A 48,775-nucleotide genomic window follows, 5' to 3' on the forward strand; every position below is an offset into this window, starting at 1 on the left:
CTGATGGACGAGGCGGCCTCGCGCCTGCGCATGGAGATCGACTCCAAGCCGGAGGAGCTGGATCGCCTGGAACGTCGTGTGATCCAGCTGAAGATCCAGCGCGAGATGCTGAAGAAGGAAAAGGACGAGGCTTCGCGGCAGCGCCTGGCCGATCTGGAAAACGACATCGATGCGTTGGAGCGCGAGTTCTCCGACCTCAATGAAATCTGGAAGTCGGAGAAGGCCGCGCTGCAGGGTGCAACCAAGATCAAGGAGCAGGTCGAGCAGGCCAAGCTGGATCTGGAGTCGGCGCAGCGCCGCCAGGATTTCGCCAGGATGAGCGAGATCCAGTACGGCCTGCTGCCGCAGCTGGAAAAGCAGCTGGCCGCTGCGCAGGAGGCCGAACACAAGGACTTCAAGCTGGTGCAGGACCGGGTCACCGACGAGGAGATCGCCGAGGTCGTTTCGCGCTGGACCGGCATTCCGGTCAACAAGATGCTCGAAGGCGAGCGCGACAAGCTGCTGCGCATGGAAGAGGTGCTGCACAACCGCGTGGTCGGCCAGGAGGAAGCGATCAAGGTCGTCTCCGACGCCGTGCGCCGCTCGCGTGCGGGCCTGTCCGATCCGAACCGCCCGGCCGGCTCGTTCCTGTTCCTCGGCCCGACCGGCGTGGGCAAGACCGAGCTGTGCAAGTCGCTGGCCGAGTTCCTGTTCGACAGCGCCGACGCGATGATCCGCATCGACATGAGCGAGTTCATGGAGAAGCACAGCGTCGCTCGCCTGATCGGTGCGCCCCCGGGCTACGTGGGTTACGAAGAGGGTGGTTACCTGACCGAAGCGGTGCGCCGCCGTCCGTATTCGCTGATCCTGCTGGACGAAGTGGAGAAGGCGCATCCGGATGTGTTCAACATCCTGCTGCAGGTGCTGGACGATGGCCGCCTGACCGATGGCCAGGGCCGCACCGTGGACTTCCGCAACACCGTCATCGTGATGACCTCGAACCTGGGCTCGCACCAGATCCAGGACATGAGCGCTGACGACAGCCCGGAGGCCTACACGCAGATGAAGGCGGCAGTGATGGGCGTGGTGCAGGCGCACTTCCGCCCGGAGTTCATCAACCGCCTGGACGACATCGTGGTGTTCCACCCGCTGGACAAGCAGCAGATCAAGCAGATCGCGCGCATCCAGATGCGCGGCCTGGAAAAGCGCCTGGCCGAGCGCGGCTTGAAGCTGGTGGTGTCCGATGCAGCGTTCGACCTGCTTGGCAACGTCGGCTTCGATCCGGTGTATGGCGCGCGTCCGTTGAAGCGCGCGATCCAGGCACAGCTGGAAAATCCGCTGGCGCAGAAGATCCTGTCCGGCGCCTTCGTCAACGGTGACACCATCGAAGTCGGCAACGACGGCGGCCACCTGGTGTTTGCCAAGGCGTGAGTCCATCGGGGCGCTGCCTGACCGCAGCGCCCCGTTTCCCGTGAGTAACGCCGGGCCGGGCCCGGCGCGCCCTCAGAAGCGGTGTGTGTACCCGCTCATCAGGCCGAACTGGTTCGGTTTCTGCACGATCGGGCTGTCGGCGGCGTCGCCGAGCAGGCGTGTGCCTTCGGCGGAGATGTACCAGTTGCCATTGCGGCCCACGCGATGGCTCCACTTCAGGCCGAGGCCGGCGCTCACCAGACCGGCCTTCGGCGTGTGCTGGGCAAAGCCGGTACGCGCGGCCTGCTCCGGGCTGACGCCGTACCAGGTCTGCATGTAGCCGCGGTTGCCATACTCGGTGGAGACACTGCCGCTGACCACGCCACCGGCCAGGTCGAACAGCGGCAGGGCCAGGCTGAGGTGCATCTGCTGGGTGGCCAGGCCGTTGTCGCCGCGGTCTTCGTCCTTGCGCGTGAATTGCCAGGTGCCGCTCAGCACGGCTTCTCCCAGCGTATAACCCGCCGAAAGGCCGACCAGGGGACGGGTACGGATATCACCCATGCCGCGCAGGAAGTCGGAACCGCCGAGAGCGGAGTCCTTGTCACGGCGGCTGCCGCTGGCGCCGATGTAGGCACGCACGTGGGTGTGCTCGCCAATGGCCGTACCCCAGCCGATGCCACTGGTGCCCAGAAACCAGCCGCCGGGTGACCGGGCGTCGAAGGACAGCATGGGCGAGGCCTGGAAGTCCTTGCTGCCGCTGTAGCGCGGGGTCACGCCGGCACCGGCGGCCACTTCGAAGGTCCAGTGGTCATCCTTGGCATGGGCGATCGGCGCGGCGAACAGCGGCAGCAGGGCCAGGCAGAGCAGGGACGGGGTACGGTGACGCTGGGACATGGGCACTCTCGACAATGGGAGGAATGCAGCACGCGCATCCAGCGCGCGCTGCAGGGTCGACAGCGTGGCGATTCACTGGCGACTGATCCGTCCGCAGTTGTGCGGGAGTTGTAAGCAACTGTAATCACGCCTGTTGGCGTTCAGCTGGCAGCCAGCGGCCAGTGCATTTCCAGGCGAGCGCCGCCCAGCGTGGCGCGGCTGATGCGCAGTTCGCCACCGTGACGCGCCGCGATGCGGTTGACGATGGCCAGGCCCAGGCCGAAACCACCGGTATCGCGGCTGCGACTGTCATCCAGGCGGGTGAACGGACGCGTCACTTTTTCGCGGTCGGCCTCGGCGATACCGGCGCCGTCGTCATCCACGCGCAGGCAGGCGCGGCCGCCAACGCCCACCAGCGAGACTTCCACCTGCGAACGCGCGTGGCGCAGCGCGTTGCCCACGAGGTTGCTCAGTGCCAGCTGCAGCAGGCGCGGCTCGGCATCCACCCGCGGCAGCGCGCTGGGCTGCACACGCAGCGCCAGGCCCGCACGTTCGGCGTCGCGGCGCGCATCGGCCAGGCAGGCCTGCAGCCAGTCGTTGGCCTCGATGCGCTGCAGCGGCTCTCCTTCATTGGGGTGTTCCAGGCGCTCATAGGCCAGCAGCTCGCTTACCAGCCGGTTGAGTTCGGCCAGGTCGCCGTGCAGTCCCTGCGCCAGACGTGCGCGACGTACGCGATCGTCGCTGTCCTGCATCAGGTCCAGCCCGAACGCCACCCGTGCAATCGGCGTGCGCAGTTCATGCGAGATCGCGTGGGTCAGGTCGCGCTGGCGTTGCACCAGCTCGGCCACGCGCGCGGCCATGCGGTTGGAATGGTCGACGATGACCCGGATCTGCGAGCGCGGCGACACCTGCGCCCGTGCCTGCAGGTCGCCGGCACCGATGCGGTCGGCATGCAGGCGCAGCGCTTCCAGGTCACGCCACAGCAGGCGGACCCAGGCATACAGGCTGGCCCCGACCAGCAGCAGGATGCTGAGGTAGGCGGCGATGGACATGTAGGTGGTCATCAGCACCTCGCCGGGCAGGCGCAGGTGCAGCCAGCGGCCGCCGGCATCTTCGATGGGCAACAGGATCTGCTGGTAATGATCGCGGACGATGAAGCCCTGTGCCTGCAGAGGGGCCTGCTCCTGCGCGTCGAGCACGGGAGGCGTCTCCAGCAGGGTCAGCGCGATGCCATAGTGTGGTTGCCACTGCTGCACGCGCGCTCGCTGTTGTGCAGCGTCCAGGCCGGCCAGCCCGGTGCGCAGGGCATACACCTGCCCGCGCACCTGCTCGGCGAACACACGATCCTGTACCGGCAGGTAGATGCCGTCCAGGATGTGGTTGAGGGCGAACACCGACACCAGGAAACAGGCACTGGTGACGAACCACAACCACAGGAACAGGCGCTTCATGCTGACCAGGCCGAGGGATTGAACTGGTAGCCGCGGCCCCACACGGTCTTGATCCGCCGGGGTTCGCGTGCGTCATCGCCGAGCTTGCGGCGCAGCTTGCCGATGCTGACGTCGACGCTGCGGTCCAGCCCATCGAAACCAATGCCGCGCACCGCCTGCAGGATCTGGTCGCGCGACAGGATCTGCCCGGGCTGGCTGGCCAGCAGCCACAGAATCTCGAATTCGGTTGTGCCCAGTTCCACCGGCAGCCCGTGCAGGTGTACTTCGCGCTGCATGCGGTCGATCAACAGTTCACCATGCATCAGCCGGCACGGCGTGCCGGAGGTGCTGCTGCCATGACGGCGGCGCAGCAGGGCGCGCAGGCGGGCCAGCAGCAGGCGTGGCTCGACCGGCTTGTGCACGAAGTCGTCGGCGCCCGATTCCAGCCCCAGTACCTGCTCGATATCGTCCTCGCAGGCGGTCAGCATCAGGATCGGCACATCGGAAAAGCTGCGGATCTGCCGGCACACATCGATGCCGCCCAGGCCCGGCAGCATCAGGTCCAGTACCACCAGTTCCGGTGCATGCTGGCGGCACGCCGCGCCGGCCAGGTCGCCGCGGGCAAGGTGCTGCACAGCGAAGCCATGTTCGCGCAGATAGTCGCTGACCAGCTCGGCCAGGCGGCGATCGTCTTCCACCAGCAGGACCGGGGTCGGTGCGCCGCTGGCGGCGGGTGTCCAGGGAGAGGGCTGCATGCGTATTGGGCCTCCGTGCCCGGGCAGGATCGCCCGGCGGCGAAGCCTAGCAACGGGCCATGACGGCTGCCTGAATCGCGGCCAACCTGATAACCGGTGGTATGGGCGTCATCGCCAGCGGCTTTCAGCAGGTGGCCCCGCTTGGCCTATGTTGGCGGTTTCCCCGGATGGAGCCTGGTGCAATGAGCGACCCGCAGTGGCAACTGGAAACCCTGGCCGTGCACGGCGGCTACCGTCCCGACCCGACCACCCGCGCGGTAGCGGTGCCGATCTACCAGACCGTGGCCTATGCCTTCGATGACACCCAGCACGGTGCCGACCTGTTCGACCTGAAGGTGCCGGGCAACATCTACACGCGCATCATGAACCCCACCACCGACGTGCTGGAGCAGCGCCTGGCCGCGCTGGAAGGCGGTATCGGCGCATTGGCGCTGGCCTCGGGGCAGGCCGCGATCACTTACGCGATCCAGACCATCGCCGAGGCCGGTGACAACATCGTTGCGTCCAGCGCGCTGTACGGTGGCAGCCTCAACCTGCTGGCGCACACGCTGCCGCAATACGGCATCCAGGCGCGCTTCGCCGATCCGGCCGATCCTGCTGCGTTTGCTGGTCTGATCGACGAGCGCACCAAGGCGGTGTTCGTCGAGTCGATCGGCAACCCGCGCGGCAACGTCACCGACATCGCGGCGATCGCCGAAGTCGCTCACGCGGCAGGCGTGCCGCTGATCGTCGACAACACCGTGGCCACCCCGTTCCTGCTGCGCCCGTTCGAGCATGGCGCCGACATCGTGGTGCACTCGCTGACCAAGTACCTCGGCGGCCACGGCAACAGTCTCGGCGGCGCGATCATCGACTCCGGCCGTTTCGACTGGGCGGCGCAGCCAAAGCGCTTCGCCCGCCTCAACCAGCCCGACCCCAGCTACCACGGCGTGGTCTACACCGAAGCGCTGGGGCCGGCCGCCTACATCGGCCGCGCGCGGGTGGTGCCGCTGCGCAACACCGGCGCGGCGTTGTCGCCGTTCAATGCGTTCCTGATCCTGCAGGGTATCGAGACCCTGGCCCTGCGCATGGAGCGCATCAATGCCAACGCGCTGGCTGTGGCGCAGTTCCTGAAATCGCACGCCAAGGTGGCCTGGGTACGCTACGCCGGGTTGGCCGACGACCCCGAGCACACTGCCGCGCAGCGCTATCTGCGCGGACACGGCTCGGGCGTGCTGACCTTCGGCCTGCCGGGCGGGCGCGAAGCCGGCGCGCGCTTCCTCGATGCGCTGAAGCTGTTCACCCGCCTGGTCAACCTGGGCGATGCGAAGTCACTGGCGACTCATCCCGCCTCGACCACCCACCGCCAGCTGGACGCGGCCGAACTGGCCAAGGCCGGTGTCAGCGAAGACACCGTGCGGCTGTCGATCGGCATCGAACATATCGGTGACCTGCGCGCGGACCTGGAACAGGCCCTGGCCAACGCCTGATAGCCACGCGCTTGGTCGTCATCGCCACAGGCGATCACCACGGGCGCTGCGATGCGCTACGGTGGAACTGCCTCTCCAAGGCGTGGCAACGTGGCGATCCAGATCCCCGGTCGATGCGGGTCGACCGGGGATTTTTTTGTGTCGCCGTGTCGACCAAGGTCGACACCCACCAACAGCAGCTGGACCCACCCCGCCATCCCACGGAATGCCAGCTTCTGCTTTTGCTGTTGCCGTTGCCATTGCTTCGGCAGGTGCAGGGCTGCAAGCCCTGCCACACTCCCCTCACACCACCGGAATGCTGTGCTGCCCCAGGTTCCGGTACGGCGGCGTCGACATGATCATCTCCGCCAGCGAATAAGCCAGCTCGCGCTCGGCCATCACCGTGCCATCGGCACCGTGCTCCAGCAGATGCTTCACTTCGGCATCGCTGTGCGCACGCGCCAGCAGGGTCAGGTCCGGATTGATCGCGCGCAGCTTGGCCAGCGCCTCACCGGCTTCCAGCGGCTGTGGAATCGCCAGCACCGCGATCTTCGCGCGTTCGGGATGCGCCTCGGCCAGCACCCGGTCGGCGGCCGCGCTGCCGCGGATTGCCGCGATGCCCTTGGCGTGGGCCTGCTCGACGTGTTCCTTGTTGTCATCGATCACCAGCACCGGCACGCCACGGTCGCGCAGCACCTGCGCCAGTTCGCTGCCAACGCGGCCATAACCGATCACGATGGCGTGGCCCTGCAGATCGCGCGACGGGCCAGTGGCTTCTTCCGGCTCGGGCGGCTGTGGCAACTGCTCCTGCTTGGCCTGCCAGCGGTCCAGCAGGCCGAACACCAGCGGGTTGAGCATGATCGAGACCAGCGCACCGGCCAGTACCAGCGACTGGCCTTCCTTCGGCAGGATCTGCAGGGCCACGCCGAGGCCGGCGATGATGAAGGCGAATTCGCCGATCTGCGCCAGGCTGGCCGAGATGGTCAGCGCGGTGCTGGTCGGGTGGCCGAAGGCGCGCACGATGAAGAACGCCGCCGCTGACTTGCCGAACATGATGATCAGCACCGTGGCCAGGACCTGCCACGGGTGTTGGATGAGGATGTTCGGGTCGAACAGCATGCCGACCGAGACGAAGAACAGCACCGCGAACGCATCACGCAGCGGCAGCGAATCATGCGCGGCCTTGTGGCTCAGCTCCGATTCGTTGAGCAGCATGCCGGCGAAGAACGCGCCCAGCGCGAACGAAACGCCGAACAGCATCGCCGAGCCGAACGCCACGCCCAGCGCGATCGCCAGCACCGACAGGGTGAACAGTTCGCGCGAACCGGTGCCGGCAATGCGTTCCAGGATCCACGGAATGACCCGGCGCCCGACCACCAGCATCACCGCCACGAACAGGCCCAGCTGCACGAACGTCCAGCCGATATCGGCCAGCACGCTGCCCAGCGAGTGCGATTCCTTGGCCGCGTCGGGGCCGAACACGCCGGCCATCACCGGCATCATCACCAGCGCCAGCACACAGGCCAGGTCTTCCACGATCAGCCAGCCGACCGCGATCTTGCCGCGCATGGTTTCCAGCAGGCGGCGTTCCTCCATGGCCCGCAGCAGAACCACGGTACTGGCGGTGGCCAGCGAGAAACCGAAGATGACGCCATGGATGGCGGGCCAGCCCATCAGCGAGGCGACGCCCCAGCCGAGCAAGGTAGCGACCGCGATCTGACCGATGGCGCCGGGAATGGCGATCGCCTTGACCGCCATCAGGTCCTTCAGCGAGAAGTGCAGGCCAACGCCGAACATCAGCAGCATCACGCCCAGTTCGGCCAGCTGGTTGGCCAGCGCCTGGTCGGCGACGAAGCCGGGGGTGAACGGACCTACACAGATGCCAGCAACCAGATAACCGACCAGTGGAGACAAGCGGAGCTTGTTGGCCAGCGCGCCGAAGATGAAGGCGAGCCCCAGGCCAACGGCCACGATGTTGATCAGGTCGGTGTCATGGTGCATCGGCTCTCGCAGAAATCGGGGGGTGCCCCGATTTTCACCGATGCGGCCAGATACGGCAAACCCGCCGGTCACGTGCCGTGGCCGGCGGGTTTGCCCACGCATTTCTCCTCCACCCCAGCCTTCGGCGCGCCCCTTCAACAAGAAGGGGCTTTGCTCCAGATGCGGCGAGGGGGTGCCGGCCAGCGGCCCGCACTACCGCTTACCAGGTGTACTTGACCCGGCCGTACACATACGCGCCGTTGAAGCCGAACGGCGAGTAGTTGCTGTACGGCAGCATGCCGAAGGTGGAGTTCTGCAGGTCTTCGGTGCGGTCCGGGTACTTGTCCAGCAGGTTGTCCGCGCCCACGGTCAGGGTCCAGTTGCTGCTCGGCTTGTAGCTGGCCGAGGCATCCACCACCCAGGCATCGCCGTAGGTCTGGTCGCGCAGCGCGGTGGCCGAGTTGCGCACCGTGAATTTGCCGTAGCGGGTGGCGGCCAGGCCCAGTTCCCAGTGGTCCGAACGCCAGGTGCCGCTCAGGATCGCCTTGTCGCGCGGGTAGCTGTCCTCGATGCGGCCGATTTCATCGCGACCGATCAGCGACTGGGTCAGGCCCAGCGTGCCGAACACCGCCGGGGTGCCGCCGACGCGACGCACTTCGGTGTCGTTGTAGCTGTAGGCCGCGGTCAGTTCCAGGCTGCTGGCTGCGAACGGCACGGTGTAGCTGGACACGAAGTCGACACCGCGGGTGCGCGTATCCAGGCCATTGGTGAAGTACGAGAACGCGGTCACCTGCGGCAGGCCGAGGCTGGTCAGCAGCGCGCTGCTGGCGGCATTGGTGGTGATGCTGGACGACAGCGCGATGCGGTCATCGATGTCGATCTGGTACGCGTCGACGGTGATGTACAGGCGGTCGACCGGCTGCAGCACCAGGCCCAGGCTGTAGGAGGTGGAGGTCTCGGCCTTCAGCGGCGAGGCACCCAGTGCCTGCGCAGCCGCGCTGGTGGTCGGGAAGGTGCCGCGCTCGACGAACACGCCGTTGGTGAACTGGCTGGTGACTGCCTGGTAGCCCTGCTGCGCCAGCGACGGTGCACGGAAGCCGCTGGAAGCGGTTGCCCGCAGCGCGACCTTGTCGGTGAACGCATAGCGCGCCGACAGTTTGCCGGAGAAGCGGTCGCCGAAGTCCGAGTAGTCCTCGTAACGGCCGGTGATGCCGGCCGAGAACTTCTCGGTCAGGTCCGCTTCCAGGCCGGCGTAGACCGCGTAGTTGTGGCGGTCGGCATGCACTTCATTGGTCGGGGTGAAGCCGCCGAAGCCCTGTGCGCCGCTGCCGGTGTACGAGTTCAGCTCACCGGGGTTCTGGTCCCACTTTTCCTTGCGGTACTCACCGCCGAAGGACAGCGTGACCGGGTAGGCCAGGCCCCAGTCCAGCGACTTGGTCAGGTCAGCGTTGAAGATGTCCTGCTGGTACTTCAGCGTGCCGTCGTAGAACGAGCGCGGGCTGGTGGCGCCCAGGCTGTAGTTGATGCTGTTGCGGGTGTGGAAGTCCAGGGTGTTCTCGCCATGGTTCAGGCTCAGGTCCCAGGTCCAGCCGTTGTCGGTGTTGCCCTTGATCCCGGCCACCAGCGAGCGGTCCTTGGAGTACTGGTTGATCTCCGGCACGAAACCGTCCGGGTAGGTCTGCGCCAGCAGCGCGCTCTGCCCGTTGTGGTTGCGCGAGCGGTAGAACGCGAACGAGGTGATGTCGCGGTTGCTCAGCAGCGCGCTGGCGTAGCCGGTCACGTGGTCGCTGAAGTCGAAGCTGGCGTTGGCCGAGGCGGCGGTGGCATCCACGCGCGGGTCGCCGACGATGAAGGTGGTCTGGCCGATGCTGGGGAAATTGCCGGTGTTCGGGGTGGTGCCGCGGTACGGGCCGGCGCGGTTGCTCTCGTCCTGCTGGCTGATCTGGCCGGCCACGTGCACGCGGCCGCGGCCATTGCCGAACTCGACGCCGGTATCGCCGGACAGCTGGTACTTGTTGCCGTCACCGGCCGAGTACTGGCCGTAGTCCACCGCCAGGCTGCCGCCGCGGCCGCTGCCCTTGAGCACGATGTTGATGACGCCGGCGATGGCATCCGAGCCGTACTGCGCCGAAGCGCCGTCACGCAGCACTTCCACGCGCTCGATGGCGGCGATCGGGATCGCGTTGATGTCCACCGCCGACGAGCCACGGCCGATGCTGCCGTTGACGTTGATCATTGCCGAGGTATGGCGGCGCTTGCCGTTGACCAGCACCAGCACCTGGTCCGGCGACAGGCCGCGCAGCTGTGCCGGGCGCACGCCGCTGGTGCCGTCGGTCAGGGCCGGGCGCGGGAAGTTCAGCGAGGGCAGGGCGCGCGACAGCGCGGTGGCCAGTTCACCGGTGCCGGTGGACTGCAGGATTTCCGGGGTGATGATGTCGATCGGCGACTGCGATTCGGCGACCGTGCGGTCGGCCACGCGGGTACCGGTGACGATCACCGTGTCCAGGGTGTTGGCGGCGGTGCCGGCCTGCTGGGCAGCGGCGACGAACGGAGAGCCACCGAGTGCGACAGCGACGGCGGCGGCGATCAGGCGGGTCTTGCGGGTCATCGGGATGGGGCTCCGGTTGGCGGGGGCGGCACCGGAATCGACATCACGGGGGTGAGGCGGACGGCGGTTGTTGCGGTGCGCAAGACAGGAATTAACGGGATATTCAGTGGCTGTCAAATGCCGGTCATCGAAAAAAACGTTGCAGCAGCAACCATTTAGCTCGCACAGGCACAGGCGGGGAGGGGAGCCCGGGAGGCGCGCGGCGAGGACGTGGGAGAGAGGAACGTCGGCCGCCGCGCATCCCGGGACGCGTCAAGTATTCGTTAACGCTAGAATTGCGTCGCAGGAACAGTGCTCACCAGCACATTCCATCCGGTTATATGGACCCCTCCCCCGATGATTTCCCTTCGTAATTTCGCCTTGCGCCGCGGCGAGCGGCTGCTGTTGTCCAATGTCGACCTGACCCTGCACGCCGGTTACCGGGTGGGTGTGGTCGGCCGCAACGGTGCTGGCAAGTCCAGCCTGTTCGCGGCGGTGAAGGGCGAGCTGGAGGCGGACAAGGGCGACGTCGACCTGCCCGGCAAGGTGCGCATCGCCAGCGTGGCCCAGGAAACGCCGTCGCTGCCCGATCCGGCGCTGAGCTTCGTGCTGGGCGGTGATACCGAAGTGGCCGCAGTGCTGGCTGCCGAGGCCGACGCCACCGCCCGCGAGGACTGGGAAGCGGTCGCTGAAGCGCATACGAAGATGGCCGAGCTCAACGCCTACGACGCCGAAGCGCGCGCCGGCAAACTGCTGCACGGCCTCGGCTTCCCGGCCGAGACCCACCACCGCGCGGTGTCCTCGTTCTCCGGCGGCTGGCGCGTACGCCTGAACCTGGCCCGCGCGCTGATGATGCCCAGCGACCTGCTGCTGCTGGACGAACCGACCAACCATCTGGATCTGGACGCGGTGTACTGGCTGGAGCAGTGGCTGCTGAAGTACCCGGGCACCCTGCTGCTGATCTCGCACGACCGCGAGTTCCTCGACAACGTGGCCACCCACACCCTGCACCTGCACGGTGGCGGCGCCAAGCTCTACCCGGGCGGATACACCGATTTCGAGCGCCAGCGCGCCGAACAGCTGCGCCAGCAGCAGATCGCGCACGAGAAGGAACAGGCCGAACGCGCCCACCTGCAGAGCTTCATCGACCGCTTCAAGGCGCAGGCCAGCAAGGCCGCGCAGGCACAGAGCCGCATGAAGCGCCTGGCCAAGCTGGCCGGTACCGAAGCGGTGCGTGCCGAGCGCGAGTTCCGCATCGAGTTCGCGCCGCCGGCCAAGCTGCCGTTCTCGCTGATACGCCTGAATCACGTCGAGGCCGGCTATGGCAAGGACGCGGTGATCCTGCACAACGTTGGCTTCGGCCTGGAAGCGGGCCAGCGCATCGGCCTGCTCGGCCCGAACGGCGCCGGCAAGACCACGCTGGTCAAGACCCTGGTGGGCGAACTGGCGCCGATCGTCGGCGAGCGCATGGCCCACCCGGACCTGAAGATCGGCTACTTCGCCCAGCACACGGTGGAATCGCTGCACGAAGGCCAGTCGCCGATGGAGCACTTCCGCGAGATCGCGCCGGACGCACCGAACCAGTCGTTCCGCGACTTCCTCGGCAAGTGGAACTTCCCGGGCGATCGTGCATTTGAACCCGTCGATGGTTTCTCCGGTGGCGAGCGCGCGCGCCTGGCACTGGCACTGATTGCCTGGCAGCAGCCAAACGTGTTGCTGCTGGACGAACCGACCAACCACCTTGACCTGGAAATGCGCGAAGCGCTGGCCGAAGCCCTGGCCACCTTCGAAGGCGCGATCGTGATGGTCTCGCATGACCGCCATCTGATCGGCCTGGTCTGCGATACCTACTGGCGCGTGGCCGATGGCGTGGTCGAGCCGTTCGACGGCGACCTTGATGCGTATGCCGCGTGGCTGCGCACCCGTCCGCAGGCGCAGGGCACCAAGGCGCGCATGGAGCAGGTGGAAGAGCCGGTGGTGGTCAAGACCGCACCGGTGGCGCAGGTGGTGCAGAAGAAGCCGGTGAACCCGCACAAGCTGGCCGCCGCCGAAGCCAAGGTGGCCGAACTGGAAGGTGCGCTGGCCGAACTGGACCGCCAGCTGGCCGACCCGGCCAACTACGCCGATGCCACGCGCATGGCGGTGATCGGCCGTGACCGCGAAACCGCGGCGGCGCAGCTGGAAAAGGCCGAAGCGGCGTGGATGGAGCTGCTGGAGTCGTAAGCGGTAGTGCCGGCCGTTGGCCGGCAGCGCGGTGCGCCCACAACGATCAAGGAGTTGCCGGCCGGCGGCCGGCACTACCTACGCGCCCTGCGCCTGCAGCCATTCGCGGAAGCGCCTGGCCGGCTCGCGCTCGGCGCGCAGCTGGAAAAGGCCGAAGCGGCGTGGATGGAGCTGCTGGAGTCCTGATCGGTAGTGCCGGCCGCTGGCCGGCAGCGCGGTGCGCCCACAACGATCGAGGGGTTGCCGGCCAGCGGGCGGCACTACCTACGCGCCCTGCGCCTGCAGCCACTCGCGGAAGCGCCTGGCCGGCTCGCGCTCGGCGGCGCAGCTGGAAAAGGCCGAAGCGGTGTGGATGGAGCTGCTGGAGTCCTGACCGGTAGTGCCGGCCGCTGGCCGGCAGCGCGGTGCGCCCACAACGATCGAGGAGTTGCCGGCCGGCGGCCGGCACTACCTACGCGCCCTGTGCCTGCAGCCATTCGCGGAAGCGCCTGGCCGGCTCACGTTCGGCACGCGAGCGCAGCCGCGTCAGCCAGTAACGGCCCAGCTCCAGCGTGGTGCTGAACGGCTGCAGCAGGCGGCCTTCGGCCAGTTCCTGCTCGAACATGCGCAGCGGCAGCAGGGCCACGCCCGCGCCCCCGGCGGCAGCCATCGCCACGGTCAGTGACGAATCGAACACCGGCCCACGTGCTTCCACGCCACTGACCCCGGCCGCCTGCAGCCAGCGCGGCCACTCGTCGCTGCGGTAAGAGCGCAGCAACGGCAGCGTGGCGAGGTCGCGCGGTTGCTTCAGCCGTCGTGCCAGGGCAGGCGCACACAGCGGCGCGAAGGGTGCATCGAGAATCGCCGTGCAGGCCTGGCCCTGCCAGTCGCCATCGCCGAAGCGGATCGCCAGGTCCAGCCCTTCGCCGGCCAGGTCGATGCGGTTGTTGTGGGTCTGCAGGCGCAGCTCGATGTCCGGATGCGCGCTCTCGAATGCGGCCAGCCGTGGCAGCAGCCAGCCGGTGGCGAAGGTGCCGACCACGCCCAGCGTCAGTACTTCGCGCGCCGGTCCGCCGGTGTAGCGCGCAATGCTGGCCGAGATGCGTTCGAAGGATTCGTTGAGTACCGGATACAGGGCCGCGCCCTCGTCGGTCAGCGCGACACCACGCGGCAGGCGATGGAACAGGCGGATGCCGAGCCGGTCCTCCAGGCCACGGATCTGATGGCTCAGCGCGGCCTGGCTGACGCACAGCTCCAGTGCGGCACGGGTGAAGTTCTGGTGGCGGGCCGCGGCTTCGAAGGCACGCAGCGCGTTCAGCGGCAGGGTAGGGTGCAGCATGGCGCAGTCGTGAACTGGAGTGATGGCTGATCCTAACGTCTCGCGGGCTTGTTTCGTGAAATTAAGGGTTTGAATGCTTCTGGCATGAATAAATCTAATTCCATTCGTTGATTTTTTGCGCTGGTCGCTCCCGCAGGCGGTGTCAATAATCGAGCGGTCACCAGGAGAACCCCTATGCTCGCCCGTCGCCGATTCCTGCAGTTCAGTGGTGCTGCCGTTGCTTCCTCGCTGCTTGCCCCTGCGCTGGCGCGGGCCGTTGTACCTGCGTCCGGCACATCCGCCGCGAACGCCGCCATTGCCGGCGCCGCCGATTTCGCCGCGCTTGAAAAAGCCAGTGGTGGCCGCCTGGGCGTGAACGTGCTGGACACCGGTAGTGGCCGTAGCATCGGCGGTCATCGGCAGGACGAACGCTTCCCGATGTGCAGCACGTTCAAATCGATGCTGGTGGCCCATGTGCTGAGCCTGGCGGATGCAGGCCGCGTTTCGCTCGACACCCGTGTGCCCATCGCTGAGCAGGATCTGCTGTCCTACGCTCCGGTGGCGCGCCGCCATGTGGGCAAGGACCTGACGGTGCGCGACCTGTGCCGGGGCACGCTGACCACCAGCGACAACACCGCGGCCAACCTGCTGCTGGACGTGGTGGGCGGGCCGTCGGCGCTGACGGCATTCCTGCGCGGGCAGGGCGACAGCGTTACCCGCAATGACCGCAACGAGCCGGACGTGAATCTGTTCGCGAAGGGAGACCCGCGCGATACCACCAGCCCGGCCGCGATGGCCACCAGCCTGGCCCGCTTCGCGGTGGGCAATGGCCTGCAGCCGGCATCGCGCCAGCAGTTCGCCGATTGGCTCATCGACAACCAGACCGGCGATGCCTGCCTGCGCGCCGGGCTGGGCAAGCGCTGGCGGGTGGGCGACAAGACCGGCAGCAACGGTGATGACACGCGCAACGACATCGCCGTGCTGTGGCCGCATTCGGGTGGCCCAGCGTGGGTGGTCACCGCCTATCTGCAGGGCGCGTCGGTCGACGACGACCAGCGCGCAGCCGTGCTCGCGCGGGTGGGGGCGCTGGCTGATGCGATGATCGGATGAGGTAACCGGGATCATTCGAAAATGGCTTGCCGGATCGGTCAGGCACGCGCATCCTGCGCGCGTTCGAACCCCACGGAAGACCCCGATGAGCCATGAGTTGATCTACCTGCTGCTGATCTTCGCGCTGCTGGTGATCCCACGCGCGCTGCAGCGCTTCAGCCTGCCAGCGCCGCTGACCTGCCTGCTGTTCGGCATCATCGGCATGCTCTGGCTGGGTGACCAGGCGCATGACGCGGTGATTGGCCTGCTGGCCACGCTGGGCATTTCCTCGCTGTTCCTGTTCGCCGGCCTGGAAGTGGATCTGCGGGCGCTGCGTCGTGGCATGTGGCCGCTGCTGGCGCACCTTGTGATCCGTACCGGCACGCTGTTCGGGGTGGGCTGGTTGGCCTGGCGCTATGCGGGGCTGCCGTGGCAGGCCGCCGGCCTGCTGGCGCTGGCGCTGCTGACGCCCTCCACCGGCTTCATCATGGATTCGCTGTCGCGGCTTGGCCTGAGCGAAGATGAGCGGTTCTGGGTGACCAGCAAGGCCATCGCCGGCGAATTGCTGGCGCTGGCGGCGTTGTTCATCGTGCTGCAGGCCGGTGATCCGGGCCACATGGCGCTGTCCAGCCTGGCCCTGCTGGCCATGATGATCGGCCTGCCGCTGCTGTTCATCGCGCTGGGACGCTGGGTGGCACCGCACGCGCCCGGCTCGGAGTTTTCGCTGCTGGTGATGGTCGGCATGGTCGCGGCCTACATCACCTATCTGCTGGGCGTGTACTACCTGGTGGGCGCGTTCATCGCCGGCCTGGTCGCGCGCCTGCTGCACCAGCGGATGCCGCTGCTGGCCTCGCACGAGAACCTGCACGCGCTGCGCCTGTTCGCCTCGTTCTTCGTGCCGTTCTACTTCTTCAACGCCGGCACCAAGGTGCCCAGCGAAGCGCTCAGCTTCGAGGCGCTGGGGCTGGGCATCGTGATCACCCTGGTGGTGTTGCCGCTGCGCATCGGCGTGGTCTGGCTGCAACGCCGGGTCATGTTCGGTGAGAGTTTCCGCAGCAGCCTGCGGGTCTCGCTGGCGCTGGCGCCGACGCTGATCTTCACCCTGGTGCTGGCGGCGATCATGCGCGAGCGCTTCCAGATTCCGGCGGTGCTGTTCGGCGCGCTGCTGCTGTACGCAGCACTGACCACGCTGCTGCCGTCGCTGGTGTTCCGTACCCCATTCGATGTCGATCCGGTGGAACAGGAGCCGGCAGGCGAGGGGGAGTCCGCACCGGTAGCGGCCACCGAAGTCATCCACGCCGAACCCCTGAAGGCGCCGCTGCCACCGCAGGGCTGAGCCGCAGCCACGCGCAACGGCTTGCACTCGCGTGCGCCAACGCAGACACTGCGCGCCCGTGAAGCGCGCCCTGTCGTGGGCGGCCACCGACAGGAGCAACAGGCGTGACCCAGGAAAGCAACCCAGACCGCAGCCTGTTGCCAGGCAAGATCCTGTTGTGGTTTTCGGCGATCGCGCTGCTGGTCCTGCTGGCCTGCAGTTGGTCGATGCCACCGGTCGATGCCTCCGGTTTCCGGCAGACGCAGACCGCGCTGTCGATCGACTGGTTGCTGCGCGGTGGTCCCTGGCTGGACTACGTGACCCCGGTGCTGGGGGCGCCCTGGTCGATTCCCTTCGAGTTCCCGCTTTACCAGTGGCTGGCAGCCCTGTTGTCCAGCATCACCGGCATGAGTGCCGACAACAGCGGGCGATTGGTGTCCACGGTCTTCCACGTCGGCAGCATCTGGCTGGTTCACCGTACGCTGCTCGCCTGGCGCCCTGACCGCACACTGGCGCTTTGCGTGACGGGCGCGTTCGCTGTCTCGCCGTATGCCCAGTTCTGGGGGCGTTCGGTGATGATGGAGTCCAGTGCCGTGTTCTTTGGCCTGCTCTTCGTCTGGGCAATGGCGCAGTTGCGCAACCAGCCGCGGGTCTGGGTGGGGCTGGTTGCCGTCTGCGCGGCAGTGCTGTCGGCGGCCATCAAGGTCACCTCATTCTTCGGTTTTGCCGCGTTCGTCGCACTGGTCTTCCTGTGGCTGGCCGTGCGTGAACATGGCTGGCGCCCGCAGTGGCTGCAGCAGCATTGGCGCCTGATGTTCTGGGGGGCACTGTCCGCGCTTGCCGTGCTGGCCACACTCAGCCTGTGGCTGCAGCATGCCGATGCGCTGAAGGCGCAGTCCGCGCTGGGCCGGCAGATCACCTCTGACGCACTGTCCACCTGGAATTACGGCACCCTGCAGCAGCGCCTGGACCCGGGCACCTGGTGGGGCACGGTGTTCAAGAAGCGCTTCTCCGGTGCGATCGGCTCCAACTGGATCTTCCTCATCTTCATCATCGCCGGGCTGTGGCAGAAGCGCACGCGCGCGGCGGTGGGCATCCTGCTGCTGGCCTACCTGGTGCCGTTCCTGGTCTTCACCAACCTGCACATCGCCCATCCCTACTACCAGGCGGCCAATATCGTGTTCGCCACTTCGATCATCGGCCTGGTGCTGTGGTCGACGGTGCGGGCGGCCGAAGCGGCGGGCAAGCCGCGCCGTGGTATCGCGCTGGCGATCTTCCTGTGCGTGCTGTCGGTGGGCTTTGGCCTTGTGAAGTCCCTGAAGGACATCAAGCAAGCGCGCGAGCCCACACCGGTATCGCAGATCGCAGAGTCCATCCGCACCGGCACGACGGAGCAGGGCGTGGTGGTCGCATTCGGACAGGACTGGTCCTCCGAACTGCCGTATCTCTCCGGCCGCCGTGCCGTGATGATTCCCGACTGGGCATCGGACGCCGTGCTGGCATCGCTGGCTGCAGATGACGCGGCACTGGGTGGGCTGCCGCTGGCCGCACTGGTCAGCTGCCCCAACACGATTGCGAGCAGCCCCGAACGTGCACAATGGCTGGCAGAGATCACCCGTCGCTATGCTGCCGGTGGCCAGAAGCAGGACGTGGGCGGCTGCGAGGTCTGGCTTCACCGCTGAGGTGCCACGGTCGTTCCGCGCGGTTTGCGCCCATCGGCGCAGGCCGTTAGGGTTGGGGCATGAAACTGCCTGCCGTGGTCACTGCTTCCGCCCTCCTGCTCGGCCTCGCGGCCTGTTCGCAGCGCTCCGATACGGTCGCCCATGATCTGGCGACCGCACCGGCCGATGCCTTCATGGCGGCCATTGCCGCGCACTGCGGCCAGGCCTACGCCGGCACGGTGGTGGAGGACACGCCGGCACCTGCCGGCAAGGACCCGTTCGCGGGCCAGCGCCTGGTCATGCACGTGCGTGGCTGTGCCGACCCGGCGCACGAGCTGCGCATCCCGTTCCATGTCGGCGACGACCATTCGCGCACCTGGGTGCTGACCCGTACGCCGAATGGCCTGCGCCTGAAGCACGATCATCGCCACCAGGACGGCAGCCCGGATGCGATCACCCTGTACGGCGGCGACAGCACGCCGCCGGGAACCGCCGAGCGCCAGCAGTTCCCGGCCGACGCCGATTCAGTGGCGATGTTCCGCCGGGCCGACATGCTGGCCTCGACGTTCAATACCTGGGCGATGGAAATCGACCCCGACCAGACGTTCGTCTACGAACTGACCCGTCCCGACGGGCGCCGTTTCCGCGTGCAGTTCGACCTGAGCAAGCCGGTCGACCTGCCGCCGGCGCCCTGGGGTGACGAGAAGGCACCCCAGTAGAACCACCTCACGCGTGGATGCCCGGCCGGCGCTCCCCACGCAGGGGCGCGCTCGGGCCCATTCCCTTAACGCGTACCGAAGCGCGCGCGGCAGCCGTTGCTTACCCACACCTGGCCGCGCGCGTAGCCCCAGCTGCGGCCTTCCTGGCAGGCGCTGCCGGACAGCTGCTGCTGCAGCACCGGCCGACCCTGGCGGTCATCCCAGTCGCAGGTCTGCGAGCGGTTGTTGTTGCTGCTGCAGGTGATCGAGTAGTTGCTGTTGCCGCCGCCCCAGCCACCGCCGCCGCCCCAACCGCGGGCCTCGGCGAATTCGGCGCGACAGCCGTTGCTGACCCAGACCGCGCCATTGCGCACGCCCCAGGTGCGGCCTTCCTGGCAGGGGCTGCCGGACAACTGGCGTACCAGGCGGGCATTGCGCCAGCCGACCGGGCAACTGCGCTCGCGGTTGTTCTGGCTCTCGCAGCGGATCGTCTGGCCCGAGCCGCCATTGTTGCCGCCCCAGCCCCCGCCATTGCCACCGCCCCAGCCGCCACGGGCCTCGACGAACTCGGCGCGGCAGCCATTGGTGACCCAGATGCTGCCGTTGCGGCTGCCCCAGGTGCGGCCCTCCTCGCAGGCCGAGCCGGACAGCTGGCGGACCAGCTGCGCGCCGCGCCAGCCGGTATTGCAGACCCGTTCGCGGTTGCTCTGGCTCTCGCAGCGGACCACGCCGTTCTGCGCGTGTGCGGCGGGCGCGGGCAGAGCCACGCTGGCAAGGCAGCCCAGGCTGAGGGTCACGGCCAGGCTGGCCAGGGACGGCATGTTCATGGCAATTCCCCATACGGTAGGTGGTGCGCGACTATAAGGACCAGACGGATAAAGCCGGTGTGACTGACCACATTTGCCCCGGCCGGGGCCTCGGCCGCAGAATACGAGGCTTTCCGGCCCCCATCCGGTGCCGGCGTTCTCCAGCGGAGCTTCCCCCATGCGTACCCACTTCTGCGGCCTGGTCGACGAGACCCTGATTGGCCAGACTGTCACCCTCGCCGGCTGGACCGACGTGGCCCGTAACCAGGGCGGCGTCTGCTTCATCGATCTTCGAGATCATGAAGGCATCGTGCAGGTGACGGTGGAGGTGGACAACGCCGAAGTATTCGCCGTGGCTGCGTCTCTGGGCTACGAGGACGTGCTGCAGGTGGAAGGCGTGGTGCGTGCCCGCCATGCGGTGAACGACAAGATGCGCACCGGCAAGGTGGAAGTGATCGCCACCGCCATCACCGTGCTGAACAAGGCCGCGCCGCTGCCGTTCCACGCCCACGAGAACCCGGGCGAGGAAACCCGCCTGAAGTACCGTTACCTGGACCTGCGCCGCCCGGAAATGCAGCGCATGCAGCGCACCCGCATCAAGCTGGTGCAGGCGCTGCGCCGCCACCTGGACGAAAAGGGCTTCCAGGACATCGAGACCCCGATCCTGACCAAGGCCACCCCGGAAGGCGCGCGCGACTTCCTGGTGCCGGCGCGCATGCACCCGGGCGAGTTCTACGCCCTGCCGCAGAGCCCGCAGCTGTTCAAGCAGATCCTGATGGTGGCCGGCTTCGACCGCTACTACCAGATCGCGCGCTGCTTCCGCGACGAAGCCCTGCGTGCCGACCGCCAGCTGGAATTCACCCAGCTGGACATGGAGTTCGCCTTCGTCCGCGAACGCGACGTGCAGGATTTCGTCGAGAACATGATCCGCGCCATCTTCAAGGAAGTGGTCGACGTCGAACTGGACGCCAGCTTCCCGCGCATGACCTGGGCCGAAGCCATGCGCCGCTACGGCTCGGACAAGCCGGACCTGCGCATCGCGCTGGAACTGGTCGATGTGGCCGAACTGGTCAAGGACAGCGAGTTCCCGGTGTTCACCGGCCCGGCCAATGATGCCGAGGGCCGCGTCGCCGCGCTACGCATCCCGGGCGGCGCAGCGCTGTCGCGCAAGCAGATCGACGAGTACGCCGCGCACGCCGCCAAGTACGGCGCCAAGGGCCTGGCCTACATCAAGATCGCCGACAACGGCGAAGTCAGCTCGCCGATCCAGAAGTTCTTCAGTGAGGCATCCTTCGCTGCCCTGGTCGCCCACGTCGGCGCCGGCAACGGCGACATCGTGTTCTTCGGCGCCGGTGGCTACAACAAGGTCTCCGACTTCATGGGCGCCCTGCGCCTGAAGGCCGGCAAGGACTTCGGCCTGGTCGCCGACGGCTGGGCACCGCTGTGGGTCACCGACTTCCCGATGTTCGAGTGGGACGAGGAAGAACAGCGCTACGTCGCCCTGCATCACCCCTTCACCGCACCGGCCGTGGACGACATCGCCGACCTGCGCGCCAACGCCCGTACCGCCGTCTCGCGCGGCTACGACATGGTGCTCAACGGCAATGAAATCGGCGGCGGTTCGATCCGTATCCACCGTCCGGACATGCAGAGCGCGGTGTTCGAACTGCTCGGCATCGGCGCCGAAGAAGCCCGCGCCAAGTTCGGCTTCCTGCTCGACGCGCTGAACTACGGCGCGCCGCCGCACGGTGGCATCGCCTTCGGCATCGACCGCATCGCCGCGCTGATGGCCGGCACCGAATCGATCCGCGACGTGATCCCGTTCCCGAAGACCACCGGTGCACAGGATCTGATGACCGACGCGCCGTCGCCGATCGTCGACACGCAGCTGGCCGAAGTGCACATCCAGGTTCGCCCCAAGACCAACTGATCAGGAGATCCAGGCAATGACCGAGTTTGCGTTTTCGCTGGAGTGGGAAAAGCTGGGCAATGAAGGCTCCGAGGCCAACCTGGTCACCGAGCGTGCGCGCGTGTTCGGGGGTTGGCTGGTCCGCGTCGGTACCAACCCGGCGGCGATGGCCCTGACCTTCGTCGCCGACGGCGAGGGCCGTTGGGATGGTGAGGACTTCGGCGTCGAGGATTACGAGGACGACGAAGAGGAAGAGTACGACGAGGACGAAGAGGGCGAAGAAGAAGAGGACGAGGACGAAGAGGAATACGAGGAAGAGGACGAGGAAGACGAAGCCGCCGAAGCGCCGGAAAAGGCTTGACCCGCGCTTCACCCTGACGTCAACTTCCTGCATGTATTCCATCCGCCGCGCCACCGTGGACGACGCGCCGACCCTGTCGGCGCTGGCCGCCCGCACGTTCACCGAGACCTTCGGCCATCTGTATCCGCCGCAGGACCTGCAGGCCTTCCTCGACGAGGCCTACACGGTCGAGCGCCAGCGCGTGATCCTGGCCCACCCGGATTACGCGGTGTGGCTGCTGGAACTGGACGGGGAGGCGGTCGGCCATGCCGCCGCCGGCCCCTGTGGCCTGCCGCATCCGGAGGTGAAGCCCGGTGACGGCGAACTCAAGCGCCTGTATCTGATCAAGACCCAGCAGAGTTGTGGCTGGGGCAGCCGCCTGCTGGAAACCGCGCTGGCATGGCTGGAGCACGAAGGCCCACGCACGCTGTGGCTGGGCGTGTGGTCGGAAAACTTTGGCGCGCAGCGCTTCTACGCCCGCTACGGGTTCGAGAAGGCCGGCGAGTACCTGTTCCCGGTGGGTGACACCCAGGACCTCGAATTCATCCTGCGCCGCGCACCGCGCGCGGCCTGACGTTCACCGTCGCTTGCTGCGCGCGCGTGTTCAATTGCAGTACGTTCCTGCCCCGCTGACCGCCAGGCTGTTTGCATGACTCCCCCCGTATTGCTGCTGCATGGCATCTGGAATGCCCGTGCCTGGGTCGGGCCGCTGGCCTGGCGCCTGCGCGCGCGCGGTTTCCAGGTGCACGCGTTTGGTTATTCCTCGGTGTTCGGCGGCCCCGACGTAGCCGTGCCGCAGCTGCTGGAGCGCCTGACCGACGCCGGGCCGTTGTCGCTGGTCGGCCACAGCCTGGGCGGATTGCTGGCGCTGGAGGCCCTGCGCCGCCAGCCGCAGCTGGATGTGCAGCGCGTGGTCTGCTTGGGCTCGCCGCTGCGTGGCAGTGGCACGGCGCGGTCGCTGTCCGACCATGGCTGGGGCCTGGCGCTGGGGCGCAGCAGCGAGCTGCTGCTGGATGGCCTGCCGGACTGGCAGGGCAAGGCCGAGGTCGGGCTGATCGCCGGCTCGGTACCGCATGGGCTGGGCAGCCTGCTGGGCGCGATGGACGACGCCTCCGATGGCACGGTGGCGCTGGCCGAGACCCACCTGCCGGGCCTGTCCGACCATTGCGTGGTGCGCACCAGCCACAGCGGCCTGGTGGTGTCACCGGATGCCGCGCGGCAGACCGCGTATTTCCTGCGCCACGGCCAGTTCGACCACAGCCGCGACGCCGCCGCCGCGTAGGCGGGTGGGTACGGTCGGCCTGCTTTGGTGGATGCGAACCGTCCTACCTTGGTGGGTGCGAACCTTGGTTCGCACGCTCTTCGCCGGGCCATGCCCGGCGGCATCCTTCGCCCCTAGACACGGTTGCAGCCCCCGATCAGGTAGAATCCGCGCCTTGATCCTGAAGCAGCCAGACGGTAGCACCCATGGGTAGAGGCCCCTCCATCGAAGCCCGCAAGAACGCGTCCGACGCGAAGCGTGGCAAGATTTTCACCAAGATCATCCGCGAGATCGGCGTGGCCGCGCGCGGCGGTGGAGGCGACCCCAACAACAACCCGCGCCTGCGCGTGGCGATGGACAAGGGCCTGGCCGTGAACATGTCCAAGGACGTGATCGAACGCGCCATCAAGAAGGCCACCGGTGAGCTGGAAGGCGTCGACTACGAGGAAATCCGCTATGAGGGCTATGCCCCGGGCGGCGTGGCCGTCATCGTCGACTGCCTGACCGACAACCGCGTGCGTACCGTGGCCGATGTCCGCCATGCGTTCAGCAAGTGCGGCGGCAACATGGGCACCGAAGGCTCGGTGGCCTTCATGTTCAAGCGCCTGGGCGTCATCAGCTTTGCCCCGGGCGCCGACGAGGACGCCATCACCGAAGCCGCCATTGAGGCCGGCGCCGATGACATCGTGGTCTACCCGGACGACGGCTCGATCGACGTGGTCACCAGTCCTGACGCGTTCAACGCGGTCAAGGACGCGATGGCCGCCGCCGGCCATGTCGCCGGCCACGCCGAGATCACCTTCCGCGCGGACAACGACATCAAGGTCGAGGGCGAAGTCGCCCTGCAGGTCAAGAAGCTGCTGGACATGCTCGAAGACCTGGACGACGTGCAGGACGTGTACTCCAACGCCGAACTCGGCGCCGACGCCTACGCCTGAGCCGTCCTGACGGCCTGGGCGTGGGCCGTTGAACGGTCACCGCGGACAGACATGAGCCCATACGCCTGCCAGCGCTTCCCGTTCCGTCCCGCCAGGAGTGCGGCATGACCCGCATTCTCGGCATCGACCCCGGTTCGCAGCGGACCGGGGTCGGCATCATCGATGTCGACGCGGCCGGCCGCGTCAGCCATGTGCACCACCAGCCGCTGGTGTTGCTGGGCGCCGACGACTTCCCGCAGCGCATGAAACTGCTGGTGCTGGGCCTGGCCGACCTGTGCCGGGAATACCAGCCCAATGAAGTGGCCATCGAAAAGGTCTTCATGGCGCGCAACCCCGATTCGGCGCTGAAGCTGGGCCAGGCCCGTGGCGCGGCAATTTCCGCCGTGGTGCTGCGTGACCTGCCGGTGCACGAATATGCTGCCAGCGAGATCAAGCTGGCGGTGGTCGGTCGTGGTGGTGCCGAAAAGCAACAGGTTCAACACATGGTCGGGCTCATGCTCAACCTGAAAACCAAGCTGCAGGCCGACGCGGCCGACGCGTTGGCGGTGGCGATCACCCATGCCCACGTAAGGGCAACGGCCAACCGCCTGGGGCTCAGCGCTCGTCAGGCGTGGGGCCGCAAATGAGGAGCTGCACGCAATGATCGGTCGACTGCGCGGCATCGTCGCCTACAAGGCGCCGCCGTGGCTGGTGGTGGACGTGAACGGGGTGGGCTACGAACTGGAGGCGCCGATGAGCACCTTCTACGACCTGCCCGAGCTCGGCCGCGAGGTCACCCTGTATACCCATTATTCGCAGAAGGAAGACAGCGTCTCGCTGTACGGCTTCCTGCGCGAGGGCGAGCGGCGCCTGTTCCGCGACGTGCAGAAGGTCAGTGGCATCGGCGCGAAGATCGCGCTCGCCGTGCTGTCCGGGGTGACCGTCGAGGAGTTCGCGCGCATGGTCCAGGCCGGCGACATCACCGCGCTGACCCGCATCCCGGGCATCGGCAAGAAGACCGCCGAGCGCATGGTGCTGGAACTGCGCGACCGCGCGGCCCAGTTCGGCGCGGGCGGGGCGTTGCCCACCGGCAGCGGCCCGGCCCCGGCCGACCCGCTGTCCGACGCCACCGTGGCCCTGCAGCAGCTGGGCTACAAGCCGGCCGAAGCGGCGCGCATGGCCCGTGATGCCTTCAATGAAGGCGACGAAGTGGCCACCGTGATCCGCAAGGCGCTGCAGTCGGCGCTGCGCTGAGCCGTCCTCCTTTTCCCCAACGAACCGCCTGAGCCCCGCCAGGAGTCCCATGTCCAGCAGTCAAACCCCGCACGCAGCCGCCCCCGGTGGCCACGGTCACGCCCCTCCCGCGGGAGGCATGGCGCTGATCATCGGTGCGATCGGCGTGGTCTTCGGCGATATCGGTACCAGCCCGCTGTACACCCTGAAGGAGGCGTTCTCGCCGCACTACGGGCTCAACAGTGACCATGACACCGTGCTGGGCGTGCTGTCGCTGGCGTTCTGGGCGCTGAACATCGTGGTCACGCTGAAGTACGTGACCATCATCATGCGCGCCGACAACGACGGCGAGGGCGGCATCATGGCGCTGATGGCGCTGACCCAGCGCACATTGCGCAACGGGTCGCGCTCGGCCTATGTGGTGGGCATCCTCGGCATTTTCGGCGCCTCGCTGTTCTTCGGCGACGGTGTGATCACCCCGGCGATCTCGGTGCTGGGTGCGGTTGAAGGCCTGGAGGTGGCCGCGCCGGGACTGCATGCCTTCATCGTGCCGATCACGGTGGTGGTACTGCTGATGGTGTTCGCCGCACAGCGCTTCGGCACCGAGAAGATCGGCAAGGCGTTCGGCCCGATCACCTCGGTCTGGTTCATCTCGCTGGCCGCGATCGGCATCTACAACATCGTTGATGCGCCGGAAGTGCTCAAGGCCTTCAACCCGTGGTGGGCGATCCGCTTCTTCATGGAGCACAGCTGGCACGGCATCTTCATCCTGGGCGCGGTGGTGCTGGCGGTGACCGGTGGCGAGGCGCTGTACGCCGACATGGGCCACTTCGGCGCCAAGCCCATTCGCCACGCCTGGTATTTCTTCGTGCTGCCGTGCCTGGTGCTGAACTACCTGGGGCAGGGTGCACTGGTGCTCAACCACCCCGAGGCGCTGAAGAACCCGTTCTTCGAGGCGGTGCCGCCGTGGGCGCTGTACCCGATGATCATCCTGGCCACGATGGCGGCGGTGATCGCCTCGCAGTCGGTCATCACCGGTGCGTTCTCGGTCTCGCGCCAGGCCATGCAGCTGGGTTACATCCCGCGCATGCGCATCAAGCACACCTCGCACGACACCATCGGCCAGATCTACATCCCGGGCATCAACTGGGGCATCGCGGTGATGGTGATCGGCCTGGTGCTGGCGTTCCGCAGCTCGTCGAACCTGGCCGTGGCCTACGGTATCTCGGTATCGGCCACCATGCTGATCGATACCCTGCTGCTGGCGCTGGTGGCGCGTTCGTTGTGGCCGAAGGCGCGCAACTGGATCCTGCCGCTGTGCGTGGTGTTCTTCATCATCGACCTCGGCTTCGTCATCGCCAACGGCGCCAAGCTGCTGCAGGGCGCCTGGTTCCCGGTGGTGCTGGGCATCTTCCTGTTCACCATGATGCGCACCTGGCGCCGAGGCCGCGAGCTGCTGCGCGATGAGATCCGCAAGGACGGCATCCGCCTGGATACCTTCCTGCCGGGCCTGATGCTGGCACCGCCGGTACGCGTGCCCGGCACCGCGGTGTTCCTCACCGCCGACCCGACCGTGGCCCCGCACGCGCTGATGCACAACCTCAAGCACAACAAGGTGCTGCACGAGCGCAACGTGTTCCTGCACGTGGTGACGCTGCCGGTGCCGTATGCGCCGGAGGGGCAGCGGCTGAAGATCGAATCGGTGGGCGACGAGTTCTACCGGGTCTACGTGCGCTTCGGCTTCATGGAGACACCGGACGTGCCGCTGGCGCTGATGCGTTCGTGCGACCACGGTGGCATCTACTTCGACCCGATGGACACCACCTTCTTCGCCAGCCGCGAGACCATCGTGGCCACCGCCAACCGTGGCATGCCGATCTGGCGCGACAAGCTGTTCGCGCTGATGCACCGCAACGCCGCCCCGGCGACGGGGTTCTTCCGCATTCCGGGCAACCGCCTGGTCGAGCTGGGCGCGCAGGTGGAGATCTAATCTCCACCTGCGCTACGTCCCACGATTTGCTGCGCAAACCGTGGGCCCCGTGCGCCTGAAGCTGAGCCCATTCTGCTCTCCAGTTCCCTGCACGCATGGACCTACCGTGTCGACCAAGGTCGACACCCACCAAGAACAGCCCATGTCATCCCGACAGATCGCAGGACTCTGTCGAAGGCGGGGTGGGTCCGGTTGAGGGGGTGTGAGCGGCATGGATGCCGCGACCAAGCCCCCATGGATGGGTTTACGGCGTCCCCCTCAACCGGACCCAGCCCGCCAACCCACGGCATGCCCGCTTCTGCTTCGGCCTTTGACGTTGCTCCGGCCTCTGCGGGTGCCGGGCGCAGCCCGGCCGAAACCCGTACTTTTGCCGCATAATCAGCACATGACCGACGACCGCATCATCGGCGCCGGCGCCACCCGCGAGGATGACGCCGCCGACGCCAGCATCCGCCCCAAGCGGCTAGCCGACTACCTCGGCCAGGTGCCGGTGCGCGAGCAGATGGAAATCTACATCCAGGCGGCCAAGGGTCGTGGCGACGCGCTGGACCACGTGCTGATCTTCGGGCCGCCCGGCCTGGGCAAGACCACCCTCAGCCACGTCATCGCCAACGAGCTGGGCGTGGCGCTGCGGGTGACCTCCGGCCCGGTGATCGAGAAGGCCGGTGATCTGGCCGCGCTGCTGACCAACCTGCAGCCGCACGATGTGCTGTTCATCGACGAGATCCATCGCCTGTCGCCGGTGGTGGAAGAAGTGCTGTACCCGGCGATGGAAGATTTCCAGATCGACATCATGATCGGCGAGGGCCCTGCGGCCCGTTCGATCAAGATCGACCTGCCGCCGTTCACCCTGATCGGCGCCACCACCCGCGCCGGCCTGCTGACCGCGCCGCTGCGCGACCGCTTCGGCATCGTCCAGCGGCTGGAGTTCTACAGCGTCGAAGAGCTGACCCGGATCGTGCGCCGCTCAGCCAGCATCCTCGGCATCGACTGCACCGCCGATGGCGCCGGCGAGATCGCGCGCCGCGCGCGTGGTACGCCGCGTATCGCCAACCGCCTGCTGCGCCGCGTGCGCGACTATGCCCAGGTCAAGGCCGGTGGCCACATCGACGAAGCTGTCGCGCAGGCCGCGATGCAGATGCTGAAGGTCGATCCGGAGGGCTTTGATGAGCTGGATCGGCGCCTGCTGAAGACCATGGTGGACTACTTCGATGGCGGCCCGGTCGGCATCGAATCGCTGGCCGCGGCGCTGTCCGAAGAGCGCGGCACGCTGGAAGACGTGGTCGAGCCGTACCTGATCCAGCAGGGCTTCCTGGTGCGCACCGCGCGCGGCCGCATGGCCACCCACAAGGCCTACCGGCACATGGGCCTGAAGCCGAAGAACCCGCCGCAGGACCTGTTCGCGGAGGTTCCCGATGTCGGTTGAGCCGCGATTCAGTTGGCCGACACGCATTTACTGGGAAGATACGGACGCTGGCGGGGTGGTCTACCACGCCCGCTACGTGGCCTTCATGGAACGGGCCCGGACTGAATGGATGCGTGCGCTGGGCTACGGCCAGGAGCGCATGCGCGCCGAGCACGGCATGGTCTTCGCGGTGCGCTCGATGCAGATGGATTTCATCAGGCCGGCACGGCTGGATGACACCCTGCAGGTGAGCGCCACGCTGGTCCAGCTGAAGAGGGCCAGCATGGTCTTCGACCAGCAGATCCTGCGCGACGGCGAGCTGCTGCTGTCGGCCCAGGTCCGCATCGCCGCACTGGAAGCGGCCAGTTTCCGCCCGCGCGGCATGGACGAATCCGTCCTTGCGGTGCTGCAACCCCACCTCCACCCCGAATCCGAACACTGAGGAACAACGGATGATCGCAACGCTCCTGGCCCTGCAGGCCACGGTCACCGAGGCACTGCCGGCCGACGTCAGCAACGCCGCGACACAGACCCTTGCCCAGGCCACCACCGGCGGCGGCATCAACTACCTCGAACTGATGGCCAAGGCCAGCCTGCCGGTGAAGATCATCGTGCTGCTGCTGCTGGTCGGCTCGTTCGTCAGCTGGGTGATCATTTTCCGCAAGGCCCGCGTGTTCAAGCAGGCCACCCGCGAAGCCGACGAGTTCGAGAACCGTTTCTGGTCCGGTGCCGACCTCGGCAAGCTGTACAGCTCGGCCACCGACCGCAGCCGCAACGTCGGCGGCCTGGAGGCGATCTTCGAAGCCGGCTTCCGCGAGTACACCCGCCTGCGCGACAAGCGCCGGCTGGATGGCCGTGCGCAGCTGGAAGGCGCGCAGCGTGCCATGCGCACCACCTACACCCGCGAAGTGGACCAGCTTGAACGCAACCTGGAGCTGCTGGCCAACATCGGTTCGACCGCCCCGTACGTGGGCCTGGTCGGTACCGTGTTCGGCATCATGGTGACCATGCACGACATGATCAGCAGCGGCGCGCAGGCCGGCATCGCCGCCGTTGCGCCGGGTATTTCCGAAGCACTCTTTGCCACCGCCATCGGCCTGTTCGTGGCGATCCCGGCGGTGTGGGCCTACAACCGCTTCACCACCCGCGTGGAGCGCATGTCGGTGCGGTTCGAGACCTTCGCCGAAGAGTTCAGCTCCATCCTGCAGCGCCAGAGCGCTGGCGACGAGTAAGCGCCTGACCCGGGAGTCCAAGCCATGTCCGCTGCCATCGGTCGCCGCAAGCGCCGCAAGCTGAAATCGGAAATCAACGTCGTTCCCTACATTGACGTCATGCTGGTGCTGCTGATCATCTTCATGGTCACCGCACCGCTGCTCACCCTGAGCTTCGACGTCGACCTGCCGCAGTCCAACGCCAAGGCGCTGGAAAGCAAGCAGGACCCGGTGATCGTTTCGGTGCGCCAGGACGGCCAGCTCAGCCTGAAGCTGCCCGACGCCAAGGAGCCGGCCGCCGTGTCGGCCGAGGAACTGGAAGGGCGCCTGGCCGGCATCGTCGCCCAGGACAAGGGCGTGCGCGTGATCGTCGCCGCCGACCGCGCCGTGGCCTATGACAAGGTCATCGCTGCGATGGATGTGATCAAGCGCGCCAAGGTAGACAAGGTAGGCCTGGCCACCGATGCACGCTGACGCCCTGCCACCTCCGCATCAGCGCGAACCCGGCTGGGGCCTGCCTCTGGCACTGGCGCTGCTGGTGCACCTGCTGGTCGCGCTGGTCTTCATCGGCGCCTGGCTGTGGTCGCCCGAGCGCAACACCGATGCCGCCGCCGGCGATCCGTCGGTCGAGGCCAGCTTGGCGCTGTCCGCGTCCGAGGCCGCCGCCGCGCGCCAGGCGCTGCGCCAGTCGGAGAAACTGGAAGACCTGCCACCGCCGGTCGCCGAGCCGATCCCGGTGCCGGAAGACACCGTGCCGCCCCCGCAGCCGATTCCCGAGCCGCGCCCGCAGGATGCGCCGACGCCGCAGCAGCAACAGGCGCAGGAGCGTGTCGCGCAGCCGGATACCAAGGACCAGGAAGCGGCCAATGCGCTGGCCATCTCGCAGGAGAAGGCCAAGCAGGAGCAGGAAGCCAAGCGCCGCCAGGAGCAGATCGACCTGACCGAACGCAAGCGCCAGGAAGAAGCAGAGCAGAAGCTGCGCCTGGCCAAGCAGCAGGAAGAAGACGCCAAGAAGAAGCTGGCCGACCAGGCGCGTCAGGCTGCGGACAAGGCCGAGGCCGAGAAGCAGAAGAAGATCGCCGAGATCCGTGCCAAGCGTGAGCAGGCCGAGAAGGAAGCCAAGCTGGCCGAGCAGAAACTGCGCCAGGTCGCCGCCGCGCGCAATGCCGCCGGCAGTGCGGCCGCCGGTGCCAGTGGCGCATCCCAGCCGGCTGCCGGCGGTGGGGGCAACAGCGATGATCTTTCCGCCAAGTACGCTGCGGCGATCCAGGCCAAGGTGCTGTCGCAGTGGGTGCGTCCGGATACGGTGCCGCTGGGCCAGCGTTGCCAGATCACCATTACCCAGATTCCGGGTGGCACGGTGATGCAGGCCAAGGTGAGCCCGAACTGCCCCTACGACGAGGCCGGCAAGCGTTCGATCGAGGCCGCCGTGCTCAACGCGCAGCCGCTGCCTTACCGCGGGTTTGAGTCGGTGTTCGCACGCACGCTCAACTTCACCTTTACCGCCCAGGATCGCTGAGGCGGGCAGGGCGGCCCTCGGGCCGTCCGTTCCCCTGCCGCCGCAGAGTTGTCCACGACGTTAACGGTGCGTGAGAGGACGGGCTGGAACTGACCCGGAATTCACGTACCCTTGGTTCATGATTGCGAAGCGGTTCACTTCCGCTTTGCTATCCCTCGTTCCGGTTTCCCCCTATTGAGCGCTCCATGAAAAAGATGCCTCGCTGGCTTGCCGTGTTTGCGGCCCTGTTGCTGCCTTTCGCTGCCGTCGCGCAGCAGAAGGGGCTGGATATCGACATCATCGGCGGCAATGCCTCCGCGCTGCCGATCACCATCGTGCCGATGCCCTACCAGGGTTCGGCGGCTGCACCGCAGACCGACGTCGCCGGCGTGGTCCGCGCCGACCTCGAGCGCTCCGGCCAGTTCCGCACGCTGCCGGAAGCGCAGATCGTCGAAAAGCCGGTCCGCGGCGGCGACATCCAGTTCGCCACCTGGCGCGCGCTGAAGCAGAACTACATCGTGGTCGGCCGTGTGCTCGACGCCGGTGCCGGCGCCTACCGCGTCGAGTACGAACTGTTCGACGTGCCCAAGGGCGAGCGCCTGCTGGGCCTGGCGATGACCGCGCGCGGCAACGCCATGCGTGATGTCGCGCACCAGATGGCCGATGCCATCTACGAGAAGATCACCGGTGTGCGCGGCGCCTTCTGGACCCGCATCGCCTACGTGACCGCCAGCGGCAAGGGCGACGCCATGCGCTATGCGCTGATGGTGGCCGACTCCGATGGCTACAACCCGCAGACCATCGTGCGTTCGGCCGAGCCGCTGCTGTCGCCGTCGTGGAGCCCGGATGGCAGCAAGCTCGCCTACGTCAGCTTCGAACGTGGCAACTCGGCGATCTACATCCAGAACATCGCCACCGGCGCACGCGAGCTGGTCACCAGCTTCCGCGGCATCAACAGCGCCCCGGCGTTCTCGCCGGACGGCCGCAAGCTGGCCCTGACTCTGTCGCGTTCGGGTAATCCGGAAATCTACGTGATGGACCTGGGCAGCAAGCAGCTGACCCAGCTGACCAACCACTTCGCCATCGACACCGAGCCGACCTGGGCACCGGACGGCAGTGCGGTGTACTTCACCTCCGACCGCGGCGGCCGTCCGCAGGTCTACAAGGTCGGCGCAGGCGGCGGCAGTGCCGAGCGCGTGACCTTCCAGGGCAACTACAACGCCAAGCCCACCGTGTCCTACGACGGCAAGAAGATTGCCGTGGCGCAGGGCTCGGGCAACAGCTACAAGATCGCGATGATGGACAGCTCGCTGGGCTCGCCGCGCTGGAGCACGCTGTCGCCGGGTTCGCTGGATGAATCGCCGAGCTTCGCGCCCAACGCAAGCATGGTGTTGTACGCCGCCCGCGAAGGTGGCCGTGGTGTGTTGTATGCCGTTTCGGCCGATGCGCGGGTTCGCCAGCGCCTGGTCCTGGCCGATGGCGATGTGCGCGAGCCGGCATGGTCCCCATACCGTACCCAGCGCTAAAAGAGTGTTAACATTTTGCTGTCTTGAACCCCTCATCGGCCTAGGAGCCACAAAGGTATCGCCATGAACAAGTCCACCCGCGTTCTGCTTGTTTCCCTGCTGTCTGTGGCCGTCCTGGCCGGTTGCTCGAAGAAGGTGAAGGAAGAGCCGGCAGCCCCGGTTGACACCGGCACCTCGACCACCACCCCGACCGGCCCGTCGACCTCCGGCCTGTACGGCCCGGGCGACCTGGACACCGACGCTTGCCTGCGCCAGCGCGTTGTCTACTTCGACCTGGACAAGGAAGACGTGAAGCCGGAATTCCAGGCCATCATGGCGTGCCACGCCAAGTACCTGCGTGACCGTCCGTCCTCGCGCATCACCCTGCAGGGCCACACCGACGAGCGCGGTTCGCGCGCGTACAACCAGGCCCTGGGCGAGCGTCGTGGCAACGGCGTCAACTCGGCCCTGCAGGCCAACGGTGGCTCGGCTTCGCAGCTGACCGTCGTGTCCTACGGTGAAGAGCGTCCGGTCTGCACCGAGTCGAACGAGTCCTGCTGGTCGCAGAACCGTCGCGTCGAAATCGTCTACACCGCGCAGTAATCCATGCGCATTGGCATCAAACTGATGCTGGTCGTTGCGGCAGCCCTCGTGGCTGCCGCACCGGCGCATGCACAGCGACAGAGCCTGGCTGACCGTGTCGGCGCGCTCGAGCAGCAGATGTACAACAACAGTGCCAACCAGGACCTGTTGAACCAGATCAATCAGCTGCGGCAGCAGGTCACCAGCCTGCAGGCCTCGATCGAGCAGTTGCAGCACGACAACGCCCAGCTCAAGCAGTCCGCCCAGGACCAGTACCTGGACCTGGACAGCCGCCTGAACCGGTTGGAAGGGGGCAACGCCGCCCCGGCCCTGCCGCCCGTTCCGGCGAGTGCGCCGAAGGCCGCTCCGGCCCCGGCAACCCCAGCAGCAGCGGCCACTTCCGAGCGGCCGCCTTCGGTCCATGGTGATGCCGGCAGCCTGGCCGCCACCGGCGACGAGCGCACCTCGTACAACGTGGCCTTCGAATCGCTGAAGGCCGGCAAGTACGACGATTCGGCGCAGCTGTTCCTGAGCTTCCTGCAGCTGTACCCGAACGGCGTCTACGCACCGAACGCGCTGTACTGGCTGGGCGAGAGCTATTACGCCACCCGCAATTTCCCGATGGCCGAGACCCAGTTCCGTGAACTGCTCTCGCGCTATCCGACCCACGACAAGGCCGCTGGCGGCCTGCTCAAGGTCGGCCTCTCGCAGTATGGCGAGGGCAAGGTCGACCAGGCCCAGCAGACGCTGGAGACCGTTGTGGCGCAGTACCCCGGCTCGGACGCCGCGCGCACCGCGCAGGACCGCCTGCAGTCGATCCGGCTGGGCAAGCAGATCCGCTGATCCGGCGTACAATACGTTCCCTGTAGAGCCGAGCCCCCGCTCGGCTGTTTGCGTTTCCGGCTGCCGTAACGCCGGCCGGGCTGCGTTTTCCAGGCTGGGCCATACCGCCCGGTCGCTGCATTAGAGCCGAGCCATGCTCGGCTGCTTTCGTTACCGGCCACGGTAGCCCACCCGCCACGTGCCCCACCAAGACGTACCCGCCATGACCGCCGTTACCCCGTCCAATGCCGTCGCCACCCCCAGCGACATCGTGCAGTCGCCGCTGCCACGCCTGAAGATCACCGAGATCTTCACCTCGCTGCAGGGCGAAGCCGATACCGCCGGCTGGCCGACCGTGTTCGTGCGCCTGACCGGCTGCCCGCTGCGTTGCCAATACTGCGACACCGCCTATGCCTTCCACGGCGGCACCTGGTGGGACATCGACGATATCGTGGCCGAAGTGCTGGCCCAGGGCGTGCGCCACGTCTGCGTGACCGGTGGCGAGCCGCTGGCGCAGAAGCGTTGCCTGGTGCTGCTGCAGAAGCTGTGCGATGCCGGCATGGACGTCTCGCTGGAAACCTCCGGCGCGCTGGACGTCAGCGCAGTCGACCCGCGCGTATCGCGCGTGGTCGACATCAAGACCCCGGGTTCGGCCGAAGTGGCGCGCAATCGCTGGGAAAACCTGCCGCTGCTGACCGCCCGCGACCAGATCAAGTTCGTCATCTGCAGCCGCGAGGATTACGACTGGGCCAAGGCCCTGCTGGCCGAGCACGAGCTGGTGAAGCGTTGCACCGTGTTCTTCTCGCCCAGCAAGGGCGAGATCACCGCGCGCCAGCTGGCCGACTGGATCGTCGAAGACCGGCTGCCGGTGCGCTTCCAGATGCAGTTGCATAAAATCCTGTGGAACGACGAGCCGGGCCGATGAGCCCGGGCAGCGTTCCCTGATGTAGCTCCGGCGCGGGACAGCGTGCTGGCTTTCCCCTCCCAACCGGATGTTTTACCCATGAAGAAGGCAGTCGTGCTTCTCTCCGGCGGCATGGATTCAGCCGCCGTCATCGCCATGGCCCAGGAACAGGGCTTCGCCGTGCATGCCCTGAGCGTGCGCTATGGCCAGCGCCACACCTCCGAACTGGATGCGGCTGCGCGCGTGGCCAAGGCGCAGCGCGTGGTCGCGCACAAGACCGTGGACGTGGATTTGCGCAGCATCGGCGGCTCTGCGCTGACCGACGACATCGACGTGCCCGAGGCCGGTGGTGCCGGCATCCCGGTCACCTACGTGCCGGCGCGCAACACCATCATGCTGTCGCTGGCCTTGGGCTGGGCCGAAGTGCTCGGCGCCAACGACATCTTCTGCGGCGTCAATGCCGTGGACTACTCCGGCTACCCGGACTGTCGCCCCGAGTTCGTGGCCGCGTTCCAGGCACTGGCCAACCTGGCCACCAAGTCGGGCGTGGAAGGTGCGGGCATCCAGGTGCACGCGCCGCTGCAGTTCCTCAGCAAGGGCCAGATCGTCAGCGAAGGCGTGCGCCTGGGAGTGGACTTCGGCCTGACCGTGTCCTGCTACAACGCCGACGCCAACGGCGCCGCCTGTGGCCATTGCGATGCCTGCCGCCTCCGTGCGCAGGGCTTCGCCGAAGCCGGCGTGGCCGACCCGACGCTGTACGCCTGAGATGATGGGGGGCGATGCCCCCAATGGTGGGTGCCAACCTTGGTTGGCACTGTCCGCCAGGCAGGGCCTGGCGCTACCGGGGGGGGGGGCTGACTCTGGTGGGTGCCAACCTTGGTTGGCACTGTGCGCGGGGCATGGCCCGGCGCGGCCGGGGAGGTCTGACTCTGGTGGGTGCCAACCTTGGTTGGCACTGTGCGCGGGGCATGGCCCGGCGCGGCCGGGGAGGTCTGACTCTGGTGGGTGCCAACCTTGGTTGGCACTGTCCGCCAGGTACAGCCCAGCGCGGCCGGGAGGTCTGACTCTGGTGGGTGCCAACCTTGGTTGGCACTGTCCGCCAGGTACAGCCCAGCGCTACCGCTGCCGCAACCACCCTGACGCTTCAATAAACGCCCGCACCGCCCCCGCATCGGCGTAGTCCAACTCGATCATCCGCGCGATCGCCGCCTTCTCGTCCGCCTGCTGCCGCATGTATTCCTGCGCGATGCGATACCCGGCGTAATAGCCCACATCACTGACCCCGAACGAGTTGCGGGCGTTGTTGTACAGCCAGTTGTCCAGGTCATCGCCATCCATCTCGGCGATGAAGCGCGTGCGGATTTCCGCTTCGTGCGCTGCTCCGTAGCCGTAGAAGGGCAGTGCCGGCCGGCGCCCGCTGATGCGTTCGGCCACGTACTCCGCCACACCTTCGCGCACCGCGTACTGGGCCAGGCTGCCCGTGGTTTCGCGCTGCTGGGTATGCACGTACTCGTGCAGGTTGTTCTGCGCGTTGTTTGCCCCCGGACGGCTGTCGTAGAAGATCCGCAGGCGGCTGCGCATCGGCTCCGGCAGCTCGCTCACGTCCACGCGCTCATCGCCCAGCGCCATCTCCGCTCCGATCAGTACCTTGTCGCCCAGCGTGGTGCCACCGGTGCGAAGCACGCCCACCGCATAGGTGATGGTGGCCGGGCGCAGCGCCGGGTAGAGCGCCCGGAACGCGGCCAGATCCCGCTCCAGCGTGGCACTGGCCTGTTGCGCGTTGGCGGTCAGCGGACGTACCGAGGCCCAGAAGCGCGGCCACGCCTGCATGGCCTCGGCATACTCGCGGGCGGTGTAGTGGCGCACCTGCATCAGTGCATGCAGGCCGGGGCTGCCCGGATCGATATAGCGCTGCTGGACCAGCGCCACCTGGCGCTCGACGTCGGGCTCGGCGTGCACCGCGTCAAAGGTGGCCCAGAAGCGGGCGATATCGTCGGTGACGACCTGGAACGGGGCGGCCAAGACTGAGCAGGGCAGCAGGGCGGCAAACAGGCTGACGATCAGGCGCATCCATGGCTCCGGGGAAGGATCACAGATGGGATGCGACGGTGGCCCCAAAGGTTTAAGCCCGCTGGTAGTGCCGGCCGCTGGCCGGCAACCCCGCCACACCAGGGTTTCGCGCGACCGGCCAAAGTAGGGTAGAATGCCCACCCCGCCGAAAGGCCGGGGCAGTGCAATGGGCCGTTAGCTCAGTCGGTAGAGCAGAAGACTTTTAATCTTTTGGTCGAAGGTTCGAATCCTTCACGGCCCACCATTGCACCAATGACCCAGGTCATTCGAAAAGGCACCGCCAAGCGGTGCCTTTTTTGTGGCGCTAGTCCAGGGCAACTACTTCGTCCGCGCAGTCTTCGCTTTAGCCGCCGCCGCGTCAGCAGCCTCCTGTGCGGCCGTTGCTGCCGCATTCGCAGAACGTACCGCCTCCGCTTGAGCCGCGTCGAAGTCGGCCTGCCGCTGCGCACGGGTTCTGCGTTCCAGTTCCATCGCTGCGGCGAAGCTCTCCGGATGCTTCGCAGCACAGGCCTCCTGCACCAGTTGCACGGCAAGATCAGACAGCCCGGGCTGGATGTTGCCGAGCAGGCAGTCGGCGTACGGCACGGGCGCGGCCGGGCTGGCGGCCAGCGCGGCGATGAGCACGGCATTCAACATGCAAACCTCCTTGTAGTTATCGAAGGGACTGGCGACCCGTCCGGCCCAAGTATGGACCGGTTCGGAGTGCAAGGGCGCCTACGCCGGCCGGATATCCCGGCACACCAGTTCCGCCAGCCCGCGGCAGGCGAAGAACAGCCCATCGATCACCGCTTCATCCAGATGGCGGTCGGGCGTGGCCATCGACCGGCAGCGTTCGGCGGCGTGCAGCATTTCCGCCACCGTCAGCATGCCGACGGCGGCACGATCCGCGCGTGCCATCGCTTGATCACGGCCGGGCGGCAGATCGGTTTCCGGTCAGGGCAGGCCGTCGGCGCCGTCGCCATCGCGGATGCGCTTGAGGCATCCCCAGAACGTGCTGAGATCCGGCGCGGGGTTGTCATCGTCATTGACGCTGTCGGGGGTGCAGTAGGGCGCTTGGGGTGGACGTCGGGTCATCTCGGGTTCCTCGGCTCTTGGGCGGTAGCGCCACGGTGCGAGACGGGTGGCGGACGGTGCATGGCTGCAAGCCGGGATGACATCACGCAGTAACCGGCGGGTCCGAAAACCCCCACGCACCGCCCGCCATAAAGGCCGACGGATCACCCGCCGGCACGGTCCGGAGACGGTGCCGACGGGTGAGCGCAAACAACAGCGTGAATGTCATTACGGGCTTGCAGGCCCGGTGCCACCCGTTGTCGGTGGCGCTGCATATTGGTTACGCCCGCGCGCGGATTTCAATCTGAAATTTGGGAAAAAATTCCTGCCAACCGCAGCGCGACACTATTGTCACAGAGGGCTCCGATGCAGCGAGCGACAGGACGCGACGCATCCGTTCTGGTGGCCTGGGGAATCGCGCTGTCGAATGGCGCAAGCCGCATCGGGTGACGCATTTGCTGTGAACCGGTGCGTGTAAAGCTGGCTTCACTTCCATGATCCGTAGCAGCAGCCTGAGCGTCTCGCACGGCAAAATTCAGGTGCGAACGCGACACATCCGTGCAGGCTCCCTGTAGAGCCGAGCCATGCTCGGCCGCGGTTCGCGTGGGGGGGGCTGAGCCGAGCGTGGGCTCGGCTCTACAGTGATCCATCCACGCAGGGTGTGGATCTACGCATCTGGCAGGGGTGTTGAGCGTGCCGGAGCCGCCAATGCCTGCCGCGGGGCGCTATCCTCGGCCTCTTTCCCAGGATGGGCCGCCCCATGCGCCTGATCGTGCTGTCGCTGTTGTTGTCCGCCGTTTCCACCGCGCCGTTGATGGCCGCCGAACCGGTGCCGTCCGCGCAGGCGGCTGCCGCGACTCCACTGGTGATCGGCGAGACCTTCACCATCGAATCGAAGGCGCTGGGCGAAACCCGCCGCATCAACGTCTATCGCCCGCAGCCGTGGGGCTTGGACCCGAAGGCGCCGCTGCCCGTGCTGTACATGCCCGACGGTGGCATCGGCGAGGATTTCCTGCATGTGGCCGGGCTGGTGCAGGTGCTGAGTGGCAACGGCAGCATGCGTCCGTTCCTGCTGGTCGGCATCGAGAACACCGAACGCCGCCGCGACATGACCGGCCCCAGCAAGGATCCGCAGGACCAGAAGATCGCGCCGCGCATCGGCGGCTCGGCAGCCTACCGCGCGTTCCTGCGCGATGAACTGATGCCGCAGGTGCGCCAGCGCTACCCGACCACCGACGAGCGCGCGTTGATCGGCGAATCACTGGCCGGGCTGTTCGTGGTCGAGACGCTGCTGTAGGAACCGACACTGTTCAACAGCTTCATCGCGCTGGACCCCAGCCTGTGGTGGAACCGCGGTACGATGCTGGCAGGTGCGGCCAAGCAGCTGCCGGCAGTGACGCGTGCGCAGCCGCGCGTGTTCCTGGCCAGTAGCGGGCAACCGGAACTGGCAGCCTCTGCCGCGCAGCTGGCAACGCTGCTGGAACAGGCCTCGCCGTCGCCGCTGGTGAAGTACCTGCCACTGCCGGAGGAAACCCACGCCACGATCTATCATCCGGCCGCATTGCAGGCGCTGCGCACGCTGTTCCCGGCACCGCCGCCGGCCTCGCCCTGACCGCACTGGCACCGCGCCGCACGCCATGCAAGGATGCGGCAGCGGCGCCATCCGGTACGCCGCCCGCAACGGGAGCGTGTGGATGCAGCGTGTGCGTGGATGGAGTGTGGCGGCCTGCCTGGCCGTGAGTGGCTGTGCGATGTCGGTGGCACCGCCGGCAACGCAGAGTGAAGCGAAGGAGAGCGCGGCCACCGCTGCGCCGGGCGTGGTGTTGCCGGATACCGAAGCGCTGCGCGTGCACGATCCGGTCGGCCGCGATTACCCGGTCTGGGTGGCGTTGCCGGCCGACTACGCCGCGCATCCGGAAAAGCACTACCCGGTGCTGTACGTGACCGATGCGCTGTACAGCTTCCCGCTGGTGCGCAGCGTGCGCAACATGGTGGGACAGAAGGGCGTCAACCTGGAGGATTTCATCCTGGTCGGGCTGCCGCCGCAGGAAGGCCTGACCTCCAAGCAGAGCCGCTCGCGGGACTACACGCCCAGCGATCCGGCGCGCACCGATCCGCGTGACTACAGTGATGACGTCAGCTATGGCGGCGCCGCGCATTACCGCGATTTCCTCGCCGAGCGCGTGCTGCCGATGATCGATGCGCGCTACCGCACCGATCCCGCACGGCGCGCCTATGCCGGCCATTCCTACGGGGGCCTGTTCGGCGCCTACGTGCTGACCACGCGTCCGGACATGTTCCGTACCTACATCCTGTCCAGCCCATCGCTGTGGTTTGACGATCATCTGGTGCCGCGCCTGCAGGCAGAGGCCAGGGCGCCCTCGCAGCCGACCACGGTGGTGTTGTCAGTCGGCAGCTTTGAAACGGTCAAGCCGGAACCGCGCTACTTCACCCGCAACGACATGCTGCGTCACAACGCCGAGTTCGCCGAGCAGCTGCGCCGCAGCGGGCGTTCGTTGAAGGTGGAGAACATGGTGATCGATGACGAGGACCACTTCACGGTCTACCCGGACATGATCACCCGCGCACTGCTGAAGGTGTTCCCGGGTACCGGGCCGTACAGCAGCGGTTGATGGTGGGTGCCATCCACGCATGGCGTGGATCTACTGCTTCAATCCACGCATGGCGTGATACGGGCGGTTGATGGGCGGTTGCAGCCACGCCGATGAGACGCGGATTCAGTAGATCCACGCCATGCGTGGATGAATGCCTCAGGCCGCCTGTGCATCCGGCCCGGTCAACACGCCCACATCGGCGTGCCGGAAGCACAGCCGGATGGCATCGAGCAGTTCGCTCATGTTGTAAGGCTTGGGCAGGAAATGGATGCCGTCGCGCAGCTGTGGCAGCACGCGGTGCTGGTCCATGCCCGAGGTGACCAGGATCGGCAGGTACGGATAGAGGTCGCGCACCTGGTTGGCAGCTTCAATCCCGCTCACAAGGCCCAGGTTGACGTCGGTGAACAGCAGGTCGAAGCGCTCACCGGCGGCCAGCAGGCCCAACGCGGCTTCGGCCGAGCTGACGCCCACCACATGGCAGGCCTGGCTTTCCAGCGCCAGCCGGCTCAGTTCGCGGGTTTCCTCCGCATCCTCGATCAGCAGGACGCGGGGTTCAACGTGGCGCTTGGACAGCAACATGACGCGACAACTCCGGACAGCAACGGTGAAAAGGCGCGCAAGTATGCGCAAGCCGGTAGTGATACCGGCGTGCACGGCAGGCTAAGTGGGCGTTACAGGCGCGTCGGGCGCCGACGCCGCCGGTGCCAGGCCAGCGCGGCCACCGCCAGCAGGGCCGTACCGATGCGCAGGCCGGTGGCCTGCCAGCCCAATGCGATGGCGTCGTCGAGGCTGAACACATTCCAGGCCAGGTTCATCGAAACGTGCAGCACCAGGCCGCACCACAGGGTGTCGCCATCGAGGTGGTCGAGCCAGGCGAAGATGAAGCCACCGAAGGCGATCACCGCGCCGATGAACAGCGCGGTGCCACCTCCTTCGAAACCGCCGAAGCCCAGCCAGTGCACCCAGCCGAACAGCAACGCCTGCGGTAGTGCGAGCAGGGGCCACGGGCCGCGCACGATCTTCACCAGCAGGATGAAACCCAGGCCGCGGAACAGCACCTCTTCGGCCACGGGGAACAGTACCGCGAGCATCGCTGCGTCCAGGACGGTCAGCGCCGTGTTCGGTGTGCCAAGCAGGGCCAGGCCCAGCCAGCAGGGCAGGCTGGCCAGCAGCACGCACAGCGGTCCGCTCCGGCCGTTGCCGTGCAGCCCGAGACTGGCGAACAGGCCCACGCCGCGGGGGCGCAGCAGCGCGGCCAGCAACAGCGCCAGCAGTACGGCCAGTGCATTGTCGAGCAGGCTACCGCCATAGGGGATGGGCAGCGCAGGAATCGGCGCACCGATGGACGCGGCGATATCGCGCAGGTTCAGGCCAAGGCCAACGCCCAGCAGCACCAGCAACAGGCGCATCGGGTTGGGCAGGCGGGACAGCATGCTCATGCGCGCACTCCGTGCGGGACAAGGCCGCAGTGTCGGGCCGGCCGCGTCCGCCGGCACGCGCCGGAAGTCCCTGTGCCATCGGTCATGTGTTGCCGCACAGTCATCGCAGGGCAGGTACAGTCGATGCCAGACCGACAGGAGCAATGCCCATGCTGTGCCCCGTATGCACGACCCAGACCCTGCAGATGGCCGAACGCCATGGCATCGAGATCGATTACTGCCCGGGGTGCCGTGGCGTGTGGCTGGACCGTGGCGAGCTGGACAAGATCATCGAGCGCGCCGGAGCGGCGGTGCCGCCACCTGCGCCTGTGCAGCAGCAGCCGGCTTCCACGCCGCCGCCGGTGATGCACCGTGACACCCGCCATCTCGGCCAGCGCTACGAAGACAACCGTGGCCAGCAGCATGGGCACGGCTACAAGAAAAAGAAGAAGGACAGCTTCCTGTCCGAACTGTTCGATTTCTGAGCGGTTCGCTCTTCGTAGAGTCGAGCTTGCTCGACTGGCTGTTCCGACAGCAGTCGAGCAAGCTCGACGCTACAGGGCCGTGATCACGGCCGACGCAGGATGAACTCGCGGTCGTGGGTGTCGCCGACGATGAATTCATACTCGCCCACCTTGCTGCAGCCATAGCGTGCGTAGAAGCGCTGCGCACCGAAGTTCTCTTCCCACACGCCCACCCACAGGGTGCGGCGCTGGGGATGGTCCAGCCACGCCATGAACGCGTCCATCAGGCGCGCGCCATGGCCGCCGTTCTGGTACGCAGCCAGGACGTAGAAACGCTTCAGTTCGATGTCGCCCTCGCGTGCGTCGGCATGCGGCAGGGTGTTGGCACCGGCGGCCAGGTAGCCGACCACGTTGTCGCCATCCATCAGCAGCCAGACCGCACTGCGCGGGTCGGACAGCTCGGCGCGCTGCGGTTCGCTGCTGTAGTGCGCCTGCAGGAAGTCACGCAGTTCCTGCGGCGGATACGAGTCGCCCCAGGTTTCGTTGTAGGTGGCGATGGCGATGGCCGACAGCGCTTCGACATCGGCGAGGGTGGCGCGGCGGATCTGCAACGACATGGTGGGGCCTGCATTGGAACGTGGCGCAGTGTAGCCGGCCCCGGCGGCTGCCGGGGCTGGCGGTTGCTCACACTCCGCTGCTCAGAACCACATGCGCACGCCGGCCACCCAGCGCGTGTCGCGCGCGTGGTCACCGGCGTAATCGGCGGTGTCGCCAAACGTGCGTTCGTGGCTGATGCCGATATACGGCGCGAAGCGGCGGCTGAACTCGTAGCGCAGGCGCAGGCCGGCTTCCACCTTGTTCAGGCCGCGGCCGATGCCGTACTCCGGTTCGTCCTTGGCCGCCACGGTGGCTTCCAGCAACGGCTGCAGGATCAGGCGGTTGGTCAGCAGCACGTCGTACTCGACTTCGGCCTTGGCCAGTACCTGGCCGCCGGAGCCCATGTACAGCGTGGCCGAGCTCTCGAACTTGTACGGGGCCAGGCCCTGGATGCCGAGTGCTGCCCAGGTGCGCGAGTCGGCCGGCCGGAAGTCCTGGCGCACGCCCACCAGCACATCCCACCACGGCGATACGCTGCGGCCGTACAGCGCTTCCAGCGATGATGACTCGGTGCGGCCACGGCTGCGTTCGCCATCGGTGCGCAGCCACAGGCGGTTGATGTTGCCGCCGATCCAGCCGGTCGCTTCCCAGGCCTGGCCGTTGCTGCTCTTGCCGTCCCAGTGTTCGAGGCGGTCGATCAGCAGCAGGCTGTTGATCTCCGGCGCATGTTCCATCGCGCCATGTGCGATCGGCGGGAACGCGGCGGTGCGGTCGGCGTCGGTCGGGATCGGGATCGGCTCGCGTGGCTCGGTCGGTGCAGGCGATCCGTGGCCCATCGCGGCGTGGTCCATCGTGGAATGGTCCATCGTGGAATGGTCCATCGTCGCCGGCTGCGTCGCACCGTGATCCATCTTCGAATGATCGACCGGTTCGACCGGCGTCTTCGTGGCTTTCGCAGGCGCGTCCATCGCGGCCATGTCATGCCCGGCATGCGACTGCGCGAATACCGGCAGCGCAGCCGCCAGGCCCAGCGCCAGCAGGCTCGGGGAAAGGAGTGAGCGGCTCATTCTTCGATCCTCACTTCGCGCATCATGCCTGCTTCCATGTGGTACAGCAGGTGGCAGTGGTAAGCCCAGCGACCGAGTGCGTCGGCGCGCACGCGATAGCTGCGGCGGGTGCCCGGCGGCATGTCGATGGTATGCTTGCGCACCTGGAATTGGCCCTGTGCGTTTTCCAGATCGCTCCACACCCCGTGAAGGTGGATCGGGTGCTGCATCATGGTGTCGTTGACCAGCACGATGCGCATGCGCTCGCCGTAGTTCAGCCGCAGCGGCTCGGCGCTGGCGAACGGGATGCCATCGAACGACCAGGAGAATTTCTCCATGTGGCCGGTCAGGTGCAGCTCGATCTCGCGGCCCGGTTCACGCCCATCCGGGTCCTCGAACAGGCTGCGCATCGCGCCGTAGGTCAGCACCTGGCGACCGTTGTCGCGCAGGCCGATGCCCGGGTCGTCCAGTCTGGGTTCGGTGGCTGAGCTCTGCATGTCCACCAGCGGGTTGTTGCGCTCGCTGGCCGGGTGCTTCGGCGCCTTGCTGGCGGTATCGCTGCCACCGCCATGTGCGCCGTGGCCCATGCTGGCACCGCAGCCGCCTTCCATGCTTTTCATCGCGGCCATGTCGTGGCCAGCGTGGCCGCCCATGTCATGCCCTGCCATGTCGTGCCCCATGTCGGACATCGTCAGCAACGGGCGCGGGTCACGCGCCGGAATCGGTGCCTGCAGGCCATGGCGCACCGCCAGCGTACCGGCGGCAAAACCGGTGCGGCCCATGTCCTGGCAGAAAAGGGTGAACGCATCCTGGCCAGTGGGCTCCACCAGCACGTCATAGGTCTCGGCCGGTGCGATGCGGAACTCGTCGATGCTGACCGGATGGATGTACTGGCCGTCGGCGGCGACCACGGTCATCTTCAGGCCGGGGATGCGCACGTCGAAGTAGGTCATCGAGGCGCCGTTGATGAAGCGCAGCAGCACCTTCTCGCCGCTGCGGAACAGCCCGGTCCAGTTGCCGGCCGGCGCGGTACCGTTCATCAGGTAGGTGTAGGTGTGCGCGTTGATGTCGGAGATGTCGGTCGGGGTCATCCGCATCCGCCCCCACATCCCCCGGTCAGCCAGCGCGGCCGACCAGCCATCGCGCTTCACGTCGCGCAGGAAGTCCGGCAGCGTGCGCTTGTAGTAGTTGTCGTGCTCGGCGAGCTTCTTCATGCGCCGGAACAGCGCACCCGGGTCCATGTCGGTCCAGTCCGACAGCAGGATCACGTGCTCGCGGTCGTGGTGATACGGCGCCGGTTCGGCCGGGTCGATGATCAGCGCGCCGTACAGACCGGCCTGCTCCTGGAACATCGAGTGGCTGTGGTACCAGTAGGTTCCCGACTGCTTGAGGTTGAAATGATAGTGGTAGGTCTCGCCGGGGCCGATGCCGTTGAAGCTCAGGCCGGGCACGCCGTCCATGTTGGCCGGCAGCAGGATGCCGTGCCAGTGGATCGAGGTCGGATGGCGCTGCAGCGTGTTGCGCACGAACAGGTCCACGCTCTGGCCTTCGCGCCAGCGCAGGATCGGTGCCGGCAGCGAGCCGTTGACGGTGATCGCCGGGCGGGTGCGGCCGGTGAAGTTGGCCAGCGATTCGCCGATGGACAGCTCGACGCGGGGGGCGCTGAGCACGGCGGGGGCGCCGGCCAGGCGCGGCGTGGACGTGGCGGCGGCGAGCGCGCGCTGCGGCACGCCGACGGCGGCAATGCCAGCGACGACGCCACCGGCGGCCAGGCCCTGCACGAACAGGCGGCGCGACGGCATGGGCACAGCGCCCGGGCCGGGGGGAATGCGGGTATTCATGGTGGTGACTCCAGACACGGATAGATGCCGGCAAACAGCCGGCTCTGGTGCGCAGCGCGCACGGTACGCGTGGAATCAGCCGATGGGAGGGCGCGAGATCGGCGGCAGTGGCGGCGCCGGTCGGCCATTGGCCGGCATCGGTTGCGGTGCCAGCGACAATGCCGGGCCAGCCAGGTACGGCAACGGTTGCACCACCAGCAGCGGATGCTGCGCGCAGCTGCGCGCGCACTCCTTGATCTGGCAATGGACGTCGTGCGCGGGGGCCTTGGCCTGCGGAGCCTGCCCGGCCTGCATGCCGGCGTGGTGGTGGCAGTCGGCCTCGCCGTCTTGGGCGGCGGCGGCCACGGCATGGGCCATCCGGCCCATGTCCTCGTGACCACTGGCCATGGCCGCGTTCAGCCCGTTGAGCAACAGGCTGAGCATGAGCACGACACGGAGCAGGGTCGAGGCCAGGGACATGGACGTCAATTTAGCCGCAAGCGGGCGCGGATGCACTTCCGGCTGAACAGCCGGTTCAAGGTTGGAGCAGCACCAGGGTGGGATTTGTAGCGTCGAGCGTGCTCGACTGCTCCTGGCGTGGAATCAACGGCAGTCGAGCAAGCTCGACTCTACAAACGGGATCGCCATTACCCTTCCTCGCGCACGATCTCCACCAGGCGCGGGCCGTAGCGGCTGAGCTTGGTGCCGCCGATGCCGCCGACCCGGGCCAGTTCGTCCAGGCTGGTCGGGCGCTGCTCGGCGATGTTGCGCAGGGTGCTGTCGTGGAAGATCACGAAGGCCGGCACGTTCTGTTCGCGCGCCAGCTCGGCACGCAGGCCGCGCAGGGCGTTGAACAGGGCCAGGTCCTGCGGCAGCACCGACAGGCCGGTGCGCTGCGCGCTGCGTTCGCGGCCGCTGCTGGTGCCGGCGGCATCGCGACGCATGCTGATCTGGCGGTGGCCGGTCAGCACGGCGCGGCTGGCATCGGTCAGGCGCAGGCCGCCGTGGCCCTCGCTGTCCACTTCCAGCAGGCTGGCGGCCACCAGCTGGCGGAACACGCTGCGCCAGGTGCGCGCATCCAGGTCGCGGCCGATCGCATAGGTGCTCAGCTTGTCGTGGCCCTGCTGCCTGACCTTCTCGTTCTCGCTGCCGCGCAGGATGTCGATCAGATGGCCGACGCCGAAGCGCTGGCCACTGCGGTAGACGCAGCTCAGCGCCTTCTGTGCCGGGACGGTGGCGTCCCAGGCGGCCGGCGGGGTCAGGCAGTTGTCGCAGTTGCCGCAGGGCTGCGGATAGGTTTCGCCGAACCCGGCCAGCAGCACCTGGCGGCGGCACTGCATGGATTCACAGTAGCCCAGCAGGTGGTCGAGCTTGGAACGCTCCAGTTGCTTGCGTTCCTCGCTGGCCTCGGACTGCTCGATCATCTGCTTGAGCAGCACCACGTCGCCCAGGCCGTAGCACAGCCAGGCCTCGGCGGCCTCGCCATCGCGGCCGGCGCGGCCGGTTTCCTGGTAATAGCCTTCCATCGACTTGGGCAGGTCGGTATGCGCTACAAAGCGAACGTCCGGCTTGTCGATGCCCATGCCGAAAGCGATGGTGGCGCACATCACGATGCCGTCTTCGCGCAGGAAGCGGCGCTGGTTGTTGGCACGCACCTCCGGCGGCAGGCCGGCGTGATAGGGCAGGGCATTGAAGCCCTGGCCGCAGAGGAATTCGGCGGTCTCTTCGACCTTGCGCCGTGACATGCAGTAAACGATGCCGGCTTCGCTGCGATGGCCGCGCAGGAAATCGGTCAGCTGCTTGCGGGCGTTGTCCTTCTGCACCACGGTGTAGCGGATGTTGGGGCGGTCGAACGAGCTGACGAAGTGGCGGGCTTCGGCCAGGTCCAAGCGTTCGGCGATCTCGCGCTGGGTCGGCGGGTCGGCAGTGGCGGTCAGCGCGATGCGCGGAATGTCCGGCCAGCGCTCGTGCAGGACGGTGAGCTGGCGGTACTCCGGGCGGAAGTCGTGGCCCCACTGCGAGACGCAGTGCGCTTCGTCGATGGCGAACAGGGCGATGTGGCTGCGCGACAGCAGCGACAGGAAACGGCCGGTCAGCAGGCGCTCGGGCGCGACATAGAGCATGTCCAGCTCGCCGGCCAGCAGTTCGCGCTCGACGCGACCGGCGGTTTCGGCGTCCAGGGTCGAATTCAGGTACTCGGCACGCACGCCGAGCTGGCGCAGCGCCTCGACCTGGTCCTGCATCAGCGCGATCAGCGGCGAGATGACGATGCCGCAACCGTCACGCAGCAGGGCCGGCACCTGGTAGCACAGCGACTTGCCGCCGCCGGTGGGCATCAGCACCAGGGCATCGTGACCGGCAGCCACATGCTCCACGATGTCCTGCTGTGGACCACGGAAATCGTCGTAACCAAAGACGCGTTGGAGCAGGTCGTGCGCGGGACGGGAAGCCATCCAAGTAGTTTACCCCGGCGGGGGTTCGGCAGGGCTGCGCCCTGCACCTGCTAGAAGCCAGAGCAACGTCAAAGGCAACAGCCGGCTCTGGGGCGATCCGTGGTTTGGCGG

At 67.2% G+C, this 48,775-nt stretch carries 46 protein-coding genes, 1 tRNA gene and 1 pseudogene (1 of these 48 only partly in view); 30 read left to right on the plus strand and 18 right to left on the minus strand.

Going from position 1 to position 48,775, the window contains the following annotated elements; genetic code table 11:
* Window positions 1-1,410: the 3' portion of an ATP-dependent chaperone ClpB gene (clpB, locus tag SSKA14_RS07215; RefSeq protein ID WP_040007235.1), read on the plus strand. 1,176 nt of this gene lie to the left of the window's left edge; 1,410 of the gene's 2,586 nt are visible here — the last part of the coding sequence; its start codon lies beyond the left edge, outside the window; its stop codon occupies window positions 1,408-1,410.
* Window positions 1,411-1,482: 72 nt separating this feature from the next.
* Here clpB and SSKA14_RS07220 read toward each other — a convergent pair whose 3' ends face one another.
* The 3 genes from SSKA14_RS07220 to SSKA14_RS07230 all read right to left on the minus strand — a co-directional run bounded on the left by SSKA14_RS07220 (window position 1,483) and on the right by SSKA14_RS07230 (window position 4,447).
* Window positions 1,483-2,283, minus strand: a complete 801-nt coding sequence (locus SSKA14_RS07220; protein WP_008265220.1) for a MipA/OmpV family protein — start codon at window positions 2,281-2,283, stop codon at window positions 1,483-1,485.
* A 140-nt stretch (window positions 2,284-2,423) separates the two neighbouring features.
* Window positions 2,424-3,713, minus strand: coding sequence for an ATP-binding protein (locus SSKA14_RS07225; protein ID WP_040007237.1), 1,290 nt, complete (start codon window positions 3,711-3,713; stop codon window positions 2,424-2,426).
* Entirely contained in the window at window positions 3,710-4,447 is a 738-nt protein-coding gene (locus SSKA14_RS07230) for a response regulator transcription factor (protein WP_008268750.1), read from the minus strand. Before SSKA14_RS07230 ends, SSKA14_RS07225 begins: the two co-directional genes overlap by 4 nt.
* 182 nt (window positions 4,448-4,629) lie before the next feature.
* Between SSKA14_RS07230 and SSKA14_RS07235 the strand changes: the two genes are divergently transcribed.
* Window positions 4,630-5,916 carry an aminotransferase class V-fold PLP-dependent enzyme gene (locus SSKA14_RS07235; protein WP_008265532.1) on the plus strand — a complete coding sequence of 429 codons (1,287 nt, stop codon included), beginning with the start codon at window positions 4,630-4,632 and terminating at the stop codon, window positions 5,914-5,916.
* Window positions 5,917-6,198: 282 nt separating this feature from the next.
* Here the strand turns inward: SSKA14_RS07235 and ybaL are convergent, their stop codons facing one another.
* Window positions 6,199-7,896, minus strand: coding sequence for a YbaL family putative K(+) efflux transporter (gene ybaL / locus SSKA14_RS07240; RefSeq protein WP_008266070.1), 1,698 nt, complete (start codon window positions 7,894-7,896; stop codon window positions 6,199-6,201).
* A gap of 199 nt (window positions 7,897-8,095) precedes the next feature.
* Complete coding sequence (locus SSKA14_RS07245; protein ID WP_008266146.1) at window positions 8,096-10,483, minus strand: TonB-dependent receptor; 2,388 nt, start codon at window positions 10,481-10,483, stop codon at window positions 8,096-8,098.
* 336 nt (window positions 10,484-10,819) lie between these two features.
* Between SSKA14_RS07245 and SSKA14_RS07250 the strand changes: the two genes are divergently transcribed.
* Together SSKA14_RS07250 and SSKA14_RS23950 are read left to right on the plus strand one after the other, a co-directional pair.
* Window positions 10,820-12,685: an ABC-F family ATP-binding cassette domain-containing protein gene (locus tag SSKA14_RS07250; RefSeq protein WP_008265043.1), complete on the plus strand. Its 1,866-nt coding sequence runs from the start codon at window positions 10,820-10,822 to the stop codon at window positions 12,683-12,685.
* 6 nt (window positions 12,686-12,691) lie between these two features.
* On the plus strand, window positions 12,692-12,871 hold the full coding sequence (locus SSKA14_RS23950) for a hypothetical protein (protein WP_040007240.1): 180 nt from the start codon (window positions 12,692-12,694) through the stop codon (window positions 12,869-12,871).
* 265 nt (window positions 12,872-13,136) lie between these two features.
* Here SSKA14_RS23950 and ampR read toward each other — a convergent pair whose 3' ends face one another.
* Window positions 13,137-14,003, minus strand: coding sequence for a LysR family transcriptional regulator AmpR (gene ampR, locus SSKA14_RS07260; protein WP_008266222.1), 867 nt, complete (start codon window positions 14,001-14,003; stop codon window positions 13,137-13,139).
* A 174-nt stretch (window positions 14,004-14,177) separates the two neighbouring features.
* On the opposite strand from ampR, the gene blaL2 reads away from it, so the two are divergent.
* From blaL2 to SSKA14_RS07280, 4 genes are all read left to right on the plus strand, one after another.
* Window positions 14,178-15,092: a L2 family extended-spectrum class A beta-lactamase gene (gene blaL2, locus SSKA14_RS07265; RefSeq protein ID WP_008264870.1), complete on the plus strand. Its 915-nt coding sequence runs from the start codon at window positions 14,178-14,180 to the stop codon at window positions 15,090-15,092.
* Between the two features lie 85 nt (window positions 15,093-15,177).
* Entirely contained in the window at window positions 15,178-16,407 is a 1,230-nt protein-coding gene (locus SSKA14_RS07270; RefSeq protein WP_006438475.1) for a cation:proton antiporter, read from the plus strand.
* 104 nt (window positions 16,408-16,511) lie between these two features.
* On the plus strand, window positions 16,512-18,068 hold the full coding sequence (locus tag SSKA14_RS07275) for a membrane protein (protein WP_008264963.1): 1,557 nt from the start codon (window positions 16,512-16,514) through the stop codon (window positions 18,066-18,068).
* Window positions 18,069-18,127: 59 nt separating this feature from the next.
* A complete protein-coding gene (locus tag SSKA14_RS07280; RefSeq protein WP_008265852.1) occupies window positions 18,128-18,766 on the plus strand; it encodes a hypothetical protein in 639 nt (212 codons plus the stop codon).
* 65 nt (window positions 18,767-18,831) lie between these two features.
* Here SSKA14_RS07280 and SSKA14_RS07285 read toward each other — a convergent pair whose 3' ends face one another.
* Window positions 18,832-19,572: a DUF3011 domain-containing protein gene (locus tag SSKA14_RS07285; RefSeq protein WP_008264610.1), complete on the minus strand. Its 741-nt coding sequence runs from the start codon at window positions 19,570-19,572 to the stop codon at window positions 18,832-18,834.
* 157 nt (window positions 19,573-19,729) lie between these two features.
* On the opposite strand from SSKA14_RS07285, the gene aspS reads away from it, so the two are divergent.
* The 18 genes from aspS to queC all read left to right on the plus strand — a co-directional run bounded on the left by aspS (window position 19,730) and on the right by queC (window position 35,893).
* Complete coding sequence (aspS, locus tag SSKA14_RS07290; RefSeq protein ID WP_008267953.1) at window positions 19,730-21,481, plus strand: aspartate--tRNA ligase; 1,752 nt, start codon at window positions 19,730-19,732, stop codon at window positions 21,479-21,481.
* 16 nt (window positions 21,482-21,497) lie between these two features.
* Window positions 21,498-21,821 (plus strand): hypothetical protein, encoded by a 324-nt coding sequence (locus SSKA14_RS07295; protein WP_006438575.1) that lies wholly within the window; start codon window positions 21,498-21,500, stop codon window positions 21,819-21,821.
* A 31-nt stretch (window positions 21,822-21,852) separates the two neighbouring features.
* Window positions 21,853-22,374 carry a GNAT family N-acetyltransferase gene (locus tag SSKA14_RS07300; RefSeq protein ID WP_006438577.1) on the plus strand — a complete coding sequence of 174 codons (522 nt, stop codon included), beginning with the start codon at window positions 21,853-21,855 and terminating at the stop codon, window positions 22,372-22,374.
* 75 nt (window positions 22,375-22,449) lie between these two features.
* On the plus strand, window positions 22,450-23,082 hold the full coding sequence (locus tag SSKA14_RS07305; RefSeq protein WP_040007243.1) for an alpha/beta fold hydrolase: 633 nt from the start codon (window positions 22,450-22,452) through the stop codon (window positions 23,080-23,082).
* 185 nt (window positions 23,083-23,267) lie between these two features.
* Window positions 23,268-23,999: a YebC/PmpR family DNA-binding transcriptional regulator gene (locus tag SSKA14_RS07310; RefSeq protein WP_008268284.1), complete on the plus strand. Its 732-nt coding sequence runs from the start codon at window positions 23,268-23,270 to the stop codon at window positions 23,997-23,999.
* Window positions 24,000-24,103: 104 nt separating this feature from the next.
* The gene (gene ruvC, locus SSKA14_RS07315; protein WP_008268142.1) at window positions 24,104-24,625 is read left to right on the plus strand and encodes a crossover junction endodeoxyribonuclease RuvC; all 522 of its coding nucleotides are present in this window, start codon (window positions 24,104-24,106) and stop codon (window positions 24,623-24,625) included.
* A gap of 13 nt (window positions 24,626-24,638) precedes the next feature.
* The gene (ruvA, locus tag SSKA14_RS07320) at window positions 24,639-25,232 is read left to right on the plus strand and encodes a Holliday junction branch migration protein RuvA (RefSeq protein WP_005410756.1); all 594 of its coding nucleotides are present in this window, start codon (window positions 24,639-24,641) and stop codon (window positions 25,230-25,232) included.
* Between the two features lie 118 nt (window positions 25,233-25,350).
* A complete protein-coding gene (locus tag SSKA14_RS07325) occupies window positions 25,351-27,201 on the plus strand; it encodes a potassium transporter Kup (protein ID WP_008267311.1) in 1,851 nt (616 codons plus the stop codon).
* Window positions 27,202-27,586: 385 nt separating this feature from the next.
* On the plus strand, window positions 27,587-28,627 hold the full coding sequence (ruvB, locus tag SSKA14_RS07330) for a Holliday junction branch migration DNA helicase RuvB (protein WP_008264609.1): 1,041 nt from the start codon (window positions 27,587-27,589) through the stop codon (window positions 28,625-28,627).
* Window positions 28,617-29,048: a tol-pal system-associated acyl-CoA thioesterase gene (ybgC, locus tag SSKA14_RS07335; RefSeq protein WP_040007248.1), complete on the plus strand. Its 432-nt coding sequence runs from the start codon at window positions 28,617-28,619 to the stop codon at window positions 29,046-29,048. The genes ruvB and ybgC overlap by 11 nt, the downstream gene beginning before the upstream one ends.
* A gap of 10 nt (window positions 29,049-29,058) precedes the next feature.
* Window positions 29,059-29,838, plus strand: coding sequence for a protein TolQ (gene tolQ / locus SSKA14_RS07340; protein ID WP_006438802.1), 780 nt, complete (start codon window positions 29,059-29,061; stop codon window positions 29,836-29,838).
* Between the two features lie 24 nt (window positions 29,839-29,862).
* Entirely contained in the window at window positions 29,863-30,291 is a 429-nt protein-coding gene (gene tolR / locus SSKA14_RS07345; protein WP_008265776.1) for a protein TolR, read from the plus strand.
* Window positions 30,281-31,336, plus strand: a complete 1,056-nt coding sequence (gene tolA / locus SSKA14_RS07350) for a cell envelope integrity protein TolA (protein WP_008265537.1) — start codon at window positions 30,281-30,283, stop codon at window positions 31,334-31,336. Before tolR ends, tolA begins: the two co-directional genes overlap by 11 nt.
* Window positions 31,337-31,521: 185 nt before the next feature.
* A complete protein-coding gene (gene tolB / locus SSKA14_RS07355) occupies window positions 31,522-32,841 on the plus strand; it encodes a Tol-Pal system beta propeller repeat protein TolB (RefSeq protein WP_008264903.1) in 1,320 nt (439 codons plus the stop codon).
* Between the two features lie 63 nt (window positions 32,842-32,904).
* Window positions 32,905-33,423: a peptidoglycan-associated lipoprotein Pal gene (pal, locus tag SSKA14_RS07360; protein ID WP_005410748.1), complete on the plus strand. Its 519-nt coding sequence runs from the start codon at window positions 32,905-32,907 to the stop codon at window positions 33,421-33,423.
* Window positions 33,424-33,426: 3 nt separating this feature from the next.
* On the plus strand, window positions 33,427-34,245 hold the full coding sequence (ybgF, locus tag SSKA14_RS07365; RefSeq protein WP_008266258.1) for a tol-pal system protein YbgF: 819 nt from the start codon (window positions 33,427-33,429) through the stop codon (window positions 34,243-34,245).
* Between the two features lie 202 nt (window positions 34,246-34,447).
* Window positions 34,448-35,149, plus strand: a complete 702-nt coding sequence (queE, locus tag SSKA14_RS07370) for a 7-carboxy-7-deazaguanine synthase QueE (RefSeq protein WP_008267078.1) — start codon at window positions 34,448-34,450, stop codon at window positions 35,147-35,149.
* 78 nt (window positions 35,150-35,227) lie between these two features.
* Window positions 35,228-35,893, plus strand: a complete 666-nt coding sequence (gene queC, locus SSKA14_RS07375) for a 7-cyano-7-deazaguanine synthase QueC (RefSeq protein WP_008265318.1) — start codon at window positions 35,228-35,230, stop codon at window positions 35,891-35,893.
* Window positions 35,894-36,244: 351 nt separating this feature from the next.
* On the opposite strand, the gene SSKA14_RS07380 is transcribed toward queC, so the two are convergent.
* Window positions 36,245-37,198 (minus strand): DUF2268 domain-containing putative Zn-dependent protease, encoded by a 954-nt coding sequence (locus SSKA14_RS07380; protein ID WP_008266878.1) that lies wholly within the window; start codon window positions 37,196-37,198, stop codon window positions 36,245-36,247.
* 168 nt (window positions 37,199-37,366) lie between these two features.
* On the opposite strand from SSKA14_RS07380, the gene SSKA14_RS07385 reads away from it, so the two are divergent.
* A tRNA-Lys gene (locus SSKA14_RS07385) sits at window positions 37,367-37,442 on the plus strand.
* A 74-nt stretch (window positions 37,443-37,516) separates the two neighbouring features.
* On the opposite strand, the gene SSKA14_RS07390 is transcribed toward SSKA14_RS07385, so the two are convergent.
* The 3 genes from SSKA14_RS07390 to SSKA14_RS24070 all read right to left on the minus strand — a co-directional run bounded on the left by SSKA14_RS07390 (window position 37,517) and on the right by SSKA14_RS24070 (window position 38,272).
* Complete coding sequence (locus tag SSKA14_RS07390) at window positions 37,517-37,834, minus strand: hypothetical protein (protein WP_008266414.1); 318 nt, start codon at window positions 37,832-37,834, stop codon at window positions 37,517-37,519.
* 78 nt (window positions 37,835-37,912) lie between these two features.
* Window positions 37,913-38,095 carry a hypothetical protein gene (locus SSKA14_RS24065; protein ID WP_008267555.1) on the minus strand — a complete coding sequence of 61 codons (183 nt, stop codon included), beginning with the start codon at window positions 38,093-38,095 and terminating at the stop codon, window positions 37,913-37,915.
* 36 nt (window positions 38,096-38,131) lie between these two features.
* On the minus strand, window positions 38,132-38,272 hold the full coding sequence (locus SSKA14_RS24070; protein ID WP_008264813.1) for a hypothetical protein: 141 nt from the start codon (window positions 38,270-38,272) through the stop codon (window positions 38,132-38,134).
* Between the two features lie 739 nt (window positions 38,273-39,011).
* Between SSKA14_RS24070 and SSKA14_RS24325 the strand changes: the two are divergent.
* Window positions 39,012-39,863, plus strand: a pseudogene (locus tag SSKA14_RS24325) (alpha/beta hydrolase-fold protein).
* An 82-nt stretch (window positions 39,864-39,945) separates the two neighbouring features.
* Window positions 39,946-40,884, plus strand: a complete 939-nt coding sequence (locus SSKA14_RS07405; protein ID WP_040009434.1) for an alpha/beta hydrolase-fold protein — start codon at window positions 39,946-39,948, stop codon at window positions 40,882-40,884.
* Between the two features lie 138 nt (window positions 40,885-41,022).
* Here SSKA14_RS07405 and SSKA14_RS07410 read toward each other — a convergent pair whose 3' ends face one another.
* Window positions 41,023-41,445 (minus strand): response regulator, encoded by a 423-nt coding sequence (locus SSKA14_RS07410; RefSeq protein ID WP_008267633.1) that lies wholly within the window; start codon window positions 41,443-41,445, stop codon window positions 41,023-41,025.
* A 92-nt stretch (window positions 41,446-41,537) separates the two neighbouring features.
* Entirely contained in the window at window positions 41,538-42,305 is a 768-nt protein-coding gene (locus SSKA14_RS07415) for a CPBP family glutamic-type intramembrane protease (protein ID WP_008264680.1), read from the minus strand.
* 149 nt (window positions 42,306-42,454) lie between these two features.
* Here SSKA14_RS07415 and SSKA14_RS07420 point away from each other — a divergent pair, with 149 nt between their 5' ends.
* Window positions 42,455-42,769: a zf-TFIIB domain-containing protein gene (locus tag SSKA14_RS07420; RefSeq protein ID WP_008267085.1), complete on the plus strand. Its 315-nt coding sequence runs from the start codon at window positions 42,455-42,457 to the stop codon at window positions 42,767-42,769.
* A gap of 83 nt (window positions 42,770-42,852) precedes the next feature.
* Here the strand turns inward: SSKA14_RS07420 and SSKA14_RS07425 are convergent, their stop codons facing one another.
* The 5 genes from SSKA14_RS07425 to recQ form a co-directional block, all read right to left on the minus strand.
* Window positions 42,853-43,365 (minus strand): GNAT family N-acetyltransferase, encoded by a 513-nt coding sequence (locus SSKA14_RS07425; protein ID WP_008268809.1) that lies wholly within the window; start codon window positions 43,363-43,365, stop codon window positions 42,853-42,855.
* A gap of 81 nt (window positions 43,366-43,446) precedes the next feature.
* The gene (locus SSKA14_RS07430) at window positions 43,447-44,412 is read right to left on the minus strand and encodes a copper resistance protein B (RefSeq protein WP_008268630.1); all 966 of its coding nucleotides are present in this window, start codon (window positions 44,410-44,412) and stop codon (window positions 43,447-43,449) included.
* Window positions 44,409-46,232 carry a copper resistance system multicopper oxidase gene (locus SSKA14_RS07435; protein ID WP_040007251.1) on the minus strand — a complete coding sequence of 608 codons (1,824 nt, stop codon included), beginning with the start codon at window positions 46,230-46,232 and terminating at the stop codon, window positions 44,409-44,411. The genes SSKA14_RS07430 and SSKA14_RS07435 overlap by 4 nt, the downstream gene beginning before the upstream one ends.
* Window positions 46,233-46,307: 75 nt before the next feature.
* Window positions 46,308-46,691, minus strand: a complete 384-nt coding sequence (locus SSKA14_RS07440; protein ID WP_040007253.1) for a CopL family metal-binding regulatory protein — start codon at window positions 46,689-46,691, stop codon at window positions 46,308-46,310.
* Between the two features lie 167 nt (window positions 46,692-46,858).
* Window positions 46,859-48,664 (minus strand): DNA helicase RecQ, encoded by a 1,806-nt coding sequence (gene recQ, locus SSKA14_RS07445; protein WP_008267198.1) that lies wholly within the window; start codon window positions 48,662-48,664, stop codon window positions 46,859-46,861.
* Window positions 48,665-48,775 lie beyond the last annotated feature (111 nt).

The sequence above is a fragment of the Stenotrophomonas sp. SKA14 genome, from assembly GCF_000158575.1.
Classification (GTDB): domain Bacteria; phylum Pseudomonadota; class Gammaproteobacteria; order Xanthomonadales; family Xanthomonadaceae; genus Stenotrophomonas; species Stenotrophomonas forensis.

What these genes read in the sequence shown, in the direction of transcription:
- SSKA14_RS07220 (WP_008265220.1), bottom strand. Translation starts at nt 2,283, where the DNA reads ATGTCCCAGCGTCACCGTACCCCGTCCCTGCTCTGCCTGGCCCTGCTG.
- SSKA14_RS07225 (WP_040007237.1), bottom strand. Translation starts at nt 3,713, where the DNA reads ATGAAGCGCCTGTTCCTGTGGTTGTGGTTCGTCACCAGTGCCTGTTTC.
- SSKA14_RS07230 (WP_008268750.1), bottom strand. Translation starts at nt 4,447, where the DNA reads ATGCAGCCCTCTCCCTGGACACCCGCCGCCAGCGGCGCACCGACCCCG.
- SSKA14_RS07235 (WP_008265532.1), top strand. Translation starts at nt 4,630, where the DNA reads ATGAGCGACCCGCAGTGGCAACTGGAAACCCTGGCCGTGCACGGCGGC.
- ybaL (WP_008266070.1), bottom strand. Translation starts at nt 7,896, where the DNA reads ATGCACCATGACACCGACCTGATCAACATCGTGGCCGTTGGCCTGGGG.
- SSKA14_RS07245 (WP_008266146.1), bottom strand. Translation starts at nt 10,483, where the DNA reads ATGACCCGCAAGACCCGCCTGATCGCCGCCGCCGTCGCTGTCGCACTC.
- SSKA14_RS07250 (WP_008265043.1), top strand. Translation starts at nt 10,820, where the DNA reads ATGATTTCCCTTCGTAATTTCGCCTTGCGCCGCGGCGAGCGGCTGCTG.
- ampR (WP_008266222.1), bottom strand. Translation starts at nt 14,003, where the DNA reads ATGCTGCACCCTACCCTGCCGCTGAACGCGCTGCGTGCCTTCGAAGCC.
- blaL2 (WP_008264870.1), top strand. Translation starts at nt 14,178, where the DNA reads ATGCTCGCCCGTCGCCGATTCCTGCAGTTCAGTGGTGCTGCCGTTGCT.
- SSKA14_RS07270 (WP_006438475.1), top strand. Translation starts at nt 15,178, where the DNA reads ATGAGCCATGAGTTGATCTACCTGCTGCTGATCTTCGCGCTGCTGGTG.
- SSKA14_RS07280 (WP_008265852.1), top strand. Translation starts at nt 18,128, where the DNA reads ATGAAACTGCCTGCCGTGGTCACTGCTTCCGCCCTCCTGCTCGGCCTC.
- SSKA14_RS07285 (WP_008264610.1), bottom strand. Translation starts at nt 19,572, where the DNA reads ATGAACATGCCGTCCCTGGCCAGCCTGGCCGTGACCCTCAGCCTGGGC.
- aspS (WP_008267953.1), top strand. Translation starts at nt 19,730, where the DNA reads ATGCGTACCCACTTCTGCGGCCTGGTCGACGAGACCCTGATTGGCCAG.
- SSKA14_RS07295 (WP_006438575.1), top strand. Translation starts at nt 21,498, where the DNA reads ATGACCGAGTTTGCGTTTTCGCTGGAGTGGGAAAAGCTGGGCAATGAA.
- SSKA14_RS07300 (WP_006438577.1), top strand. Translation starts at nt 21,853, where the DNA reads ATGTATTCCATCCGCCGCGCCACCGTGGACGACGCGCCGACCCTGTCG.
- SSKA14_RS07305 (WP_040007243.1), top strand. Translation starts at nt 22,450, where the DNA reads ATGACTCCCCCCGTATTGCTGCTGCATGGCATCTGGAATGCCCGTGCC.
- SSKA14_RS07310 (WP_008268284.1), top strand. Translation starts at nt 23,268, where the DNA reads ATGGGTAGAGGCCCCTCCATCGAAGCCCGCAAGAACGCGTCCGACGCG.
- ruvC (WP_008268142.1), top strand. Translation starts at nt 24,104, where the DNA reads ATGACCCGCATTCTCGGCATCGACCCCGGTTCGCAGCGGACCGGGGTC.
- ruvA (WP_005410756.1), top strand. Translation starts at nt 24,639, where the DNA reads ATGATCGGTCGACTGCGCGGCATCGTCGCCTACAAGGCGCCGCCGTGG.
- SSKA14_RS07325 (WP_008267311.1), top strand. Translation starts at nt 25,351, where the DNA reads ATGGCGCTGATCATCGGTGCGATCGGCGTGGTCTTCGGCGATATCGGT.
- ruvB (WP_008264609.1), top strand. Translation starts at nt 27,587, where the DNA reads ATGACCGACGACCGCATCATCGGCGCCGGCGCCACCCGCGAGGATGAC.
- ybgC (WP_040007248.1), top strand. Translation starts at nt 28,617, where the DNA reads ATGTCGGTTGAGCCGCGATTCAGTTGGCCGACACGCATTTACTGGGAA.
- tolQ (WP_006438802.1), top strand. Translation starts at nt 29,059, where the DNA reads ATGATCGCAACGCTCCTGGCCCTGCAGGCCACGGTCACCGAGGCACTG.
- tolR (WP_008265776.1), top strand. Translation starts at nt 29,863, where the DNA reads ATGTCCGCTGCCATCGGTCGCCGCAAGCGCCGCAAGCTGAAATCGGAA.
- tolA (WP_008265537.1), top strand. Translation starts at nt 30,281, where the DNA reads ATGCACGCTGACGCCCTGCCACCTCCGCATCAGCGCGAACCCGGCTGG.
- tolB (WP_008264903.1), top strand. Translation starts at nt 31,522, where the DNA reads ATGAAAAAGATGCCTCGCTGGCTTGCCGTGTTTGCGGCCCTGTTGCTG.
- pal (WP_005410748.1), top strand. Translation starts at nt 32,905, where the DNA reads ATGAACAAGTCCACCCGCGTTCTGCTTGTTTCCCTGCTGTCTGTGGCC.
- ybgF (WP_008266258.1), top strand. Translation starts at nt 33,427, where the DNA reads ATGCGCATTGGCATCAAACTGATGCTGGTCGTTGCGGCAGCCCTCGTG.
- queE (WP_008267078.1), top strand. Translation starts at nt 34,448, where the DNA reads ATGACCGCCGTTACCCCGTCCAATGCCGTCGCCACCCCCAGCGACATC.
- queC (WP_008265318.1), top strand. Translation starts at nt 35,228, where the DNA reads ATGAAGAAGGCAGTCGTGCTTCTCTCCGGCGGCATGGATTCAGCCGCC.
- SSKA14_RS07380 (WP_008266878.1), bottom strand. Translation starts at nt 37,198, where the DNA reads ATGCGCCTGATCGTCAGCCTGTTTGCCGCCCTGCTGCCCTGCTCAGTC.
- SSKA14_RS07390 (WP_008266414.1), bottom strand. Translation starts at nt 37,834, where the DNA reads ATGTTGAATGCCGTGCTCATCGCCGCGCTGGCCGCCAGCCCGGCCGCG.
- SSKA14_RS24065 (WP_008267555.1), bottom strand. Translation starts at nt 38,095, where the DNA reads ATGGCACGCGCGGATCGTGCCGCCGTCGGCATGCTGACGGTGGCGGAA.
- SSKA14_RS24070 (WP_008264813.1), bottom strand. Translation starts at nt 38,272, where the DNA reads ATGACCCGACGTCCACCCCAAGCGCCCTACTGCACCCCCGACAGCGTC.
- SSKA14_RS07405 (WP_040009434.1), top strand. Translation starts at nt 39,946, where the DNA reads ATGCAGCGTGTGCGTGGATGGAGTGTGGCGGCCTGCCTGGCCGTGAGT.
- SSKA14_RS07410 (WP_008267633.1), bottom strand. Translation starts at nt 41,445, where the DNA reads ATGTTGCTGTCCAAGCGCCACGTTGAACCCCGCGTCCTGCTGATCGAG.
- SSKA14_RS07415 (WP_008264680.1), bottom strand. Translation starts at nt 42,305, where the DNA reads ATGAGCATGCTGTCCCGCCTGCCCAACCCGATGCGCCTGTTGCTGGTG.
- SSKA14_RS07420 (WP_008267085.1), top strand. Translation starts at nt 42,455, where the DNA reads ATGCTGTGCCCCGTATGCACGACCCAGACCCTGCAGATGGCCGAACGC.
- SSKA14_RS07425 (WP_008268809.1), bottom strand. Translation starts at nt 43,365, where the DNA reads ATGTCGTTGCAGATCCGCCGCGCCACCCTCGCCGATGTCGAAGCGCTG.
- SSKA14_RS07430 (WP_008268630.1), bottom strand. Translation starts at nt 44,412, where the DNA reads ATGAGCCGCTCACTCCTTTCCCCGAGCCTGCTGGCGCTGGGCCTGGCG.
- SSKA14_RS07435 (WP_040007251.1), bottom strand. Translation starts at nt 46,232, where the DNA reads ATGAATACCCGCATTCCCCCCGGCCCGGGCGCTGTGCCCATGCCGTCG.
- SSKA14_RS07440 (WP_040007253.1), bottom strand. Translation starts at nt 46,691, where the DNA reads ATGTCCCTGGCCTCGACCCTGCTCCGTGTCGTGCTCATGCTCAGCCTG.
- recQ (WP_008267198.1), bottom strand. Translation starts at nt 48,664, where the DNA reads ATGGCTTCCCGTCCCGCGCACGACCTGCTCCAACGCGTCTTTGGTTAC.